The sequence below is a fragment of the Janthinobacterium sp. GW456P genome (genome assembly GCF_002127655.1).
Taxonomy (GTDB): domain Bacteria; phylum Pseudomonadota; class Gammaproteobacteria; order Burkholderiales; family Burkholderiaceae_D; genus Janthinobacterium.
Genome location: NZ_NEHB01000010.1, coordinates 1 through 54,592, shown reverse-complemented (window position 1 = coordinate 54,592; position 54,592 = coordinate 1). Strand labels below are relative to the sequence as shown.

58 protein-coding genes and 1 pseudogene (1 of these 59 cut by a window edge) are annotated in these 54,592 nt (G+C 63.6%); 46 read left to right on the top strand and 13 right to left on the bottom strand.

Annotation, left to right across the window (positions count from 1 at the left end; translation table 11 throughout):
- The 16 genes from ubiB to CBW66_RS11090 all read left to right on the top strand — a co-directional run.
- Positions 1 to 1,305, top strand: the 3' portion of a protein-coding gene (gene ubiB, locus CBW66_RS11165; protein ID WP_086140290.1) for a ubiquinone biosynthesis regulatory protein kinase UbiB. It extends 267 nt beyond the left edge of the window; the window shows 1,305 of its 1,572 coding nt (coding positions 268-1,572); the start codon falls outside the window, past its left edge; the stop codon is at positions 1,303 to 1,305.
- A 19-nt stretch (positions 1,306 to 1,324) separates the two neighbouring features.
- On the top strand, positions 1,325 to 1,927 hold the full coding sequence (locus CBW66_RS11160; RefSeq protein ID WP_086140289.1) for a methyltransferase: 603 nt from the start codon (positions 1,325 to 1,327) through the stop codon (positions 1,925 to 1,927).
- Between the two features lie 91 nt (positions 1,928 to 2,018).
- Complete coding sequence (locus tag CBW66_RS11155) at positions 2,019 to 2,327, top strand: FmdB family zinc ribbon protein (protein WP_086140288.1); 309 nt, start codon at positions 2,019 to 2,021, stop codon at positions 2,325 to 2,327.
- 39 nt (positions 2,328 to 2,366) lie between these two features.
- The gene (locus CBW66_RS11150; protein ID WP_086140287.1) at positions 2,367 to 3,008 is read left to right on the top strand and encodes a DUF502 domain-containing protein; all 642 of its coding nucleotides are present in this window, start codon (positions 2,367 to 2,369) and stop codon (positions 3,006 to 3,008) included.
- Positions 3,009 to 3,077: 69 nt separating this feature from the next.
- Complete coding sequence (aspS, locus tag CBW66_RS11145; RefSeq protein ID WP_086140286.1) at positions 3,078 to 4,874, top strand: aspartate--tRNA ligase; 1,797 nt, start codon at positions 3,078 to 3,080, stop codon at positions 4,872 to 4,874.
- A gap of 83 nt (positions 4,875 to 4,957) precedes the next feature.
- Positions 4,958 to 5,422: a dihydroneopterin triphosphate diphosphatase gene (nudB, locus tag CBW66_RS11140; protein ID WP_086140295.1), complete on the top strand. Its 465-nt coding sequence runs from the start codon at positions 4,958 to 4,960 to the stop codon at positions 5,420 to 5,422.
- An 18-nt stretch (positions 5,423 to 5,440) separates the two neighbouring features.
- Positions 5,441 to 5,734 (top strand): hypothetical protein, encoded by a 294-nt coding sequence (locus CBW66_RS11135; RefSeq protein WP_046682130.1) that lies wholly within the window; start codon positions 5,441 to 5,443, stop codon positions 5,732 to 5,734.
- Positions 5,735 to 5,806: 72 nt separating this feature from the next.
- Positions 5,807 to 6,628, top strand: a complete 822-nt coding sequence (locus CBW66_RS11130; protein ID WP_086140284.1) for an endonuclease/exonuclease/phosphatase family protein — start codon at positions 5,807 to 5,809, stop codon at positions 6,626 to 6,628.
- A gap of 9 nt (positions 6,629 to 6,637) precedes the next feature.
- The gene (gene clsB, locus CBW66_RS11125) at positions 6,638 to 7,801 is read left to right on the top strand and encodes a cardiolipin synthase ClsB (RefSeq protein ID WP_086140283.1); all 1,164 of its coding nucleotides are present in this window, start codon (positions 6,638 to 6,640) and stop codon (positions 7,799 to 7,801) included.
- Positions 7,798 to 8,187: an RNA-binding S4 domain-containing protein gene (locus tag CBW66_RS11120; protein WP_086140282.1), complete on the top strand. Its 390-nt coding sequence runs from the start codon at positions 7,798 to 7,800 to the stop codon at positions 8,185 to 8,187. The genes clsB and CBW66_RS11120 overlap by 4 nt, the downstream gene beginning before the upstream one ends.
- A gap of 257 nt (positions 8,188 to 8,444) precedes the next feature.
- A complete protein-coding gene (locus CBW66_RS11115) occupies positions 8,445 to 9,047 on the top strand; it encodes a TetR/AcrR family transcriptional regulator (protein ID WP_086140281.1) in 603 nt (200 codons plus the stop codon).
- 77 nt (positions 9,048 to 9,124) lie between these two features.
- Complete coding sequence (locus tag CBW66_RS11110; RefSeq protein ID WP_086140280.1) at positions 9,125 to 10,915, top strand: acyl-CoA dehydrogenase C-terminal domain-containing protein; 1,791 nt, start codon at positions 9,125 to 9,127, stop codon at positions 10,913 to 10,915.
- Positions 10,916 to 10,929: 14 nt separating this feature from the next.
- Positions 10,930 to 13,329, top strand: coding sequence for a 3-hydroxyacyl-CoA dehydrogenase/enoyl-CoA hydratase family protein (locus CBW66_RS11105; RefSeq protein WP_086140279.1), 2,400 nt, complete (start codon positions 10,930 to 10,932; stop codon positions 13,327 to 13,329).
- An 11-nt stretch (positions 13,330 to 13,340) separates the two neighbouring features.
- A complete protein-coding gene (locus tag CBW66_RS11100) occupies positions 13,341 to 13,838 on the top strand; it encodes a PaaI family thioesterase (protein ID WP_230492230.1) in 498 nt (165 codons plus the stop codon).
- 68 nt (positions 13,839 to 13,906) lie between these two features.
- The gene (locus CBW66_RS11095) at positions 13,907 to 15,103 is read left to right on the top strand and encodes an acetyl-CoA C-acyltransferase (protein ID WP_086140278.1); all 1,197 of its coding nucleotides are present in this window, start codon (positions 13,907 to 13,909) and stop codon (positions 15,101 to 15,103) included.
- Positions 15,104 to 15,176: 73 nt separating this feature from the next.
- Positions 15,177 to 15,956: an enoyl-CoA hydratase gene (locus tag CBW66_RS11090; protein WP_086140277.1), complete on the top strand. Its 780-nt coding sequence runs from the start codon at positions 15,177 to 15,179 to the stop codon at positions 15,954 to 15,956.
- 264 nt (positions 15,957 to 16,220) lie between these two features.
- Here CBW66_RS11090 and CBW66_RS11085 read toward each other — a convergent pair whose 3' ends face one another.
- From CBW66_RS11085 to CBW66_RS29780, 3 genes are all read right to left on the bottom strand, one after another.
- A complete protein-coding gene (locus CBW66_RS11085) occupies positions 16,221 to 16,760 on the bottom strand; it encodes a hypothetical protein (protein ID WP_086142982.1) in 540 nt (179 codons plus the stop codon).
- A 230-nt stretch (positions 16,761 to 16,990) separates the two neighbouring features.
- A complete protein-coding gene (locus CBW66_RS11080; protein WP_268992737.1) occupies positions 16,991 to 17,179 on the bottom strand; it encodes a LuxR C-terminal-related transcriptional regulator in 189 nt (62 codons plus the stop codon).
- 21 nt (positions 17,180 to 17,200) lie between these two features.
- A complete protein-coding gene (locus CBW66_RS29780) occupies positions 17,201 to 17,401 on the bottom strand; it encodes a LuxR C-terminal-related transcriptional regulator (protein ID WP_086140274.1) in 201 nt (66 codons plus the stop codon).
- Positions 17,402 to 17,704: 303 nt separating this feature from the next.
- On the opposite strand from CBW66_RS29780, the gene CBW66_RS11070 reads away from it, so the two are divergent.
- The 7 genes from CBW66_RS11070 (at position 17,705) to CBW66_RS11040 (ending at position 24,463) form a co-directional block, all read left to right on the top strand.
- Positions 17,705 to 19,102, top strand: a complete 1,398-nt coding sequence (locus CBW66_RS11070) for a hypothetical protein (RefSeq protein WP_139841757.1) — start codon at positions 17,705 to 17,707, stop codon at positions 19,100 to 19,102.
- Between the two features lie 68 nt (positions 19,103 to 19,170).
- Positions 19,171 to 20,415 carry a hypothetical protein gene (locus CBW66_RS11065; RefSeq protein ID WP_086140272.1) on the top strand — a complete coding sequence of 415 codons (1,245 nt, stop codon included), beginning with the start codon at positions 19,171 to 19,173 and terminating at the stop codon, positions 20,413 to 20,415.
- Positions 20,416 to 20,455: 40 nt separating this feature from the next.
- Positions 20,456 to 20,725, top strand: a complete 270-nt coding sequence (locus tag CBW66_RS11060) for a hypothetical protein (protein WP_086140271.1) — start codon at positions 20,456 to 20,458, stop codon at positions 20,723 to 20,725.
- A gap of 145 nt (positions 20,726 to 20,870) precedes the next feature.
- Positions 20,871 to 21,569 carry a glycoside hydrolase domain-containing protein gene (locus CBW66_RS11055; protein WP_086140270.1) on the top strand — a complete coding sequence of 233 codons (699 nt, stop codon included), beginning with the start codon at positions 20,871 to 20,873 and terminating at the stop codon, positions 21,567 to 21,569.
- Positions 21,570 to 21,914: 345 nt separating this feature from the next.
- On the top strand, positions 21,915 to 22,517 hold the full coding sequence (locus CBW66_RS11050; protein WP_086140269.1) for a TetR/AcrR family transcriptional regulator: 603 nt from the start codon (positions 21,915 to 21,917) through the stop codon (positions 22,515 to 22,517).
- A gap of 82 nt (positions 22,518 to 22,599) precedes the next feature.
- Positions 22,600 to 23,763, top strand: a complete 1,164-nt coding sequence (locus tag CBW66_RS11045; protein ID WP_086140268.1) for an iron-containing alcohol dehydrogenase — start codon at positions 22,600 to 22,602, stop codon at positions 23,761 to 23,763.
- Between the two features lie 22 nt (positions 23,764 to 23,785).
- A complete protein-coding gene (locus CBW66_RS11040; protein WP_086140267.1) occupies positions 23,786 to 24,463 on the top strand; it encodes a type 1 glutamine amidotransferase domain-containing protein in 678 nt (225 codons plus the stop codon).
- Positions 24,464 to 24,470: 7 nt separating this feature from the next.
- On the opposite strand, the gene CBW66_RS29395 is transcribed toward CBW66_RS11040, so the two are convergent.
- Positions 24,471 to 25,058, bottom strand: a complete 588-nt coding sequence (locus CBW66_RS29395) for a TetR/AcrR family transcriptional regulator (RefSeq protein ID WP_170933044.1) — start codon at positions 25,056 to 25,058, stop codon at positions 24,471 to 24,473.
- Positions 25,059 to 25,099: 41 nt separating this feature from the next.
- On the opposite strand from CBW66_RS29395, the gene CBW66_RS11030 reads away from it, so the two are divergent.
- Positions 25,100 to 25,654, top strand: a complete 555-nt coding sequence (locus tag CBW66_RS11030; RefSeq protein WP_086140265.1) for a dihydrofolate reductase family protein — start codon at positions 25,100 to 25,102, stop codon at positions 25,652 to 25,654.
- Here the strand turns inward: CBW66_RS11030 and CBW66_RS11025 are convergent.
- The gene (locus CBW66_RS11025) at positions 25,624 to 26,427 is read right to left on the bottom strand and encodes a metallophosphoesterase family protein (RefSeq protein ID WP_086140264.1); all 804 of its coding nucleotides are present in this window, start codon (positions 26,425 to 26,427) and stop codon (positions 25,624 to 25,626) included. The genes CBW66_RS11030 and CBW66_RS11025 overlap by 31 nt on opposite strands.
- Positions 26,428 to 26,565: 138 nt before the next feature.
- On the opposite strand from CBW66_RS11025, the gene bla reads away from it, so the two are divergent.
- From bla to CBW66_RS28965, 3 genes are all read left to right on the top strand, one after another.
- Positions 26,566 to 27,510, top strand: coding sequence for a subclass B3 metallo-beta-lactamase (gene bla, locus CBW66_RS11020; protein ID WP_086140263.1), 945 nt, complete (start codon positions 26,566 to 26,568; stop codon positions 27,508 to 27,510).
- A 279-nt stretch (positions 27,511 to 27,789) separates the two neighbouring features.
- Positions 27,790 to 28,998: an RtcB family protein gene (locus CBW66_RS11015; protein ID WP_086140262.1), complete on the top strand. Its 1,209-nt coding sequence runs from the start codon at positions 27,790 to 27,792 to the stop codon at positions 28,996 to 28,998.
- An 11-nt stretch (positions 28,999 to 29,009) separates the two neighbouring features.
- Entirely contained in the window at positions 29,010 to 29,183 is a 174-nt protein-coding gene (locus tag CBW66_RS28965; protein WP_170933045.1) for a hypothetical protein, read from the top strand.
- Positions 29,184 to 29,193: 10 nt separating this feature from the next.
- Here CBW66_RS28965 and CBW66_RS11010 read toward each other — a convergent pair whose 3' ends face one another.
- Both CBW66_RS11010 and CBW66_RS11005 read right to left on the bottom strand, forming a co-directional pair.
- The gene (locus CBW66_RS11010; protein ID WP_086140261.1) at positions 29,194 to 29,997 is read right to left on the bottom strand and encodes a metallophosphoesterase family protein; all 804 of its coding nucleotides are present in this window, start codon (positions 29,995 to 29,997) and stop codon (positions 29,194 to 29,196) included.
- Between the two features lie 46 nt (positions 29,998 to 30,043).
- Complete coding sequence (locus CBW66_RS11005) at positions 30,044 to 30,949, bottom strand: LysR family transcriptional regulator (RefSeq protein WP_086140260.1); 906 nt, start codon at positions 30,947 to 30,949, stop codon at positions 30,044 to 30,046.
- 119 nt (positions 30,950 to 31,068) lie between these two features.
- Here CBW66_RS11005 and CBW66_RS11000 point away from each other — a divergent pair, with 119 nt between their 5' ends.
- Together CBW66_RS11000 and CBW66_RS10995 are read left to right on the top strand one after the other, a co-directional pair.
- Positions 31,069 to 31,935: a pirin family protein gene (locus CBW66_RS11000; protein ID WP_086140259.1), complete on the top strand. Its 867-nt coding sequence runs from the start codon at positions 31,069 to 31,071 to the stop codon at positions 31,933 to 31,935.
- 57 nt (positions 31,936 to 31,992) lie between these two features.
- On the top strand, positions 31,993 to 32,694 hold the full coding sequence (locus CBW66_RS10995; RefSeq protein ID WP_205701196.1) for an isochorismatase family protein: 702 nt from the start codon (positions 31,993 to 31,995) through the stop codon (positions 32,692 to 32,694).
- Between the two features lie 5 nt (positions 32,695 to 32,699).
- Here the strand turns inward: CBW66_RS10995 and CBW66_RS10990 are convergent, their stop codons facing one another.
- Positions 32,700 to 33,461 (bottom strand): ABC transporter substrate-binding protein, encoded by a 762-nt coding sequence (locus CBW66_RS10990; RefSeq protein WP_086140258.1) that lies wholly within the window; start codon positions 33,459 to 33,461, stop codon positions 32,700 to 32,702.
- Between the two features lie 137 nt (positions 33,462 to 33,598).
- Here CBW66_RS10990 and pnuC point away from each other — a divergent pair, with 137 nt between their 5' ends.
- Both pnuC and CBW66_RS10980 read left to right on the top strand, forming a co-directional pair.
- On the top strand, positions 33,599 to 34,189 hold the full coding sequence (pnuC, locus tag CBW66_RS10985; RefSeq protein WP_083287304.1) for a nicotinamide riboside transporter PnuC: 591 nt from the start codon (positions 33,599 to 33,601) through the stop codon (positions 34,187 to 34,189).
- A 331-nt stretch (positions 34,190 to 34,520) separates the two neighbouring features.
- Complete coding sequence (locus CBW66_RS10980) at positions 34,521 to 37,079, top strand: TonB-dependent receptor (protein ID WP_086140257.1); 2,559 nt, start codon at positions 34,521 to 34,523, stop codon at positions 37,077 to 37,079.
- Between the two features lie 23 nt (positions 37,080 to 37,102).
- On the opposite strand, the gene CBW66_RS10975 is transcribed toward CBW66_RS10980, so the two are convergent.
- Positions 37,103 to 37,909, bottom strand: a complete 807-nt coding sequence (locus CBW66_RS10975) for a response regulator (protein ID WP_086140256.1) — start codon at positions 37,907 to 37,909, stop codon at positions 37,103 to 37,105.
- Between the two features lie 348 nt (positions 37,910 to 38,257).
- Between CBW66_RS10975 and CBW66_RS10970 the strand changes: the two genes are divergently transcribed.
- Genes CBW66_RS10970 through CBW66_RS10950 form a run of 5 tightly spaced genes read left to right on the top strand, consistent with a single transcriptional unit; the run spans position 38,258 to position 42,920 of the window.
- The gene (locus CBW66_RS10970; RefSeq protein WP_086140255.1) at positions 38,258 to 38,788 is read left to right on the top strand and encodes a spore coat protein U domain-containing protein; all 531 of its coding nucleotides are present in this window, start codon (positions 38,258 to 38,260) and stop codon (positions 38,786 to 38,788) included.
- Between the two features lie 12 nt (positions 38,789 to 38,800).
- Positions 38,801 to 39,529: a molecular chaperone gene (locus CBW66_RS10965; protein ID WP_230492231.1), complete on the top strand. Its 729-nt coding sequence runs from the start codon at positions 38,801 to 38,803 to the stop codon at positions 39,527 to 39,529.
- A gap of 36 nt (positions 39,530 to 39,565) precedes the next feature.
- Complete coding sequence (locus CBW66_RS10960; protein ID WP_086140254.1) at positions 39,566 to 40,477, top strand: hypothetical protein; 912 nt, start codon at positions 39,566 to 39,568, stop codon at positions 40,475 to 40,477.
- Positions 40,474 to 41,913, top strand: coding sequence for a fimbria/pilus outer membrane usher protein (locus CBW66_RS10955; RefSeq protein WP_086142981.1), 1,440 nt, complete (start codon positions 40,474 to 40,476; stop codon positions 41,911 to 41,913). The genes CBW66_RS10960 and CBW66_RS10955 overlap by 4 nt, the downstream gene beginning before the upstream one ends.
- Positions 41,913 to 42,920, top strand: coding sequence for a spore coat U domain-containing protein (locus CBW66_RS10950; protein ID WP_086140252.1), 1,008 nt, complete (start codon positions 41,913 to 41,915; stop codon positions 42,918 to 42,920). The genes CBW66_RS10955 and CBW66_RS10950 overlap by 1 nt, the downstream gene beginning before the upstream one ends.
- Here CBW66_RS10950 and CBW66_RS10945 read toward each other — a convergent pair.
- Positions 42,917 to 43,156: a hypothetical protein gene (locus CBW66_RS10945; RefSeq protein ID WP_139841756.1), complete on the bottom strand. Its 240-nt coding sequence runs from the start codon at positions 43,154 to 43,156 to the stop codon at positions 42,917 to 42,919. The two genes, CBW66_RS10950 and CBW66_RS10945, sit on opposite strands and share 4 nt — an antisense overlap.
- Before the next feature lie 243 nt (positions 43,157 to 43,399).
- On the opposite strand from CBW66_RS10945, the gene CBW66_RS10940 reads away from it, so the two are divergent.
- The 3 genes from CBW66_RS10940 to CBW66_RS10930 all read left to right on the top strand — a co-directional run bounded on the left by CBW66_RS10940 (position 43,400) and on the right by CBW66_RS10930 (position 45,603).
- Positions 43,400 to 43,957, top strand: a complete 558-nt coding sequence (locus CBW66_RS10940) for a helix-turn-helix domain-containing protein (RefSeq protein ID WP_070312550.1) — start codon at positions 43,400 to 43,402, stop codon at positions 43,955 to 43,957.
- A 155-nt stretch (positions 43,958 to 44,112) separates the two neighbouring features.
- A complete protein-coding gene (locus CBW66_RS10935; RefSeq protein ID WP_086140250.1) occupies positions 44,113 to 44,550 on the top strand; it encodes a CHRD domain-containing protein in 438 nt (145 codons plus the stop codon).
- 99 nt (positions 44,551 to 44,649) lie between these two features.
- Positions 44,650 to 45,603: an AEC family transporter gene (locus CBW66_RS10930; RefSeq protein WP_086140293.1), complete on the top strand. Its 954-nt coding sequence runs from the start codon at positions 44,650 to 44,652 to the stop codon at positions 45,601 to 45,603.
- Here the strand turns inward: CBW66_RS10930 and CBW66_RS10925 are convergent.
- Together CBW66_RS10925 and CBW66_RS10920 are read right to left on the bottom strand one after the other, a co-directional pair.
- Complete coding sequence (locus tag CBW66_RS10925) at positions 45,587 to 46,240, bottom strand: FMN-binding negative transcriptional regulator (protein ID WP_086140249.1); 654 nt, start codon at positions 46,238 to 46,240, stop codon at positions 45,587 to 45,589. The genes CBW66_RS10930 and CBW66_RS10925 overlap by 17 nt on opposite strands.
- Positions 46,240 to 46,701: an OsmC family protein gene (locus CBW66_RS10920; RefSeq protein ID WP_086140248.1), complete on the bottom strand. Its 462-nt coding sequence runs from the start codon at positions 46,699 to 46,701 to the stop codon at positions 46,240 to 46,242. Before CBW66_RS10920 ends, CBW66_RS10925 begins: the two co-directional genes overlap by 1 nt.
- 105 nt (positions 46,702 to 46,806) lie before the next feature.
- Between CBW66_RS10920 and CBW66_RS10915 the strand changes: the two genes are divergently transcribed.
- The 6 genes from CBW66_RS10915 to CBW66_RS10890 all read left to right on the top strand — a co-directional run bounded on the left by CBW66_RS10915 (position 46,807) and on the right by CBW66_RS10890 (position 53,385).
- Positions 46,807 to 48,285 (top strand): PLP-dependent aminotransferase family protein, encoded by a 1,479-nt coding sequence (locus CBW66_RS10915; RefSeq protein ID WP_086140247.1) that lies wholly within the window; start codon positions 46,807 to 46,809, stop codon positions 48,283 to 48,285.
- Positions 48,286 to 48,323: 38 nt separating this feature from the next.
- Positions 48,324 to 48,887, top strand: a complete 564-nt coding sequence (locus CBW66_RS10910; RefSeq protein WP_086140246.1) for a DNA-3-methyladenine glycosylase I — start codon at positions 48,324 to 48,326, stop codon at positions 48,885 to 48,887.
- Positions 48,887 to 50,518 carry an FAD-dependent 5-carboxymethylaminomethyl-2-thiouridine(34) oxidoreductase MnmC gene (gene mnmC, locus CBW66_RS10905; RefSeq protein ID WP_086140292.1) on the top strand — a complete coding sequence of 544 codons (1,632 nt, stop codon included), beginning with the start codon at positions 48,887 to 48,889 and terminating at the stop codon, positions 50,516 to 50,518. The genes CBW66_RS10910 and mnmC overlap by 1 nt, the downstream gene beginning before the upstream one ends.
- A gap of 125 nt (positions 50,519 to 50,643) precedes the next feature.
- Positions 50,644 to 51,363, top strand: a complete 720-nt coding sequence (locus CBW66_RS10900; protein WP_086140245.1) for a sensor histidine kinase KdpD — start codon at positions 50,644 to 50,646, stop codon at positions 51,361 to 51,363.
- A gap of 11 nt (positions 51,364 to 51,374) precedes the next feature.
- Positions 51,375 to 53,105, top strand: coding sequence for a tetratricopeptide repeat-containing response regulator (locus tag CBW66_RS10895; RefSeq protein WP_086140244.1), 1,731 nt, complete (start codon positions 51,375 to 51,377; stop codon positions 53,103 to 53,105).
- On the top strand, positions 53,095 to 53,385 hold the full coding sequence (locus CBW66_RS10890; RefSeq protein WP_230514293.1) for a hypothetical protein: 291 nt from the start codon (positions 53,095 to 53,097) through the stop codon (positions 53,383 to 53,385). Before CBW66_RS10895 ends, CBW66_RS10890 begins: the two co-directional genes overlap by 11 nt.
- 21 nt (positions 53,386 to 53,406) lie before the next feature.
- Here CBW66_RS10890 and CBW66_RS10885 read toward each other — a convergent pair whose 3' ends face one another.
- Positions 53,407 to 54,111, bottom strand: coding sequence for a PhaM family polyhydroxyalkanoate granule multifunctional regulatory protein (locus CBW66_RS10885; RefSeq protein ID WP_086140243.1), 705 nt, complete (start codon positions 54,109 to 54,111; stop codon positions 53,407 to 53,409).
- 149 nt (positions 54,112 to 54,260) lie between these two features.
- Here CBW66_RS10885 and CBW66_RS10880 point away from each other — a divergent pair.
- Positions 54,261 to 54,592 (top strand): annotated as a pseudogene (locus tag CBW66_RS10880) (hypothetical protein); the annotation flags it as partial.

The window sequence follows — 54,592 nt, the reverse complement described above, 5'->3', positions numbered from 1 at the left end:
CTGCAAGACCGGGTGCCGCCCTTCGATTCCGACCTGGCCATCGCGCAGATCACGCGTTCGCTGGGCGCGCATCCGGACCAGCTGTTCGCCCGCTTCGAGCGCGAGCCGGTGGCGTCCGCCTCCATTGCCCAGGTGCACTTCGCCACCCTGAAAGATGGCCGCGAAGTGGCCGTGAAGGTCTTGCGTCCAGGCATGAAAAAGCTGATCGACGAAGACGTGGCCCTGATGCACATCGCGGCCGACTGGACCAGCCGCCTGTGGGCCGACAGCAAGCGTTTGAAACCGAAAGAGGTGGTGGGCGAGTTCGACAAATACCTGCACGACGAGCTGGACCTGATGCGCGAGGCGGCCAATGCCAGCCAGCTGCGCCGCAACTTCGCCAACTCGGACTTGCTGCTGGTGCCCGAAATGCACTGGGACTATTGTTCCAGCAGCGTGATCGTCATGGAACGCATGTATGGGATTCCCGTGTCGCAGACCGAGCGCCTGGTGGCGGCCGGCGTGGATTTGCGCAAGCTCTCCAGCGATGGCGTGGAAATTTTCTTCACGCAAGTGTTCCGTGATGGCTTTTTCCATGCAGACATGCATCCGGGCAATATTCTCGTATCGATTGCCCCCGAATCGTTCGGCCGCTACATCGCGCTGGACTTTGGCATCGTGGGTACGTTGAACGACTACGACAAGGATTATCTGTCGCAAAATTTCCTCGCCTTCTTCCGCCGCGATTACAAGCGCGTGGCCGAGGCGCACATCGAATCGGGCTGGGCGCCGAAAGATACGCGCGTCGATGAGCTGGAAGCGGCCGTGCGCGCCTGCTGCGAGCCGATCTTCGACCGGCCGCTGAAGGATATCTCGTTCGGCCAGGTGCTGCTGCGCCTGTTCCAGACCTCGCGCCGCTTCAACGTGGAAGTGCAGCCGCAACTGGTGCTGCTGCAAAAGACCTTGCTCAATATCGAAGGCCTGGGCCGCCAGCTCGATCCGGAACTGGACCTGTGGCAAACGGCCAAGCCCTACCTGGAAAAATGGATGAGCAACCAGGTGGGGCCGCAAGGCTTCATGGAACGCCTGCGCGCCGAGGCGCCCCGCTATGCGCACATCTTCCCGCAGCTGCCGCGCTTGCTGCACCAGGCCCTGACCGTGCATGGCGAACCGCGCGAGAACGACGTGGAACTGATGAAAACCTTGCTGGCGGAACAACGCCAGACGAACCGCTTGCTGAGTTTTATCGTGTACTTCGTCGGCGCCTTCGCTCTGGGCGCGCTGGGCTTGCAAGTGTTCATGCGCTGGCATCAACTGCCATTTTAACTCGCTGAGGACGTAAGTGATGGCTGACTTCACTACCCGCGACCCGCTCTCGCCCGCCTTCTGGGATGAGCGTTTCGAGAAGCAATTCACGCCTTGGGACCATGGCGGCGTGCCGTCGCGCCTGCGCAGCTTCGTGGCCGGCAGCCCGGCGCCGCTGCGCTGCCTGATTCCCGGCTGCGGCTCCGCGTATGAACTGGTGTTCATGCTCGATCACGGCTGGGATGCCACGGCCATCGACTTTTCGCCGGCCGCCGTGGCCGCCGCGCGCGCTGTCGTCGGTGCGCGGGCAGGGCAGGTCGTGGAAGCGGATTTCTTTGCCTGGCAGCCCGCCGCGCCGCTGGACCTGATCTATGAACGGGCCTTTTTGTGTGCCATGCCGCGCGCCATGTGGCCGCAGGTGGCGGCCCGCTGGGCGCAGCTGCTGGCGCCGGGCGCCATGCTGGCCGGTTACTTTTTCTTTGACGATAATGCCAAGGGGCCGCCGTTCGGTATTTCGCGTGAAACACTGCAGCAATTGCTGGCGCCCCATTTCGACTGCCTGGCCGACGACGCCGTCGACGATTCCATCGCTGTCTTCGCGGGCAAGGAGCGCTGGATGAGCTGGCGCCGCCGGGCGGACTGAGCCTGACAGGCCGAGCGGGCGGGCATTTTCCGCTGGGAATGGCGGAAAGGCTTTATAATTCAGGGTTTTTGATGATTTTCTCGGAGTAGAGATGCCGATTTACGCTTACCGTTGTGACGAGTGTGGTTTTGCCAAGGATGTCTTGCAAAAGATCTCCGATCCAGTACTGACGGTGTGCCTGTCGTGCGGCAAGCCCAGTTTCAAGAAACAATTGACGGCCGCCGGTTTCCAATTGAAGGGCACTGGCTGGTACGCGACCGATTTCCGCGGCGGCACGGCGCCCACCACGGCCATTCCGACGGGCCCGGCCGATAACGCCAAGCCCGCCCCGGCCGCCGACAGCGCGCCTGCCGCTGCGCCTGCGCCCGCCCCGGCGACAACTGCGCCAAAAGCGGACTGAGACGCGCGCCGCGCCGCCACATCCCTTACCGAGAAACCGATGCGTAAATACTTTATTACCGGATTACTGATTTTGGTGCCCCTGGCCATCACGGCCTGGGTCCTGAATCTGGTGATCAGCACGATGGACCAGTCGCTGTTGCTGGTGCCTGGCAGTACGCAGCCCAGCGTCTGGTTCGGCCACAAGGTTCCCCCGCTGAGCACCATTCCCGGCCTGGGCACGGTCTTGACGGTGCTGATCGTGTTCTTCACGGGCTTGCTGACCAATAACCTGGTCGGCAATTACGTGGTGAAACTGTGGGAGAAACTGCTGCAACGCATACCCATCGTCAATTCCCTGTATTCGAGCGTCAAGCAAGTGTCGGATACCCTGTTTTCCCCGTCGGGCAATGCCTTCCGCAAGGCCGTGCTGGTGCCGTATCCGCACCAGAACTCCTGGACCATCGCTTTCCTGACCGGCGTGCCGGGCGGCGATGCGGCGAACCACCTGGTGGGCGACTATGTCAGCGTGTACGTGCCGACGACGCCGAATCCGACATCGGGCTTTTTCCTGATGATGAAGCGCAGCGATGTCGTCGAACTCGACATGAGCGTCGACGCGGCGCTCAAATATATCGTCTCGATGGGCGTGGTGGCGCCTGCGGAAGTTGTTGCTGTACCGGCCCCGGCAGCCAAAGAATAGAGGCAGGCGTCCCATGCGGGACGTGGCCGGATTGAACACTCACTAACCTGAACTGAGAATTTTATGTCTATGCGTACTGAATACTGCGGCCTCGTTACCGAAGCCATGCTGGGACAAACCGTCAGCCTGTGCGGCTGGGTACATCGCCGCCGCGACCACGGCAGCCTGATCTTCATCGACTTGCGCGACCGCGAAGGCCTGGTGCAAATCGTCTGCAACCCGGAACAAGCGGAGATGTTCAAGGTCGCCGAAGCCGTGCGCAACGAATTCTGCCTGCGCGTGACGGGCGTCGTCACCAACCGTATCGAAGGCACGATCAACAACAACCTGAAGTCGGGCAAGATCGAAGTGGTCTGCTCGGAGCTGGAAGTGCTGAACCCTTCCGTGCCCGTGCCGTTCCAGCTCGACGACGACAACCTGTCGGAAACGACGCGCCTGACGCACCGCGTGCTGGATCTGCGCCGCCCGCAAATGCAGAACAACCTGCGCCTGCGCTACAAGGTGACGATGGAAGTGCGCAAGTACCTCGACGCGCTGGGCTTCATCGATATCGAAACGCCGATGCTGACCAAGTCGACGCCAGAAGGCGCGCGCGACTACCTGGTGCCGTCGCGCGTGAACGCGGGCAGCTTCTTCGCCTTGCCGCAATCGCCACAGTTGTTCAAGCAACTGTTGATGGTCGCTAACTTCGACCGTTACTACCAGATCACCAAGTGCTTCCGCGACGAAGACCTGCGCGCCGACCGCCAGCCTGAATTCACGCAGATCGATTGCGAAACCTCGTTCCTGACGGAACAGGAAATCCGCGACCTGTTCGAGGACATGATACGCGTCGTCTTCAAGAACACGCTGAACATCGACTTGCCGAACCCGTTCCCGGTGATGGATTTCGCCGAAGCGATGGGCCTGTACGGTTCCGACAAGCCGGACATGCGCGTCAAGCTGGCCTTCACGGACTTGACCGAAGTCATGAAGTCGGTCGAATTCAAGGTCTTCAACGGCGCGGCCAACATGCCGAACGGCCGCGTGGTGGCCCTGCGTATTCCAGGCGGCGGCAGCATGCCGCGTTCGGAAATCGACGCCTATACCCAGTTCGTTGCCATCTACGGCGCCAAGGGCCTCGCCTACATCAAGGTCAACGAGAAAGCCAAGGGTCCTGAAGGCTTGCAGTCGCCGATCGTCAAGTTCCTGCCTGCCGACGTGCTGGCCACGATCCTCGAGCAGACGGGCGCGCAAGACGGCGACCTGATCTTCTTCGGCGCCGACAAGGCGAAAGTTGTCAACGACGCCATCGGCGCGCTGCGCGTGAAAATCGGTCACAGCGAGTTCGGCAAGAAAGCCGGCCTGTTCGAAGACGTATGGAAACCATTGTGGGTGGTCGACTTCCCAATGTTCGAACACGACGAGGAAGCGGACCGCTGGACGGCGACCCACCATCCATTCACGGCGCCGAAAGACGGCCATGAAGACATGCTGGAAACCAATCCGGGCGCCTGCATCGCCAAGGCTTACGACATGGTCTTGAACGGATGGGAACTGGGCGGCGGTTCGATCCGCATCCACCGCGAAGAAGTGCAGTCGAAAGTGTTCCGCGCACTGAAGATCGATGCGGAAGAAGCGCAGCTGAAGTTCGGCTTCCTGCTCGACGCCCTGCAATACGGCGCGCCACCGCATGGCGGCCTGGCATTCGGCCTGGACCGTATCGTGACCATGATGACGGGTTCCGAATCGATCCGCGACGTGATCGCCTTCCCGAAAACCCAGCGCGCGCAAGACTTGCTGACCCATGCGCCGTCGGAAGTGGACGAGAAGCAATTGCGCGAACTGCACATCCGTCTGCGCAGCGCCGAGCCTAAAGTAGTGTAATGTGGCATGCGGCTGCCCCGGCAGCCGCTGTTTGCTCCACTATGCAAAAGAGGCGCTTTCACGGCGCCTTTTTTATTCCTGATATGAGCCATAAAATCCCTGTTTCCGTGCTGGTCGTCATTCATACGGCCGAGCTTGACGTCTTGCTGATCGAACGCGCTGGCCAGCCCGGCTTCTGGCAATCGGTGACGGGTTCCGTCGATGCCGTCGACGAACCGCTGCTGCAGACGGCCGCGCGCGAACTGTGCGAGGAAACCGGCATCGTCGCCGATGGGCGCGATATCGTGCTGCGCGACTGGAACTTGTCGAATGTGTACGAAATCTATCCGATCTGGCGTCACCGCTATGCTCCCGGCGTGACGCGCAACACGGAACACGTGTTCAGCGTGCAAGTGCCGCGCGACATCGCCATCACTCTGAGCCCGCGCGAGCATCTGCAATACGCGTGGCTGCCGTATCTGGCGGCAGCGGACCGCTGTTTTTCTTCCTCCAACGCGGAAGCGATCTTGCAAGTGCCTGCCATGACGGGCCTGGCGCGCCCCACCTGATTCCCTAGAAAGCATTCCATGTTGAACTGGTTACATTTGACTGCGCAGCAAAAACTGCTGGGCACCCTGGGCATCGTCTTTTGCCTGTGCTTTATCTTCCTGCTGTTTAGTTCCACCGTGCCCGGCCGCACGCCGCCGATCGGCATGCCGCTGATGGCGATCGGCTGGCTGCTGCATCCGGGCGCGTTTGCCAAGGGCAAGCGCACCGTGGCCTGGCGCGGCGCGCCGCTGCTGGTCAAGATCGTCTGGGCGGCCGGCATCACCGCGCTGATCGTCAGCGTGACGGCGGGCGTGGGACGCATGCTGGCCTGATTGTGCGTGGTAGGTGCGCACGCGCACCTACGCTGGCGCCGCGCGGGCCCGGTCTGGGAGTAGAATCAAGGCATGAAAATCCGCGTAGCAACTTATAATATCCACAAGGGTGTCTCCTCCGTGCGGGGCTTGCCCAGGGTTCATGCATTGAAGCAGGCGATTGCTCTCTTCAATGCTGATGTCGTTTTTTTGCAGGAAGTGCAAGGCAAGCACGACCGCAATGCGGCCCGCTATGGCGCCGAGAAAAACGGTCACAAGCATTGGCCGGAAGCGTCGCAGCACGAATTCTTTGCCGGCGCCGAGCACCATTCCGCGTACGGCATGAATGCCGTGTACGACCATGGCCACCATGGCAATGCCTTGCTGAGCAAGTTTCCCATCGCTTCGCAAACCAACCACGACGTGTCCGACCATGCCTACGAGCAGCGCGGCATCCTGCATTGCATGCTCAAGACGCCGCAGGCCGACGTGCATTGCTATGTGGTCCACCTGGGCCTGTTCGAATCGGGGCGGGGAAGGCAGACGCAGGCGCTGATCGATGCCGTCATGGAATCGGCGCCGAATGGCGAGCCCGTCATCATCGCCGGCGATTTCAACGACTGGCGCAACACGCTCAGCGACAAGCTGCGCAATGCGCTGGGCGTAGTGGAAGTGTTCGACCAGCGCGCGTCGAACTCGGCCCTGGGCGACCTGGTGCGCACCCTGGCGCGGCGCCAGACGAAAACGCCCGTGCCCGTGCCGGCGCGCACCTTTCCCGCCGCCTTGCCGTGGTTCCGCCTGGACCGCATCTATGTGCGCGGTTTCCATGTGGAAGGCGCGCAAGTGATGCATGGCACCCTGTGGGCAAAATTGTCGGACCACGCGCCGATAGTTGCCGCTTTGAAACTCGCGTAGACTGCCGGCATGCGTACAGTCAATTTCATCGCCCACAACGACATCCAGCTGCTGTATTGCGGCACCGATTACTTTCCCGCGCTGATCGCCGCCATCGACGGCGCGCGCTCGGAAGTCTATTTCGAAACCTATATCTTTGCCGACGATGCGACGGGCACCCTGGTGCTCGACGCCCTGAAGCGTGCGGCCGCGCGCGGCGTGCTGGTGTGCATGATCACGGACTGGTTCGGCACGGGCAATCGCCGGGTCAATGCCATGCATGCGCAGCTGGAAGCGGCCGGCGTGCATCACCGCATCTTCAACCCGTGGTTCCGGCGCGGCATCACGCGCACGCACCGCAAGATCTGCGTCGCCGATGGAGAAATTGCCCTGGTGGGCGGCATCAATATCAACGACGACATGTTTTGCGACTACGACCACAACATCAGCCTGGAAGCGCCACGCTGGGATTTCGCCGTACAGGTGAAGGGCCCGCTGGTTGATGCCATCCACGAGGAAGTACAGGCGCAGTGGGCGCGGCTGGGCAAGATGAACCTGGTGCGGCGTATCAAGCTGTACCGCAAGATGCGCGTCGTCAGCAAGGAGCTGGCGAAAAACCCCGTCGTCGCCGGCTTCGTCGTGCGCGACAATCTGCGCAACCGCCGCACCATCCAGCGCGCCTACCTGCAGGCGCTGGGCCAGGCGAGGAAAAGCGTGATGCTGGCCAACCCGTATTTCGCCCCCGGACACAAGCTGCGCCGCGCGCTGGCGCAGGCGGCCCAGCGCGGCGTGGACGTGGTGCTGCTGATCGGCGTGGGCGAGTTCCGCATGCAAGACGCCGTGGCGCACTCGTTTTATCCGAAACTGCTGGCCGCCGGCGTGAAAATCGTCGAATACCGCAAGACGCAGCTGCATGCCAAGGTGGCCGTCGTCGACGATGACTGGGCGACGGTGGGGTCCAGCAATATTGATGCGCTGAGCCTGTTCCTGAACCAGGAAGCGAACGTGGTCGTCAAGGACGTGGCCTTCGCGCAAAGCTTGCGCCAGCACATAGAGCAGGGCGTGGCCGACGGCATCGTGATTCACCAGGATGATTTCAAGCACATCGGCCGCTTCCGCCGCCTCGGCTATGAGGCCGCATTTTTCGCGTACCGGCTGGTGATGCGCATTTTTTCAGTAGGCAAGTACGCATGAACGAGATGACAACGGTCAGGCTGGACAAATGGCTGTGGGCGGCGCGCTTTTTCAAGACGCGCTCGCTGGCCAGCGAAGCCGTCGACACGGGCAAGGTCAAAGTGGGCGGCGAGCGCGTGAAACCGGCGCGCAGCGTGCGCGTGGGCGACGAGCTGGCTATCGACAATGGCGCGGAAACGTGGGAAGTGGCCGTGCTGGGCCTGTCCGACAAGCGCGGCGCGGCGCCCGTGGCGCGCCTGCTGTATGAAGAAACGCCGGCCAGCATCGCCCGCCGCGAGCAACTGGCCGAGCAACGCAAGCTGTTCCGCGAGCCGGGCAGCACCATCAAGGGGCGTCCGACCAAGCGCGACCGCCGTCAATTGAGCAAGGCTGGCGGCCTCGACTGAGGCGCGATTGTTACTACAAGGCAAGGGCGCGCGGCGCTTTTGCCGCCTGAAACCGATACAAACACGCAGTCAAAAAATGCTGCGCTGCACCAATAGAACGCCGGCTCTAAAGTTCCCGTTTGACTTTTACGTGGTAGTGGATAATAGTACGAGCGTTCGGATTTTTTCGAAGCGTGCTTTTTTTTACCTTCGCTTCAGTCCGCCAAATCGGCAACATCACTTTGAGAACGGACATCTTGAATACTTCAGTCAAATTCATGCGCAAGGGCGAACTGACCCGTGCAGCCATCCTCGACGTGGCGCTGGACCTGTCCAGCCGCGACGGCCTGGAAGGCCTGACCATTGGGCTGCTTGCGGACAAAATGAACATGAGCAAGTCGGGCGTGTTTGCCCACTTCGGCTCGCGCGAGGACTTGCAGATGGAAGTGCTGAAGCTTTATCACTATCGTTTCGAGCAAGAAGTCTTTTTCCCCAGCATGAAAGAACCACGCGGCATCCAGCGCCTGCAATCGATGTTTGCGCGCTGGGTCAAGCGGGTCAGCGTGGAAATCGCTTCCGGCTGCATCTATATCAGCGGCGCCGTCGAGTATGACGACCGTCCCGGTCCCATCCGCGAGGCCCTGGTGGCCATGGTACGGGCCTGGCAGGGCGCATTGCTGCGCTGTGTCGAGCAATCGATCGCCACGGGCGACCTGAAAGCGGACACGGACGCCCAGCAGCTGGTGTACGAGATGTATGGCCTGATCCTGGCCCTGCATCACGATGCGCGCTTCCTGCGCGTGCCGGGCAGCATCGAACGGGCGCAAGCGGGCTTTATCCGCCTGCTGGCGTCGTACCAGAATTGCGTCACAAGCAAATAAGCCGTCAGGCAGTATCCGCAACAACGCACACGTACTACAAGTACAACACTTTAGCTAATCGCCTTCAGGAGAAAATTATGGGTCAATACGTCGCGCCAATCCGGGATATGCAATTCGTCCTGCATGAGTTCCTGCAAGTGGAAGAAGAACTGAAGCAAATGCCGTCGTACGCCGACGTCGACGCCGACATCATCAACCAGGTGCTGGAAGAGGGCGGCAAATTCACCTCCGAAGTATTGTTCCCGCTGAACCACTCGGGCGACCGCGAAGGCTGCCACCACGACCCCGTCACGAAAAGCGTGACCACGCCGAAAGGCTTCAAGGAAGCCTACAAGCAGTACGTCGAAGGCGGCTGGGCGGCACTGGCTTGCGATCCGGAATACGGCGGCCAGGGCTTGCCTGTTGTGCTGAACAATTCGTTCTATGAAATGCTGAACTCGTCGAACCAGGCCTGGTCCATGTACCCCGGCCTGTCGCACGGCGCCTACGAGTGCCTGAAGGAACACGGCACCGACCACCAGAAGGAAGTCTACCTGCCGAAGCTGGTGTCGGGCGAGTGGACGGGCACCATGTGCCTGACCGAACCGCACTGCGGCACCGACCTGGGCCTGCTGCGCTCGAAAGCGCTGCCAGAGGCGGACGGTTCCTGGACCATCACCGGCAACAAGATCTTTATCTCGGCCGGCGAGCATGACATGGCGGAAAACATCCTGCACCTGGTGCTGGCCCGCGTGCCGGACGCGCCGGAAGGCTCGAAAGGCATCTCGCTGTTCCTGGTCCCGAAATTCCTGCCGAACGCGGACGGTTCCATCGGCGAGCGCAACCCGATCACCTGCGGCGCCATCGAAGAAAAGATGGGCATTCACGGCAACTCGACCTGCCAGATGAACCTGGACGGCGCGAAAGGCTGGATCATCGGCCAGCCGAACAAGGGCCTCAACGCCATGTTCGTCTTCATGAACGCGGCCCGCCTGGGCGTGGGCATGCAGTCGCTGGGCCTGACGGAAATCGCTTACCAGAACGCGCTGATCTACGCCAAGGACCGCACGCAAATGCGTTCGCTGTCCGGCATCAAGAACCCGGAACTGCCGGCCGACCGCATCATCGTGCATCCTGACGTGCGCCGCATGCTGTTGACGGGCAAAGCCTACGCGGAAGGCGCACGCGCCTTCACGTCGTACGTGGCGCTGCAGATCGACCGCGAACTGCACCACCCGGACGCCGATGTGCGCAAGGACGCGGCCGACGAAGTGGCGCTGCTGACGCCCGTCATCAAGGCTTTTATTACCGACAACGCCTGGATCGCCACCTCGGACGCGATGCAAGTGTTCGGCGGCCACGGCTACATTTCGGAATGGGGCATGGAGCAGTATGTGCGCGACGCGCGCATCAACATGATCTACGAAGGCACGAACACCATCCAGTCGCTGGACCTGTTGGGCCGCAAGATCCTGGGCGACAACGGCGCCAAGCTGCGCAAGTTCGGCGAAAAGATCAAGGCCTTCGTCGAAGACAACGGCACCGATGAAGCGATGAGCGAATTCGTCACCCCGCTGGGCGACCTGGGCGACAAAGTCACCAAGCTGACCATGGAAATCGGCATGAAGGCCTTCCAGAATCCGGACGAAGTGGGCGCGGCCTGCGTGCCTTACCTGCGCGTCGTCGGCCACATGATCTACAGCTACCTGTTCGCGCAGATGGCCAAGATCGCCCTCGAAAAAGAGTCCAGCGGCGACAAGTTCTACACCGCCAAACTGGCTACCGCACGTTTCTACTTCGCCCGCTTGCAGCCTGAAACGGCAACCCTGATCCGTCAGGCGCGCTCCGGTTCGGCCAACCTGATGGCACTCGACGCAGACCTGTTCTAAGACTTGAGGAAAATATGACCAATTTCATCGTTAAAAAAGTAGCCGTCCTCGGCGCCGGCGTGATGGGCGCGCAGATCGCCGCTCATTGCATCAACGCGAAAGTGCCGGTCGTGCTGTTCGACCTGCCGGCAAAGGAAGGTCCGAAGAATGGCATCGTGCTGCGCGCCATCGAGAACCTGAAGAAGCTGTCGCCTGCGCCGCTGGGCAACAAGGATGACGCCGCGCTGATCCAGGTGGCCAACTACGAAGACAACCTGGACTTGCTGGCCGGTTGCGACCTGATCATCGAAGCCATCGCCGAGCGCATGGACTGGAAACACGACCTGTACCAGAAGGTCGCTCCGCACATCGGCCCGAACGCGATCTTCGCCTCGAACACCTCGGGCCTGTCGATCACCAAGCTGGCCGAAGGCTTCGACGCCGACCTGAAATCGCGCTACTGCGGCGTGCACTTCTTCAATCCGCCGCGCTATATGCACCTGGTCGAGATCATCCCGACCGAGTTCACCAAGCCGGAAATCAGTGACCAGCTGGAAGGCTTTTTGACCACCACCCTGGGCAAGGGCGTGGTCCGCGCCAAGGACACGCCGAACTTCATCGCCAACCGCGTGGGCGTGTTCGGCATCCTGGCCATCGTGCATGAAGCCGAAAAATTCGGCCTGTCCGTGGACGTCGTCGATGACCTGACCGGTTCCAAGCTGGGCCGCGCCAAGTCGGGCACCTTCCGCACGGCGGACGTGGTCGGCCTGGACACCATGGGCCATGTGATCAAGACCATGCAGGACTACCTGCCGAACGATCCGTTCGCCGCCGTCTACAAGACGCCGGAAGTGCTGGCCAAGCTGGTGGAAAAGGGCGCGCTGGGCCAGAAGAGCGGCGCGGGCTTCTACAAGAAGGTTGGCAAGGAAATTCAACGCCTCGATTTCGCCACCGGTGAATACGTGGCCGGCGGCGCCAAGGCTGCCGACATCATCGCCCGCATCCTGAAGGAAAAGGATCCGGTCAAGAAGATGAAGGCGCTGCGCGAATCGACGAACCCGCAAGGCCAGTTCCTGTGGGCGATCTTCCGCGACGCTTTCCACTACATCGCCATTCACCTCGATACCGTGGCCGACAATGCGCGCGACATCGACTTCGCCATGCGCTGGGGCTTCGGCTGGAACGTCGGCCCGTTTGAAACGTGGCAGGCATCGAACTGGCTGCAAGTGGCCAACTGGGTCAAGGAAGACATCGACGCCGGCCACGCGCTGTGCAACGCGCCGTTGCCTGCCTGGGTCTTCGAAGGTCCGGTCGCTGAAAAAGGCGGCGTGCATACGCCGGAAGGTTCGTACTCCGCCGTGTCGAACAGCTTCGTGCCGCGCTCTAACCTGGCCGTGTACGACCGCCAGCCGTTCCGCGCGCCGGTCCTCGGTAGCGGCGCCATTGACGGCAAAACCGCCGGCACCACCGTCTTCGAAGACGAATCCGTGCGCGTCTGGCATACGGGCGACGATGTCCTGATCATCTCGTTCAAGACCAAGATGCACGTGATCGGCGAAGGCGTGATTAACGGACTCAAGCTCGCGCTGGCTGAAGCCGAGAAGAACTTCAAGGGCCTGGTGATCTGGCACGCCGACGCAGCCGAAGGCGGCGCCTTCTCGGCCGGCGCCGACCTGCAATCGGCCCTGCCGGCGTTCATGCAAGGCGGCGTGAAAGCCGTCGATCCGATCATCGCCGAACTGCAGAACACCTTCATGTCGCTGAAATACGCGAACGTGCCGGTGATCGCCGCGGTCGCCGGCCTGGCACTGGGCGGCGGTTGCGAGCTGGCGCTGCACGCTTCGAAGCGCGTGGCCTCGATCGAGTCCTACATCGGCCTGGTGGAAGTGGGCGTGGGCCTGATTCCAGCCGGCGGCGGCTTGAAGGAAGCGGCGCAGCGCGCCTACAAGGAAGCCAAGGGCAACGACATCCTGCAATTCCTGAAAACGGGCTTCACCAATGCGGCCACCGCCAACGTGTCGAAATCGGCGCTGGAAGCGAAGAAAATGGGCTACCTGAAGGAAGACGACGTGATCGTGTTCAACGCCTACGAGCTGCTGCACGTGGCCAAGGTCGAAGCGCGCGCCATGTTCGACGCGGGCTTCCGTCCGGCGCTCCCTTCGCTGATCCAGGTCACGGGCCGTTACGGCTGGGGCACCATCAAGGCGCAGCTGGTCAACATGCGCGACGGCGGCTTCATTTCGGCGCACGATTTCAAGCTGGGCGAGATGATCGCCGAGATCGTATCGGGCGGCGATGTGGACCAGGGCAGCTTCGTCAGCGAACAGTGGCTGCTGGATATGGAACGCAAGGCATTCCTGGAGCTGTTGAACCATCCGAAAACCCAGGAACGGATCATGGGCATGATGCAGACCGGTAAGCCGGTACGCAACTAAGCACAACGTCGATGACGATCCTGTCCCTCGTATTTAAAGTATTGCTGCGCGTGAGGCCAAGTATGGTGTATGACCGTATCAAACAACAGATGATGGACACCTTGCCCTTCGTGCGGCTGCTGGGGATCAGCATCGACGAGATCGGCGCCGGCACCGCGAAGGTGTCGCTGCCGGACGATCCCAAACTGCATAATCACCTGGGCACGCAGCATGCGGGCGCCTTGTTTACCCTGGCCGAAACGGCTTCCGGCGCGGCCATGGCTGGCGGCTTCGCCGAGCTGATACTGGGCTTGCGCCCGGTGGCCAAGGAGTCGCGCATCGCCTACCAGAAGGTGGCCCGGGGCGCGACGCGCGCCGAAGGCCGGGTGCCTGGCGACCTGGCTGCCTTGAAGGCGCAGCTGGCGCAGGACGGCAAGGTGGCGTTTCCCGTGGCGGTCGATATTTTCGACGCCGAAGGCACGCTGGCGGCACAGGTGACGGTGGACTGGTATCTGTCGCAGAAGCGATAAGAGATTACCTGAGCCACCCGGACATTCGACAGAACACGAACCTCGTTCAACATCTTTGAAAGAACAAAATGAGCAAACAACTTCAAGACGCCTACATCGTCTCTGCAACCCGCACCCCGATCGGCAAGGCGCCGCGCGGCATGTTCAAGAATACCCGCCCGGACGACCTGCTGGTGCGCGTGCTGCAATCGGCCCTGGCGCAAGCGCCCGGCCTGGATCCGGCACTGATCACCGATGCCATCATCGGCTGCTCGTTCCCGGAAGCGGAGCAGGGCTTCAACATCGCGCGTAACTCGGTGCTGCTGGCCGGCCTGCCGAAAACCGTCGGCGGCGTGACCGTCAACCGCTACTGCGCTTCGGGCATCACGGCGATTGCCATGGCGGCCGACCGCATCCGCGTGGGCGAAGCCGACGTCATGATCGCCGGCGGCATCGAGTCGATGTCGATGGTGCCGATGATGGGCCACCACCCATCGATGAATCTGGATATGTTCAGCGACGAGAACATCGGCATGGCCTACGGCATGGGCCTGACGGCCGAGAAAGTGGCGCAGCAATGGAAAGTGTCGCGCGAACAGCAGGACGCGTTTTCCGTCGAATCGCATCGCCGCGCCATCGCCGCGCAGCAAGCCGGTTTCTTCAAGGCCGAAACGACGCCCGTGGAAATCATCACGCGCACGCCGAACCTGGCGACCGGCCAGGTGGACGTGAGCCGCCGCACCGTCGACACGGACGAAGGCGCGCGCGCCGATTCGTCGATGGAGTCGCTGGCAAAACTGAAACCCGTGTTTGCCGCCAAGGGCACCGTCACGGCCGCCAACAGCTCGCAGATGTCCGACGGCGCCGGCGCGCTGCTGATCGTTTCCGAAAAAATCCTGCGCGAGCATAACCTGACTCCGCTGGCGAAATTCTCCTCGTTCGCCGTGCGCGGCGTGCCGCCGGAAATCATGGGCATCGGTCCGAAATTCGCCATCCCGGCAGCATGCGCCGCCGCCGGCATCACGCAGGACCAGCTAGACTGGATCGAGCTGAACGAAGCGTTTGCCGCACAGGCATTGGCCGTCATCGGCGACCTGGGCCTGGACCCGGCCAAAGTGAACCCGATGGGCGGCGCGATCGCCCTGGGCCACCCGCTGGGCGCCACCGGCGCCATCCGCGCCGCCACCGTCATTCACGCGCTGCAACGCACCAAGCAGAAGTACGGCATGGTCACGATGTGCGTGGGCGCCGGCATGGGCGCCGCCGGAATTTTTGAACGCGTCTAAGTTCGACGTACTAAGGCTATAAAACAGGGCGCTGCGGGATTACCCCGGCGCCCTTTATCTTTTTGGAGACGACATGGATATTTTGTGCAGCAAGAGCGAGGGCATTCTGACCCTGGAATTCAACCGCCTGGAACGCAAGAATGCGATCACGGGCGCCATGTACCAGACCCTGGCCGATGCGCTGGTGGCGGCCGAGACGGACGATGAAGTACGCGCCATCCTGATCTGCGGCAAGCGCGAGATTTTCACCGCTGGTAACGACCTCGATGACTTCATGAAGACGGCGCGCCCGAAGGATGGCTCGCTCGACCATGACCGTCCCGTGTTCCAGTTCATGCGCGCTCTGTACGGCAGCAGCAAGCCCGTGGTGGCGGCCGTCTCCGGCCCCGCCATCGGCATCGGCACCACCTTGCTGATGCACTGCGACCTGGTCTACGCGGCCGACAATGCCAGCTTCTCGATGCCGTTCACGCAGCTGGGCCTGTGCCCGGAATTCGGTTCCAGCCTGCTGCTCACGCAACTGGCCGGTTATCCGCGCGCGGCGGAAAAGCTGATGCTGGGCGAGTCCTTCCCGGCCAGCGAAGCGCTGGAAATGGGCCTGGTGTCGAAAGTCGTGCCCCTGTACGACTTGATGACCTTCGCGCAAGGCCAGGCGGCCAAGCTGGTGGCCCTGCCAGCGGCTTCCATCCGCGCCACCAAGCGCCTGATGAAGCAAAGCCGCATGGAACCGATGAAGGCTGCCATCGCCGAGGAAAACAAACTGTTCAGCGCCATGCTGGGCGGCGCCGAGGCGAAGGAAGCGTTTACGGCCTTCTTTGAAAAGAGGAAGCCGGATTTCAAGAAGTTCGCCTAAGCTGACTGCCGGGGGGCAGACTTCCATCGTTGACGTTGAGTGTCACAGCAGTCGGGATTTTTCTCGCACAAGTTGAAAAGAAGTTCCTTTCACGGGACCTCTTTTCTAATTCATTCGACAATACGGTGCAAAGATGATCCTCGCAACTTAGTATGCCTGGCGGCGACGCCAGGCGAGCGATACTCTGGAAAACAGAAATGAGCATGCGGGAGGATTGTCAGCAATCAGACAATTGAACGTAGATGCATTTTCATGTATCGCGCATTAGGAGTCGGATCTTGATGCCGCAAGTCCTTTCCAATCGACCACCTCAAAGGCAGCGTCCCCGAAACGTACTTGTCCGCGTCGGCGTTCAACGAGATCCAACGCGATCGCCAATTGGCGCAATGCAGGGGAGAGCTGGCGCAGTGCCCGGAACAAGTGCGTGTTGATATGCTGGGTGTCGATGCCGAGCATCTCCTCCAGCGACACCACGTCGCGCCAGCCAGCCTCCGAGGGGATCACGTTTTGACACTCGTCCCCCCGCCGCTCCCGGGCAAGCATCAGCAGCGTTTGATGATGAGCGCGTTCTCCCAAGTCGACGGCGGAACCTTCCACGCTGAGTTCGAGCCGTACGTGTTCCTCGTCCTGGCTTACCAGAAAGCGAAACGTCGGACGCCTCTGGCCAGGCTTGCCGCGAGTAGCGTTGCCCTCCATGGCGTCGCTCGTCTCCTCAAGCCCAACGGTGCCCGTGCGCGCTATTGCCGTGGTGAGGCCGACTTTTGAAGGCAACGCAGCCGTTGCAATCGGTTCTTTATCCATCATGCATCCCTAAATTTTTCGGCCGTCAAACACGATGTCTGCGGTCCATTATTTATAATGCGATTTACTTTTTGATAACTCAATACTCCCAATGTCGTAGTGACATGGCTTGGAATACCGAGTCATTTACATCGTTTTGGATACCGAAGTATTGACCTTTTGGAGCAAGTCTGACCATCAGCCGAAGCCGTCGCTTCCATGCGCTCGCTACCTGCCAACTCCACACGCCGTTTTTACGAGCCCAGGGTGAGCGCAATCAGCTGGGCAGTGCTGCGTAAGCCTATTCGACGAAGGAGATTCTCGCGGTGCTTGCGCACGGTCAGTACGCTGAGGCCAAGCAGACGTGCGATTTCCTTGCTCGTTCGGCCCTGAATGATGAGAACCATGACTTCGTGTTCTCGCCTAGAAAGGCCTGCTGCCAAGGGGACTCGGCTCGTCCGGATTCAGCCAGCGTTTCGGGCGTACGAAAGGAGTTCAGCTGCATTGCGTAAGCCAAGTTTGTTGAGCATGTTGCTCCGGTGTTTGCGGACCGTCGACTCAGTGATCGACAACCGGGTGCCTATATCTCGGCACGACAGCCCACCAGCAATGGCTAGCAAAATCTGTGACTCGCGCGGGGTGAACGGCGCAGATTCATGGCTCATTGACCAGCTGCTCCCCGTCTGTCTGCCAGATCAAGAGGCTTCGATGCGCGCACGCTGCGCCATTTCTGGCCCGGGCTCGCTCTGGGGCGGCTGAATGACGTGGCCGTCGGCATGGGTTGGCGATCCACGGCCAAGGCCGGAATCGGGTTGAATTTGTCACTCTTGTTCCTATGCCGGGTTATTGTCTGGTCATGGCGCGTCATCGACGGTAATGGTAACACTCAAGTTTAAAAAGGATATTACGTAGGCAGGCCGCAAATGCAACCTGCTTCCGAAACGAACCCTTAACTTGAGGTAACCAAGATGGCAAACGTAGATCAATCCAAAATGTGGGCGCAGTTGATGCAGGCCATGCAGTCCAAGCTATTTCCCGGCGGCATTGGCTCAGACATGGTGTTCTCGGCCGCGTCGGTGGCACGCTCCGTCAATCTCAACGCTACCGATCCCGGTGTCACGAACTATGGCGTCTATGCGCTCGGCGACATCGTTCCTGCCAACAGCCCCGCCTACAATCCCGCGCCCAGTGGCTTGCTGACCTCGTACTCGCAATTTCTCGACTGGATTGATCTCGGCGGCGACAGCAATCCAAACCTGCAGTCGCAACTGAACATCGCAATTAACGGCGACGGGGGCGCAACACCTGGCCTGGTTGCCATACAGACCGGCTACAACAGCCAATACACCGCCGCTGTGACGCAATACCTGGCCCAGAAGACGGCCGCCACGTCGGTCGGGGACACCATCGCGCCCTTCCAATCCTGGGTCCTGACCAACTACCCGCAGTTAGCTGTTGCCAAGAGCCAGCTCGACGGCGCCCAGTCCCAGGTCGACCAGCTGAGCAGCCAGTTATACGGGCCGGGATATGCGCAGGTTCAACTGGCGCGCCAGATCACCAGTATCAATGGCGGCGCCCAAGATCCGATGAAGCAGAACGGCTACAACATGCAGGTCACGTCCGCGACCTACGTTCCACCGGGATCGACGGCAGCGGTGATCGGTGCCGCCGCGGCGGCCAGCACCAGTACGACGGCCCAGGGCGTCTCTTCGTTCGTGCCGTTGTACTCGCTGGACACGGCCTATGCCGCGACCTACGCCGAATGGCAGAAGGCGAGCGCGGCCGGCCAGATCGGAGAGACGTTCCACTTCGATTCGCACAGCAACGACTACGACTACCAGGAATCGGGCTGGAATGCGTCGGCCAAGGCGAGCTGGAGCAGTTTCTTCTGGTCGGCCAGCGCGTCGTCGTCGTCGAGCGCGCAGTCGGTGAGCGTGGATGCCAGTTCTTCCGACTTCAGCGTCGACGTCGAATTCGTGGGCGTGAAGGCCTTCGGCATCACCCCCGGTCCCTGGTGGCAGAACGGTTCGCTGCTGTCGACCTATAAGGGCAAGTTGAAGCCGGGTGCACCGGATTTCTTTTCCGACGACGGTGCCTTGGCGCGCAGGGCCTCGCAGGTGGTGCTCGGCTTTGAACCAACGATCACGGTGAAGCTCAGTGCCGCCGACTACAGCCGGCTGAAGAGCTCGTGGCAGACCCAGGCGAGCGTCTCCGTCGGGGTCGGTCCGTTCAGCTTCAGCGGCTCCGGCGGGGCCGATTCATCGAAGGACAAGATCCATTACGACGACGCGACGTCATCGCTGAAGATCGGACCGATTAAGTCGACGATGCCCGTGCTTCTCGGCGTAGTCAGTAGCAAGGTCTAAGGTAGTCCGCCCCCCACAGGCCCGCGCGAGCGGGCCCCTCCGTAGCATTCCGGTTGGAGAGATCAATCATGACAACACCTGAAGGCGGGCTCGAAGTGGCATGGTCGGAGTGGTCCCGGGCTCTCGTGAGCACGCTGTTTCCCGGCGGGCTGGGACCCGGCCAACACTTCGCGTTCGGTCAGACGACGCTGATGGCGGATTTCGCGAACGCCGACCCGCAAGTCGCCAATGCCGAGATCTTCCGCATCGGCGACACGGTGCCAGCTGCGGCGCCCAACTTCGTGCCCCAAGCGAGCCTGAGCGACGCCTATGGGTTCTTTCTGCAGCGCATAGAATCGCCGGCGCTGGCGATGGCACAGGCCAATATGGCCGCCGCAAATAGCGCGGCGCAAACCGGCTTCAACATGCCCGCGAAAGTGGGCACGCAATCGCCGGCTGGCTACCTGCCGCCGGGGCAGGGCGGGACGGCACAGGGATTGCAGGCCATGTTTTTACCGGCCTACGAACTCGACACCGGGTTTCGTACGCGATACCAGGAGTGGCAGAGTTTGAGCGCCAGGGGCCAGACCCGCGCCGGCGGCGTGATCAGCTTCAGTTCGCGCATCGGCGATCCGCCTGGATCGTCTCCATCGATGCACGCGTTGATGCCGCCGTCAGTCAGTACCTTGGCCGCGCAGCCATCGCCGGACCCGGCTGTGGCACCCCAGGTGCCAACACCGCCCGCCTTTTTCAGGGTTGTCGTGGCCGCCCCCGCTCCCTTGCAGTCCGCGTTCGCAGTCGATACGGCGCAGCCTCCCGCCTTACCGCCGAGCTCAGCGCAAGCGGCCGTCGAACACTACCGGCCCGTGGCGCTCGCTGCCAATAGAGGCTCAAGCAATTTTTCGCTTGAGGTCTCGTTCACGGGGCTCGGCACCTTCATGATCGGGCCCGCCCGATGGTTTAGCGACACCGCGGTGCGGCTGTTCGCCGACCAGCTTTCGCCAACGGACAAGGCTTTATTTTTTGCAGCAGGCGGCGTTCTCGCGCGCCGCATCTATCAGGTCGTCATCGCCTTCGAACCCACCGTCATTCTGCGTTTCGACGACCGCGAGGTCTTCAAGAACGCGAAGACGCTCCTGTCCGACCCGCAGGGCGACTCTGTCAGCATCGGCCCCCTTAACTTCGACTCGAAGCTGATCGCATCGGCGAGCAGCAAGGGGGCCGTCTATAGCGACGATGTCCAGACCATTACCATCGGCCCCGTCCCATCGACTTTGCCTATCTTGCTCGGCGTGGTCAGCACGGATGTGGCCACTTTCCCTCCGGCCCCATGACCGGATTTTTTCAGACCCACTCCACTCTAAAGGAAATCAAATGCCTGACTATTTCGTATGGCTCGAATACTACGCCGCTGCTCCGGTGAGTAAAAACGTGAAATCGGATGAGCTGAAGTATGCCGACGGACACCAGCATGGCGTCCAGCCGACGCAGGGCCAGGTCGACGGCCTGCAGCCTTCTCTCACGAGCAATGTCTCGGCAGCGTACGCGGCCTACAACCGCACGCATCCGACGGCGGTGACCGTGGTTCCGTCCAACGCCGTTATCACCCAGGCACGCGTCATCAAGACCCGCTCGGCCCGCTAACCCGGACCTGCACTGGCGCCGCAGGAAGGTCAAACGCCGAGCGAATCTTGCTCGGCGCACAGACCACCCGCGCCGCAGGAAAATCAAACGCCGTGCGATTCACGAATCTTCGCGCCCTTCGGCGCTCAAGCAGAGAGAAAATGCCATGACCAACTACGCAGGATTCGATACCGACATCCACCCAGGCCTCGCCCAACTTGCATGGCTGAAGGCCAATACCAATCTCAGATGGTGCGGCTATTACCTCGCGCCTGCACCAAGCCACGACAATACCAGCTGGATGGGCCAGCGCCAGTTGCTGTTAGCCCAGGGCTGGGGTATGGCGCCCATCTTCGTCGGCCAGCAAACTGCGGGGCCGGGCTCCCACAATGCCGTGGGGCCGCAAGGCAGCAATGACGGTTCGCTGGCCGCCGAGCTCGCGAGCAAAGAGGGCTTCCCTCCGCAGTCGTACATTTTTCTCGACTGGGAAGACGGCAGCAGCCCGAGCCAAGACGCGCAAGCCTATGTCAGCGCCTGGGCCACTGCAGTGACCGAAAGCGGCTACAAGCCTGGCATCTATTGCTCGCATCAACTGGCGCCCGGCATGGCGACGCTGATCGGCCAACTCAATCCGACGCCCGCGTTGCGCATCTGGGCCTGGAAGGTCGCGAGCGTAGCCGTACACCGCTACGAGGGCTCGATCGAGGGCTTTCCGGACTCCGCGCCTGCCAGTTGCGGCTATACGGCCGCAATAGCATGGCAATGCGAGCAGAACTGTGAGCTCGACCTGCCCGGGGCACCGATCACCAGCATGAAAGCTGACCTCAGCTGCGCCAGCGTGGCTGATCCGAGCGCGCCTGCGTGAGGAGTTGTCATCCGAGTCGTGAACAGTAGTAAAGCGAGCCGAGAGGCTGGCGCGAGAGTGAGCGAGCTGTTCACGGAGAATCATGCCGCTCCTTACAAACGAGTTTACCTGTCCGCATCTGGCGGCTAGCTGAAGTCCAGGCAATCTGAATAATTTCGCCTTGCGTGAAAATTCCCGCGCCAAGTTATGGACGGCGGAAAAATTCGGTCTCAGCTTACGCGACTCAACGTCCACGCCCGTGAGTCCAAGCCGCTGAGCTAGCGGCCTTGAGGGGCTGAGCCCAGAATTTTTCTCTGGCTTGAATTGAATCTAGACGACTGGTCTAATTGTGCTACAATGCCTCGCATGAAAGCTGAATACACCGACGTGCGCCAGCACATTATCGACCAGGGCAAGGCCATCATCACGCGCAAGGGCTTTGCCGGCGTGGGGCTGAACGAGATTTTGTCGGCCGCCGACGTGCCCAAGGGCTCGTTCTACCATTACTTCCAGTCCAAGGAATTGTTTGGTGTAGCGATGCTGGAAGATTACGTCACCGGCTACCTGGACGAAATGGAGCTCGTGCTGGGCCAGCCCGGCCAGAACGCGGCGCAGTCGCTGATGGCGTATTGGGCCAGCTGGACCAGCGACAGCCTCGATGGCAGCGGCTGCGACTGCCGTTGCCTGGTGGTCAAGCTCAGCAGCGAGGTGGCGGACATGTCGGAACCGATGCGCGTGGCGTTGCTTGACGGCACCCACCGCATCATCGCCAGGCTGGCCCTGGCCATCGCGCGGGGCAGGGTGGACGATTCGCTGCCATCGGTGGCCGACCCGGCACAGATGGCCGCCACCTTGTACCAGCTGTGGCTGGGCGCGGCCATGCTGACCAAGCTGCGGCGCGACGCCAGCGCCTTGCAAACGGCCTGGCGCGCGACCCTGGCCATGTTGCAGCTGCCGCCGGATCAATAAGGGCGCCAGGTACGCGGATGACAGACGTCCGCGTTTTTTTGAACTGCATTCTAGACGACCAGTCTAATAATAAAGGAGCAGCATGAAGAATTTTGAATTCCACAACCCGACCCGTATCGTCTTCGGTCTTGATACCGTCGCCAAATTGTCCACCCTGGTGCCGCACGATGCGCGCGTGCTGATCTTGTACGGCGGCGCCAGCGCGGAAAAGACGGGCACCCTGGCCGAAGTGCGCGCTGCTCTTGCGCTGGGCCAGCGCACGGTGCAGGAGTTTGGCGGCATCGAACCCAATCCCAGCTATGAAACCCTGATGCGCGCCGTGGCCCAGGTGCGCAGCGAGAAGCTGGACTTCCTGCTGGCCGTCGGCGGCGGCTCCGTGATCGACGGCACCAAGTTCGTCGCCGCCGCCGCCCTGTACGACGGCGAACCGTGGGAAATCGCCGAGCGCGGCGGTGCCAACGTCCAGCGCGCTCTGCCGTTTGGCACGGTACTGACCTTGCCGGCCACAGGGTCGGAAATGAACAGCGGCGGCGTGGTGACGAAAAAAGCCACGCAGGACAAGCTGAGTTTTCGCAACCCGCTGCTGTACCCGCAGTTTTCCGTGCTCGACCCCGGCAAAACGTTTACCTTGCCGGCCACGCAGGTGGCCAACGGTCTGGTCGACGCCTTTGTCCACACCACGGAACAGTATCTGACCTATCCGGTGCAGGCGAAGGTGCAGGACCGCTTTGCCGAAGGCTTGCTGCAGACCCTGATCGAGATCGCGCCGCAGGCGCTCGCCTCGCCCGACGATTACGCCACCCGCGCCAACCTGATGTGGACGGCCACCCTGGCCCTGAATGGCCTGATCGGCGCCGGCGTGCCGCAGGACTGGGCCACCCACATGATCGGCCACGAACTGACGGCCCTGTACGACATCGACCATGCGCGCACCCTGGCCCTGGTGCTGCCCGCACTGCTGGACGTGCAGCGCGAGCAGAAACGCGGCAAGTTGTTACAGTATGGCGAGCGTGTCTGGAACATCACGCAGGGCAGCGACGACGAGCGTATCGCCGCCGCCATCGCCCTCACCCGCGCCTTCTTTGAGGGGCTGGGCATCCCGACCCGCTTGTCGGCCTATCAGCTGGGCCAGGAAGCGGTGGAAGCCGTTTTGACGCAACTGGAAGCACATGGCATGACCTCCCTCGGCGAACACCGCGATATCGACCTCGCGCGCAGCCGCCGTATCCTCGAAGCAGCACTGTAACCCTGACATAAAAGGAAACAACATGAACATCCTGATGGTATTGACCTCGCACGATCAACTGGGCGACACGGGCAAGAAAACCGGCTTCTGGCTGGAAGAATTCGCCGCGCCCTACTATGCCTTGCAGGAAGCGGGCGCGCAGCTGACGGTGGTGTCGCCCAACGGCGGCCAGCCGCCGCTGGACCCGAAAAGCGACGAACCCGATTCGCAAACGGACGCCACGCGCCGCTTCAAACAGGACGCCGCTGCGCAAGCCGTGCTGGCCAACACCGGCAAGCTGGCCGACGTGAAGGCGGCCGACTTCGACGCCGTGTTCTACCCGGGCGGCCATGGCCCGCTGTGGGACCTGGCCGAAGACCCGCACTCGATCGCGCTGATCGAGCAGATGATCGCCGCCGGCAAGCCCGTTGCCGCCGTCTGCCACGCGCCTGGCGTGCTGCGCCACGTGAAGGCGGCCGACGGCTCGCCGCTGGTGCGCGGCAAGCAGGTGACGGGCTTTACGAATACCGAGGAAGACGCCGTCGGCTTGACGGCCATCGTGCCTTTCCTCGTCGAGGACATGCTCAAGCAAAACGGCGGCATTTATTCGAAGCTGGGCGACTGGCAGCCGTACGCCGTCACCGATGGCTTGCTGGTCACGGGCCAGAACCCGGCCTCGTCGGAAGTGGCCGCCCAGGCGCTGCTCAAGCTGCTGGCTTGATGCTCGGCTAGTGACCGGCGGCCATGCCCGCCAGGATCAGGCCGACCGATGCATGCCAGCCTGTCTCGCTGGCGGGCCTGCCCGCCAGCGCATAACCGTGCAGGAAATCGACGAGCGCATCGCGCCCGCGCAGCCGGCTTTTTTTATCCAGATCGAGGGCTTCCACGGCCAGCTCGAACAGTGCCGTAAACCGCTCTGCCACATCGGCTTGCGTCACCAGTCCGCGTGCCATCAGGCGCACGAAATACGGCGTGGCGCTGACCAGTTCCAGGTACAGCGCGCACAGCGCGAACAGGCGGCGCTGCGGCCCCTGGCGTTGCGTAAACGGCGGCTGGCGCGGATCGAGCGCGGCAAATCGCTGCGCCATCAAGGCCAGCAATAATTCCTCTTTTCCCGCGTAATAGTGATACAGGGCCATGGCATCGACGCCCAGCCGCTGCGCCAGCGCGCGCATGGAAAACGCTTCGCCTTGCTCTTCCAGCAGGGTCAGGGCCGCCTGCAGGATGGCGGCGCTGTCCAGCGCGGGCGCAACGCGGCGCGGACGTCCGGCGCGGCGCACGGGAGATTCCGCATCTTGAAGTTTTTGGCTTTTCATGGGCATAATTCTACACTGTAGAATTAACTAAAGGAATATCCATGAAAAAGCCTTTTGTCAGTGTCTTTCTCGGCATCAGCATCGACGGCTGTATCGCGGGAGAAAACGGCGACCTGTCCTGGCTGGCCGAACTGGCGCCCGACTCGCCCGACGCCACCGGCTACACGGCCTTGATGGAGCAGGTCGATACCCTGCTGATCGGCCGCACCACGTATGACGCCGTGCTGGGCTTCGAGCCGTGGCCGTATGCGGGCAAGCGCGTGGTGGTCTTGAGCCACCGCGATTTCGCGCCGCGCCATGGCGAGCAGTGCCGCGCAGGCAGCGTGCGGGAAGTGCTGGAGGGGCTGGCAAAGGAGGGTTGCCGCCACGTGTATCTCGATGGCGGCGCCGTCACCCGCGCGGGCTTGCGCGAGGGCGTCATCGACAGCCTGACCTTGTCCATGCTGCCCGTGGTGCTGGGCAAGGGCGTGCGCCTGTTCGAGGACAGCTTGCCGCGCAGTGACTGGCGCCTGGACCACACGCGCCAGCTGCCCAGCGGCGTGGTACAGCTGCGCTATCGGAAAAATCAAGCCATGCCGGCGAGGTCGACGATATAGCCTGTGTCGTAACGCTCGTTCTCGGGCGTGCCGTCCGGACGCTTGTAGCCACAGGGGTTGCAGACGACCCGGCACTCCTGGACGCGGTAGTCGAGCGAGGCATGCATGTGGCCATGTACCCACAGGTCGGCCTGGGCTACCAGCTCGTCCAGCTGCGAGGCGAAGGCGGGCGAGCCCAGGCTCGTCGCGTATTGCTCTTCCACCGACAGCATCGACGGCGCCATGTGCGTGATGACCACCGTCTTGCCATCGAACGGTTGCGCCAGCTGCCGTTCCAGCCAGGCGCGGTGCTGCGCATGCAGCTGCGCCGTGTCGCTGGCGCACAAGAGACGCGGTGCATCGCCGCCCGTGCTGATGCGCTTGTAGTCGGGCATGTAGCTTTGCGCCGCGCTCAAGGCTTCCTCCCGGCGCTCGGCGCCGAACAGCAGAAAATCCGTCCACAGCGTGACGCCGAGGAAGCGCACGCCATCGAGCGTCACGGCGTCGCCGTCGAGCAGGCGGATGTTGGCGCCCTGCGCATTCGCGCTGGCGCAGGCGTCGCGCACGGCTTCCTGCATGTGTTCCAGCTGGTGGCCATAACCTTCGTGATTGCCATGCACGTACAGCACGGGCAGGGCGCCGAAGGTGCGCGCGGCCCAGGCGATGGCGTTGCTGCCCGTGTCGATGTCGCCGGCGAGGATCACCACGTCGGGGCGGCTGGCGGCAAGGTCGATGGCGGGCGTGTCTTCACCCCAGACTTCCAGGTGCAGGTCGGACAGGATCAGCAGACGCATGGCAATAGGGCGGCAAGGCGCACGAAAGTGTAGGGACCTCTATCGTAACGCAAGTGCGGATAATGGCTTGCTTGACCGCGCGAGGGTAGCGACGTTACTCTTTGGCATCGATTACCGCACACTCATTACTGGAGCCGCATGCCGCCTTTCTTCCTTCCCAAGACCTTGCTCAGTATCGCGCTGGCCGCCATGGCGCTGCCGTTTTCCGCGCATGCGGCCACACCTGCCGCCGATCCCCTGACGCAGCCGATCGCCTCGCCGTACGCGGCGCAGTGGAATCGCCCGCAGCAGCCGGCGCGCATTCATGGCGACACATATTACGTGGGCGTGGGCGGCTTGAGCGTGGTGCTGATCGATACGCGCGACGGCTTGATCCTGATCGATGGCGCGTTGCCGCAATCGGTGGACGCCATCAAGGAACACATCCTCGAGCTGGGCTTTCGCCTGGAAGACATCAAGTTCATCCTGAATACGGAAGCGCATTTCGATCATTCGGGCGGCATCGCCGCCCTGGCCCGCGACAGCGGCGCGCAGGTGGTCGCCAGCCCGCTCGGCGCGCAGGCGCTGCGCGCGGGCGCGGTGCTCGCCATGGACCCGCAGGCGGGCGAAATCGATCCCATGCCGGCCGTGGAAAACGTGCGCGAGATCGCCGATGGCGAAACCCTGCAACTGGGCGAGGTGACCATCACGGCGCGCTACACGCCCGGCCACACGCCGGGCAGCACCAGCTGGACCTGGGTCTCGTGCGAGGATGCGCAGCGCACGGAATGCCTGAACGTGGTGTTCGGCGCCAGCCTCACGCCGGTGGCGGCCGACGATTTTCACTATCTGGGCGATGACCGCCATGGCGACCTGACGCCGGCCTTCCGCCGCGTCATGCAGGACTTCGCCAAACTGCCGTGCGATATTTTGATCTCGGCCCACCCGGACCACTCCGGCGGCGACCTTAAATTGACGCAATTGCTGGAAGGCGTCACGCCGAATCCTTTCATCGATGCGCAGGCGTGCCGCAATTACGCGGCCAAAAATGAAGTCAAGCTCGATGCCCGCATCGCGAAGGAAAAAGCGGCTGCGACAAAATAACAACGTTGGCGTCTTCGCCATGAAAAGCGGTTGACGCACTGCAGCATAAGGTGCAGAATCATCGTCCGCAGTTCAGATTAACCAGACAAAAGAAAGGAAAACCCATGTTCGAGCAGGCTGGCAGCAAGTTGTACTACCACTAGCCCCGTGCATGACGCTCGGGGCCATCGGCACATTGCCGATCCCGAGCCGGTGTCCTTCAAAACCCCGGTGAGGAAACTCGCCGGGGTTTTTTGTTTTGGACGACCCCGGCATAACGACAATACCAAGGAAGACGTTATGCCCATTCATCAGACACTGCGCGGCGCTCACGTGCCCGTGCATATCTTTACCGACGATATCGACGCCCAGGCGCTGCGCCAGCTGCACCATATCGCCAGCCTGCCCATCGTCCATCCGCATGTGGCGGCCATGCCAGACGTGCATGCCGGCATCGGCGCTACCGTCGGCAGCGTGATTCCCACGCGCGGCGCCATCATCCCGGCCGCCGTTGGCGTCGACATCGGCTGCGGCATGAACGCCGTGCGCACGACCCTGACGGCCAGCGACCTGCCCGATAACCTGGCGCGCCTGCGCAGCGCCATCGAAGCGGAAGTGCCCGTCGGCTTCGAACAACATGAATGGAGCCGCGTGCAAGGCTCGCGCCAGGCGCGCGCCGTGCGGCCCCTCGGCGACCGGCTGGCGCATATCGTCGAGCGTCACCGGGGCATTGCCAAGATGCTGCGCCAGTTCGAGCGCACGTGGATTTGCCAGGCCGGCACCCTGGGAGGCGGCAATCACTTCATTGAAATCTGCCTCGACGAGGAGCAGCGGGTGTGGATCATGCTGCATTCGGGTTCGCGCGGCATCGGCAACGTGATCGGCCGTTACTTTATCTCCGCCGCGCAGAAGGACATGCGGCGCCACCAGCTGCAGCTGCCGGACGCGGACCTGGCGTACCTGAGCGAGGGTTCCACGGTATTTGACGACTACGTGGAAGCGGTGAATTGGGCGCAGGATTACGCGCTGCTCAACCGCAGCGAAATGATGCGCCGCGTGCTCGACGTGCTGGCGAAGTTTGCTCCGCCGTTCCGGCTCGACGGGGAAGCCATCAACTGCCACCACAACTACATCTCGCGGGAAACGCATGGCAATGAGGATGTCTATGTGACGCGCAAGGGCGCCATTTCGGCGCGGCAGGGCGAGCTGGGCATCATCCCCGGCAGCATGGGGGCGCGCAGCTTCATCGTGCGTGGCAAGGGCATGCCGGAATCGTTCTGCTCCTGCTCGCACGGGGCGGGGCGCAGCATGAGCCGCAGCGAGGCGAAGCGCCGCTTCAACCGCTTCGACCTGGCCGAGCAGACGGCCGGCATCGAGTGCCGCAAGGATGGCGGCGTGATCGACGAGATCCCCGCCGCTTATAAAAATATCGACGCCGTCATGGCGCATCAGAGCGACCTGGTGGAAGTGGTGCATATTTTGCACCAGGTCGTTTGCATCAAGGGCTGAAAGGAGTGGCCATGAAGATTAAAGTGAAAATCCCGCCCAAGCCGCGCAACCCGCTGGTGGCGGCCGCCAGGCTGCGCGGCGGCGCCGGCGCGCATCAGTCGGAAGCGTCGCCGCGCGCGGCGCGCCGGGCCGGCAAGTACCGGCTGCAGCAATGGCTGGCGGGGCGCCTCAAGCCCGAGGATTAGCGCGCCTGAATCAACACGACGGCAGTTCGACGACGAAGTTCGGGTTGAACCGGGGATTTTGCGGCGTGCCGCCGCGCGTCTTGTAGCCGCAGGGGTTGGCCACGACGCGGCACGGGCCGATGCGGTAGTCGCGCGAGACGTGGAGGTGGCCATGCACCCACAGGTCCGCCTGCGCGGCCAGGTCGTCCAGGCGCGAGGCGTAGGCGGGCGGGCAGCCTTCGCTGCCGTAGGCATCGTCGACCGACAGCAGCGACGGCGCCATGTGGCTGATGACCACCGTGCGGCCGTCGAAGGGCTGCGCCAGTTCGCGCGCCAGCCAGGCTTTTTGCTGCGCGTGGAACATGGCCGTATCGGCCGCGCGCAGCTTGCGAAAGCCCATGTTGGCCAGGCGGATGCGCCGGTAGTCGTTCATGACGGCTTCCGCGTCGCGCATGGCCGCCTGGCGCGTGTCGTCGCCCAGCAAACGGAAATCCGTCCACAGGGTGGCGCCCAGGAAGCGCACCTTGTTGCCGGCCTTGTCTGTGATGATGTGCGTGCCGCAGTCGAGGAAATGCACGTTCTGCGTGCTGGCGCAGGCCGCGCGCAGTTCCTGGCGCACCTTGTCGAGGTGGTGGCCATAGCCTTCGTGGTTGCCATGCACGTACAGCACCGGCAGTCCCGCAAACGCGGTGGCGGCCCAGGCGACGGCGCGGGAACCCGTATCGATGTCGCCGGCCAGGATCACGGCGTCGGGGCAGCTGAGCGCGAGATCGCCTTGCGGCGCTTCCTCGCGCCACAGCTCATGGTGCAGGTCCGACAGTATCAATAAACGCATGCGGTATCCAGGCGATTCGGCAGTACGCCATCGTACCTGAAAACCCTCACTCTTCCTCCAGCGCGGCGAAGCTGTGCGCCAGGTAGTCGATCAGCGCGCGCACGGCCGGCAGCAGGCCGCGCCGCGACGGGAAGACGGCGTGGATGATTTCGCGCCGCGGCCGCCACTGCGCCATCAGCGGCAGCAGGCTGCCGTCGGCCACCTGTTCGGTGATCATCATGGTCGGCAGCTGCACCACGCCCACGCCGGCCACGGCCGCGTCGCGCAGGGTCAGCATGTCGCCCGTGACGAAGCGCGGCACGTGGCGCAGCTGGGCGCGCGCGCCGTCCGGGCCATATAAATCCCACTGGTAGTGCTGCTGCGGCGTGCCCAGGGCCAGGCTGGGCCAGCCGGCCAGGTCGGCCGGGGCCGCAGGCAGCGGCGCGCCGGCGAACAGCAGCGGGCTGCCCACCATGCACTGGCTGCGCTCGGCCAGCACGCGCAGCACCAGGTCGCTGTCGGGCAGCGGCGGCGGGCGCACGCGGATGGCCACGTCGATGCCTTCGGCCACCAGGTCGACGCGGCGGTTGCTCGCTTCCAATAGCAGGGTCACCTGCGGATGCGCGCGCATGAAACCGGCCAGCATGGGGCCCACCAGCGTATGCAGCAGGGCGATGGGGCAGGACAGGCGCACCGTGCCGCGCGGCGCGGCCCGCGTCAGTTCGATCGCTTCCTGCGCCGCCTCCGCTTCCACCAGCATCGCCTTGCAATGCTCGTAAAACGTCTGCCCCACGTCGGTGACGGAAAAATGCCGTGTCGTGCGCTGCAGCAGGCGCGCGCCCAGGCGCTCTTCCAAGAGCGCGATGCGCCGGCTTAGTTTTGATTTCGGCACGCCCAGCGCGCGCCCGGCCGGCGCGAAGCCGCCATGGTCGACCACCTGCACAAAGTAAGCCAAGTCGTTCAAGTCCTGCATGCCGCCTCCTTGATCGTTCTATTTTTGGAACGCTGATGGCGAATTTTACCGCCTACCGCCTCCATCGGTGCAAGCGTAAGCTGTGTCCATCGGAATGCAAACCCCAAAAGGAGATCGAGATGAACACAGTTACCGGTATCTACAGCGCACCGCGCCAGCACTGGGTCGGCGACGGTTTTCCCGTGCGCTCGATGTTTTCGTACAGCGGCCATGGCAAGCAGCTGAGCCCCTTCCTGCTGCTCGACTATGCCGGCCCCGCCGAATTCGTACCCGGCACGCGTCCGCCCGGCGTCGGTTCGCACCCGCACCGCGGCTTCGAGACGGTGACCATCGTCTACCAGGGCGAAGTGGCGCACCGCGATTCGACGGGCCAGGGCGGCGTGATCGGCCCCGGCGACGTGCAATGGATGACGGCCGGCGCCGGCATCGTGCATGAAGAGTTTCACTCGCCTGCCTTCACGCAGTCGGGCGGCACCCTGGAAATGGTGCAGCTGTGGGTGAACCTGCCGGCGAAAAACAAGATGACGGCGCCCGGCTACCAGGCCATCGCCAGCGACACGATTCCCACGGTGGCGCTGCCGGACGACGCAGGCTCCGTGCGCGTGATCGCCGGCGACTTCGCGGGCCAGCATGGCCCGGCCCGCACGTTCTCGCCGATGCAGGTGTGGGACGTGCGCCTGGCCCAGGGCAAGCTGATGCAGCTGCCCGTGACGCGGGGCTGGAGCACGGCGCTGATCGTCCTGCATGGCACGGTGCTGGTCAATGGCGAGAGCGTGGTGCGCGAAGCGCAGATGGCGCTGTTCGGGCGCGATGGCGACAGCATTACCGTCGAGGCGAACAGCGACGCCGTGGTGCTGCTGCTGAGCGGCGAGCCGATCGATGAGCCCATCGTCGGGCATGGCCCCTTCGTCATGAACACCGAAGCGGAAATCGCGCAGGCGTTCGAGGATTTCCACAGCGGCCGCTTCGCCCGCCTCGCGCCGTAAGCCATGTCATGCAGTACCCATGCCGCATCCCGCGGCATGGTTTTTCAGGAGACCGCCATGAGCACCCCCGCCAACTTCCAAGGCTTGCCGCCGATGATAGATCCCGACGACGCCGTCATGCTGCTGATCGACCACCAGAGCGGCTTGTTCCAGCTGGTGCGCGACATCGAGCAGCACGTGCTGCGCGGCCACGTCACGGCGCTCGCCAAGCTGTCGCGCCTGGCGAACATGCCGACTTTTACCACCGCTTCCGTGCCCGACGGTCCGAACGGCCCCCTGATCCCGGAAATCCACCATTTCAACCCGGATGCCGTCTACATCGCGCGCACGGGCCAGATCAATGCCTGGGACAATCCGGCCTGGGTCGAGGCCATCGAAAAGACGGGCCGCAAGACCCTGCTGATCGCCGGCACGCTCACCAGCGTGTGCATGGCCTTCCCCACCATCAGCGCGCTGGCGGCCGGCTACAAGGTGTTTGCCATCATCGACGCGTCGGGCAACTGGTCGAAGATGGCCACCGACATCACCATGGCGCGCGTCACGCAGGCGGGCGCCGTGGCGATCGACACGTATGCCGTGCTGGCTGAAGTGATGAGTACCTGGAACCGCGCCGATGCGATGGATTTCGCCGCCATCATGACGGACCATATCGTGCCGCCGTACCGCGCCCTGATCGAAAGTTATGACAAGGCGCAGGGCGTGCAACAGCATGGCCGCGAGACGAAGCTGGAAATCCTGGAAGCGGCCAGCAAGGGCTGAGCGCCTTACGGCGCGTCGTAGCGGGCGCGTATCGCCGCCAGCGCGCCGCGCTGCTCCAGGCGCGCGATGGCGGTATCCAGGCGCGCCAGGTCGTCGGCGCTGGTCGTGCGCGCATTGAGCATCAGGTGCACGGGCGCGCGCAGGGCCAGGAAGGGCAGGGCGGTCAAGGCGACGCCCTGCAGGCGCGCTTCGTGGCGCACGGCCAGCACGTCGCCCAGCAGCAGGTCGGCGCGGCCCGCGTCGAGCATGCGCAACCCCTGCTGGAAGCTGCCGAAGGTATTCAGGCGGCCGTCTTTTTCCATTGCCGCACGGGCCGCCGCATACTCTGCCCCATACCAGCCCACCTTGGGCGCCAGCAGGGTGGCCTTGCCGCGCGCGAGTTGCGCGAAGCTGGCGATATGGCGCTGCGCGGCGGGCGTGCCGGCCTTGCCGAAGACGCCGACGGCTTCATCGCGGTACGAGATGGAAAAGCGGGCATAGGACTGGCGTTCCGGCGTTTCGGACGCGGCCAGCATCAGGTCCAGTCCGCCTGTCTGGAACAGCAGCTGGCGCCGCGCCGTGGGCAGTTCCGGCACGGTCAGCAAGGTGCAGCGCGCTTCCTTGAAGATGGCGCGCAGCAATTCCAGGTCCAGCCCCGTATAGCGGCCTTGGGCGTCGCGATACAGGTACGGCGGCCATTGCTCGAGCGCCATCGTCATGCGGCAGGCCTGGGCGGGCAAAACGCTGCCGAGCAGCGTTGCCGCAAGCAGCACGTGGCGCAAGCGCATGGAACATCTCCGCAGTGGTTCAAGTGGTAGTGCTTGCCAATTTGCCAGAATGGCCACGAAAGTCAAGCAGTGCATGGCTGGTTGCGGATATCAAATGGGCTATAGTGACGGCCTGCCTTCATTCTAAGGAAATCCGCTTGACTCCACCGCTCGAGATCGCCGCCAATGTCTTGATGACTGCCTCCATCATCCTGGCCGGACGCAATAATATCCATTCCTGGTGGATCGGCATGGTCGGCTGCGTGCTGTTCGCCGTGCTGTTTTTCCAGGTTAACCTGTACGCCGACGTGATGCTGCAGCTGTTTTTCATCGTCACCTGCGTCATCGGCTGGCTGCAATGGCGGCGCGGCGCGGGCGGCAAACCCTTGCCGATCACGCGCACGGGCCGGCGCAGCCTGGCCTGGGTCGTGCCGGCCGGCATCGCCTCCGTGGCGATCTACGGCATGCTGCTGCACCGCTTCACGAACGCCTATGCGCCCTTCATCGATTCGGCGGTGCTGGTCTTCAGCATCATCGCGCAATTTTTGCTGATGAGCCGGCGCATCGAAACCTGGGCCTTCTGGCTGCTGGTCAACACCGTGGCCGTGCCGCTCTACTACAGCCGCGGCCTGCACCTGACGGCCGTGCTGTACGCGGCCTACTGGGTTAATGCCGTCATTTCCTGGTACTGGTGGAGCGTGCAGGCGCGCCGCGCGGCGGCCGCGCCGCAGGCGATGGCCGACGCCTGATATTGCCAAAGACCAAGTCCTTAGATTCAAATCGTATATACAATCAATTTTTAATTCGTTCACGCCATAAAGACACCGGGATATAGTGGCCTTTCCCCGCTTACCGGTGTCTTTTATGTTGCGCTTTAGTCTTTCTTCCTGTTTTTATGCCGTCCGGCACCAGCTGACCATGCAATGCATGGCGCAGTGGATGCCGGTGCGTGCCCGGCCACGCATCCCCTAAGTCATTCCCATCCGTTTCGTTGTCGTTTGCCCGCTGGCCCACCCGGTCCGCGCGCCCCTGCTCGGCCTTTTTATCGCAAAAAGGCTGCAATCCCAATAAGAGGAAACCATGTTCAAACCACTCGCCATCAGTCTTGCCATCGCCGCCGCCTTTCCCTCCCTTGTCCACGCCGAAGAGGAAATGCTGCGCGTCAACGTCACCGGATCGAATATCCGCGTCAGCGAAAAAGAGGGCGCCAGCGCCGTACAAGTCATCACGGCCAAGGAATTGAAAGCCAGCGGCAAGACCAGCGTGTCGGATGTGCTGCGTTCGATTTCCGCCAACAGCGGCAACAGCTACAACGAACAATATACGGGCAGTTTCTCGGCCGGCACCTCGGGCCTGTCGCTGCGCGGCATCGGCCAGAAAAATACCTTGATCCTAGTGAATGGCAAGCGCGTGGCCAGTTATGCGACGGCGCAAAACCTGCAGGAAACCTTTGTCGACCTGAACAGCCTGCCGATGGCGGCCGTGCAGCGCATCGAGGTGCTCAAGGATGGCGCCTCGTCCGTCTACGGTTCCGACGCCGTGGCCGGCGTGGTCAACATCATCCTGTACAAGGAGTTCACAGGCACGGACATCACGGCGCAGTGGGGCGGCTCGACCGAAGGCACGGGCCAGCATGAAAAGAGCGCGGCGCTGCAGACGGGTTTCGGCAAGCTCGAGGAAGATGGCTACAGCCTGGTCTTCTCGGTCGATGCGCAGCAGCGCGACAAGCTGCAGCAAAGCGATGTGGCGTGGATGCGTGATGCGGACTTCCGCAACCAGCAGCGGGGCAGCCTGGGCTGGGCCATCACCAACTATGCGGGCACGGACCCGACGAAGACCCTGGGCGGCGTGCGCGGACCATTGCAGCTGGTTAATTATGGCGACATCACGCCCGGCAAGACGGGGCAAGTGCTGGCGTATAACCCGTCGCCCTACAAAACCCTGATTCCCGGCATCCAGCGCGTGCACACGGCCGCGCGCGCCACTTTCAAACTGAATGCGGATACGGAAGCGTATGTCGACCTGCTGCACAGTTACTCGCGCGCCGACCAGACCTTCAGCGCGCCATTGACGGTGAACAATGCCACACGCGTGTGGAACAACGCCACCCAGGCGCTCGACACGATTCCCGTCGTGCTGCCCGTCGGCCATCCGAACAATCCGGGCGCCACGCCCCTGCCGTTCACGGCCACCTTGTTCGACCTGGGGCCGCGCCTGAAACAGGACAAGGTGACGTTCTACCGCGCGCTGGCGGGCGTCAAGGGCACCCTGGCGGGCTGGGACTGGGATGCGGCCGTAGGCCACTCGAGCAGCAAGCTGGAGGAAACCGTGCAGAACTTCGTCAACCGCTACGCCTTCCAGCAGGTGCTGGCCGACGGCAGCTATAACTTCTTCGACCAGTCGCAAAACAGCGAAGCGGTGCGCAACCGCCTGCGCCTGTCGACCCTGCGCCCGGCCGAGTCGACTCTCGACACCGTCGATTTCTCGGCCGCGAAAGACTTGTGGCAATTGCCGGCCGGTCCGATGGGCTTTGCCGCCGGCGCCCAGTGGCGCCGCGAAAAGATGGATTCGCAAACCTCGACGGCGGTATTGTCCGGCACCGAGCTGCGCCCGGCGATCAACATCATCAACGGCTCGCGCAGCGTGTCGGCCCTGTTTGCCGAATTTAACGTCCCGGTGGTGAAAGACCTGTCCGTCAACCTGGCGGGCCGCGCCGACCATTACAGCGATTTCGGCAATGCGTTTTCGCCGAAGGCCAGCGCGCGCTACCAGGCGGCGCCGTGGCTGCTGGTGCGTGGCACCGTGTCGCGCGGCTTCCGCGCGCCGTCCTTGCCGGAAATCACGCAAAGCACGGCCGTCAGCTATGTCAGCGTGCTCGATCCGAAGGACCCCGTCACGCCCACGCAGACGCGTGGCGTGACGGCCATTACCATCGCCAATACGGCGCTGCGCCCGGAGCGGTCGAATAACCTGAACCTGGGCGTGGTGGTCTCGCCCACCAGCAGTTCGAGCATCGGCCTCGATTACTACCGCATCAGGCAAGATGGCGTGATCGGCACGGAAAGCGCCACCACCACGCTCGCCAACGAAGCATCGGCGCCGCAAAAGATCACGCGCGATGCCGATGGCCGCATCACGACCCTGTACCGCCAGTACCGCAACCAGGGACAGCGCGAAGTGTCCGGCATCGACCTGGACCTGCGCCAGCGCTTCGTCGACAAGGACTGGGGCAAGCTGACCCTGGCCGGCCAGCTGAGCCGCGTGCTGCGCTTTGCCGAACCGCTGTCGGACGGCGCACCGCTCACCGATGGCGCCGGCACCAATTATTTCGGCTCCATCCCGAAATGGCGCGGCGTCACCTCGGCCACCTGGGAACAGGGCAAATGGTCGTCCACGCTGACCTGGAATTACGTGGGCAGCTATGCGCAAAATACGCATCTCGATGAACCGGTGGCCGCCTTCAGCACGTTCGACGTGACGACCAGCTGGCAAGTCACACCAAAGGCGAACGTCACCTTCATCGTGCAAAACCTGGCCAACAAGCGCGCGCCGTGGGATTACTCGGCGTCGGGCTTTGACTATACGCAAGCCGATCCGCGCGGGCGCTTCGCGTCGCTCAAGCTGAACTACAAGTTCTAAGGCGCGGGGGGCATGCGTGCCCCTCAGTGCCCGTTTGACACCTGCCGCTCTCCCGTCTGCTCATGCAGGCGCTGGCGGTAGGCGCTGGGCGTGACGCCCATGCGTTCGCGGAAGGCCGTGGCGAAGTTGCCCGCGTTGTGAAAGCCGATCAGGAGGGCGACATCCTGCACGTCGATTTCCGTCTGCTGCAGCAGTTCCACGCCGCGCGCGATGCGCGCTTCGCGGATGAAGGCGAAGACCGTCATGCCCGTTTGCTCGCGGAACATCAGGGTCAGCTTTTCGCGGTAGGTGCCCACGCTGCGGGCGATTTCGGACAGGTTGGGCAGGCTGCCCAGGTTGTCGAGGATGAGTTGTTTGACGGCATTGACGAACACGAGGTCCGGATGTTGCTGCCGGTCGCCGACCGGGGTCGCCGCGGGTAATGTGCTGTTGCTTTTACGCATCAATCCCAGGTGGATATGGATACGCGCGGCCAGTTCTTCCGGCAGGAACGGCTTTGAAATGTAATCGACGCCGCCTACCTGCAAGCCCATGACGCGCTCCTTGGCGGCGTCGGCACCGCTGAGAAAGATCACGGGAATCTGTTCCGTGTCGGGATTGGCCTTGAGCAAACGGCACGCCGTGTAGCCATCCATCTCGGGCATGCGCACGTCGAGCAGGATCAGGTCGGGATGCGTGGCCAATGCCAGCTGGTAGCCCTGGTAGCCATTGAAGGCAATGCTGAAGCGGTAGGGCTGCTCGCTGAGCAGCTCCATCAGCATGCGCTGCTCGAACGCGGAATCGTCCACGATCAAGATGTTTTTTCTGATGGTTTCGCTGGTCAATGGCATGGCATGGATGACTTAACCAAATAGCAAGTTGTGGCTTATTATGCCTCGCTTTTTCTTTTTTTTCTGCTTTTCTCGTATTTCAAAAGATGTTTCTCCGCGAGAAGAAGCGCGGATTTCCCATATCGCCAATAATTCACTCATGCATTGATTTTAAGCAATGTCGATTGCCAAAAAATCTGTTTTGCCAATGCTGCAAACAATGCCGGAGTCCCTCGTTTCCTGACTCTCGGCGCAAGTATGTTGTCGTCCTGGTTTGCGTGCCCCAGAAAACGCCGGCAATACCGTGACTATCCTCGAGCCCTTCATGCCGATGGGCGCATTAATGATGTTCCGTCATCAGGAGGTATCATGTTGCGAGTTATTTCACCCCGCTTGACCGCTGCCGCCAGTGTCGTCCTTGCCGCTACGGCCCTCCTGCCTGGCTACGCCGATGCCGCCGTATATCTGAACGGCAGCAATACCACGACCTTTGACGTGACCCTGAAAATCATCGCCAATTGCACCATTGCGGCGGCCAATCTCGACTTTGGCCAAAGTCAGGGCGTACTGGCTACTGCCGTGAACGTCAATACGACCGTGAATGTCACCTGCACCAATACCACGCCGTACAACGTGGGCTTGACGGCGGGCACGGGCACGGGTTCAAGCGGCACCACGCGCTATCTGAGCGGCACGGGCGGCAACCTGGGGACGGTGCAATTCAACCTGTTCCAGACGGCCGGCAGCACCTTGTGGGGCGATACGCAGGGCACGAATACCGTCGGCGGCACCGGCAACGGCGCCTCGCAGCCGATCACGGTGTACGGCAACATTCCGCCGCAGGCGACGCCGGCGCCTGACACCTACAAGTCGACCATCACGGCCACCGTGTACTTTTAAGCCAGGCGCTGCGTGAACGCCGGTTCGATTTCGCTGCTGAAAAGCGTACTGGCGCTGCTGGCCTGCTGCGCCGCCGGCGCGAACGGCGCCAATTTGCAGATTTCGCCGGTGACGCTCAATTTGCGCGCCGCTCAGAATGCCGCGGGTATCAACTTGCAAAATCTCGGCGACCAGGCCATCTACGGGCAGGTGCGGGTGTTCGCCTGGGACCAGCGCGACGGCGAAGAAGTGCTGGCGCCGACGCAGGAGCTGGTGGCGAGTCCGCCGATCGTCGAAATCGCCGCCAACAGCCGGCAGACCATCCGCCTCGTGCGTGCCCAGGCTGGCCCTGTCGCGCAGGAAAAGACGTATCGCGTGCTCATCGATGAAATCAGCCGCGAGGATGATGCGGGTCGCAGCGGCGTCGATATCCGCCTGCGCTATTCGGTGCCCGTTTTCGTGCTGCCGGCCGCTGCGCCGGGCAAGGAAGTGCTCGACTGGCAAGTCTTCCGCGAGCGGGGCGAGTGGATGTTGCGTATCAAGAACAGCGGCAATGTCCATGCGCAGATCGGGGCGATGACGTTGACGAACCAGGCGGGCAAGGAGTTTGCCGTCAGCAAGGGGCTGTTTGGTTATGTCCTGGCCGAACGCATGCGCGTATGGCGCCTGCCCGTTGCCAGGGAGGCCGAACTGGATGGGCCGTTGAGTATTGCGGTCAATGTGAATGCGAAGGCGCTCATTGCCAAGAATTCGACACCTTGAACATGGCCGCCATGGCCGGTGCGACCGGCGTGAACCATGAAACGCGCGCTGGCGGCGTTGCTGTTGCTGGTCATGGCGCCGCTGGCCAGGGCCGATGGCGCGGCGGCCGTGACGGGTGCCGATCCGGGGCCGGCCAGCTTGCCCAGCGATCCGGCGGCGCCGAATGAACTGTATCTGGAGGTAAGTGTGAATGCTGTTTCAACCGGGCTGATCTTGCGTTTTACCCAGGTGGGCAAAACCTTGCGCAGCAGTGTGGCGAACTTGCAGCAGCTGGGGCTGGACCCGGCGCGCCTGCTCGCGCCCGGTCAGACCGAGGTGGCGCTCGATGCGGTTCCGGGACTCAGCTATGAATATGATGCGGCGCGCCAGAGCGTGTCGTTGCAGGTGACGGACGACTTGCGCGCGCCGTACCGCATCGACGCGCGTACTGCGCCGCAGACGCCGCCGTCGCGCGTCACGCCCGGCGCCGTGCTCAATTACGATGCCTATGCGGAACTGGGCCGGACACGGCGCGCCGCCATCTTCAACGACGTGCGCTATTTCAATGACAGCGGCGTGTTCAGCCATACCGGTACCGTGAACCTGGGGGCGGACCAGCGCAAGTACATGCGCTTCGACACCTTCTGGAGCCATGCCGACCCCGAGACCCTGCAAACGTGGCAAGTGGGCGACCTGATTTCCTCCTCGCTCAGCTGGAGCCGCGCCGTGCGCGTGGGCGGCGTGCAGTGGCGCAAGAACTTCCAGCTGCGCCCGGACCTGCTGACCTTTCCCGTCGCCTCCGTCGATGGCACGGCGCTCGTGCCTTCGTCGCTGAGCCTGTATGTGAATGGCGTGCAGCAATATGCTGCCAGCGTGCCCAGCGGTCCGTTTGTCCTGAACCAGGTGGCGGCATCAATGGCGCGGGACAAGCCACCCTCATCACGCGCGATGCCCTGGGGCGCAGCGTGACGACCGTGCTGCCCCTGTATGTCGATACGCGCATGCTGGCCAGCGGCTTGAGCGATTACTCGGTCGAGGCGGGCGCCGTGCGGCGCGACTATGGCCGCCGCCTGTTCGGCTACGAGCGGCAGCTCGTTGCCAGCGTGTCCGGACGCCATGGCGTCAGCGACAGCTTCACCATCGAAGGCCATGCGGAACTGGCGCCCGGCTTGTACCAGGCGGGAGCGGGCGCGCTGGTGCGGCTGGGTCAGGCGGGCGTGCTCAGCGGTTCGCTGTCGGCCAGCGCCGGCCGCAGCCGCGGTGCGCAGCTGGGTGCCGGGTACCAATATGTGGGGCCAGGCTTCAGCGTCGATGCGTACAGCGTGCGCGCCAGCGCCGGGTTTGGCGACCTCGCTTCGCGTGATGGCAGCCCCGTGGTGCGCGCGGCGGACCGCGTCACCGTGAGCCTGCCTTTGGCGGCTGGAAGCAGTATCAGCAGCAGTTATATCGGCTACCACACGCCCGGCGCACCGTCATCGAAGCTGGCCACCTTGGGCTATTCGGCGACCCTGTTTCACGGCCTGTTCCTGAACGCCAGCCTGTTCCAGGATTTGCGGCAACGCGAGAGGCGGGGCTTTTATGTCGGCGTGAGCATGGCCTTCGACAACAATCTGGCCATCAGCACGAGCGGCAGCCGGCAAAACGGCGAGAGCGGCCGCAGCGTCAGCGCGCAGCGCGCGGCGGACTTTGGCGGCGGTGTCGGCTGGAATGTGCAGGCTGGCACGGTAGGCCGCAATGCCTATCGGCAAGCGCAAGTGGAATACCTGGGCAATGACGGCCGCGTGAATGCGCGCACGCAAAGCGGCGGCATGGGCAATGCCTCCTCACTGGGCGCGGCCGGCGCGCTGGTGCTGATGGATGGGCATGTCGAGGCGGCGCGCCAGGTGGGCAACGGTTTTGCGCTGGTGTCCACTGGCGGTGTGGGCAATATTCCCGTGCTGCATGAAAACCGCCAGATCGGCGTGACGGACAGGGGCGGCTATCTGCTGGTGCCGAATTTGAATCCTTATGGCAATAACCAGATCAGCATCGCCACGGATGAGCTCGACGTTGACGCGCGCGTGCCCGTGACCAATATGAATGTCGTGCCGCAACAACTGGCTGGCGTGCTGGCCGCCTTTCCCGTCGAACGCTACAGCGCCGCCACCGTCATCGTGCACGGCGCCGACGGCAAACCGCTGGCCACGGGCTTGCCCGTGGTGCATGTGCAAAGCGGCAAGCAGACGGTCATGGGATTTGACGGCATGGTGTTCGTCGACGACCTGCGCGAGCAGAATCAGCTGCAAGTCGGTGAGGGCGACAGCGCGTGCACGGTCGGTTTTGCCTATGTGCGTCCTGCCGCGGGCGGCTTGCCCGTGATCGGGCCGCTGCGCTGCGCTGCCGCCGGCGCCGGGGGAGGCCGCTGATGCGCCGCCTGCTGCCATGCCTGACCCTGCTGCTGGGATGCGCCTGGGGCGGGGCGGCGCAGGCGGCCGATACCTGCACGGTGAGCATGACGAATATCGATTTCGGCGCCGTCAGCCCGATTTCCGGCAGCGATTACGTGGCGCAGGCAACGGGCACCTTCAGCTGCCTGTTTGCGTCGCTTAACCTGGGGCAGTTGCTCACGCCTAACGCGCAAGTGTGCATCTCGCTGGGGTTGGGCACGAATTCCACCTCGGCCCTGCCGCGCAAGCTGGGCAATGGCAGCAACCGCATGGAATACAACGTGTACGTGGACAATTCGTATGCCACGGCGAAGATATGGGGCGGCGCCGGCGTGGCGGGCGCACCGTCGACCTTCGGCATCATTTTGTCGGCCGGCTTGCTGGCCCCGCCCGGCACGTATTCCACCACCTTTACCGTGTATGCCAAGATCCCCGCTGGCACGGCCCTGGCCGCCGTGCCCACGGTCGCCAACGCCAATACCGTGTATACGTCGAGCTTTGCGGGCCAGGGCACGTACACCTACACCACGTATGGCCTCGTCAACCTGTTCGGCTGCACGGTCAGCAGCGGCAGCTTCGGTTTCACGGTGAATGCCACGGCTGTCAACGACTGCACCATCGCGGCCAGTCCGATGGCGTTTGCGAACGCTTCCATCCTGACGGGCAACTTGCGCAGCACCAGCACCTTGTCCGTGCGCTGCGTGAACAACAATGCGTACCAGATCGCCCTGAACGGCGGCAGCGTGGCGGCCAACGTGGCGAACCGGCAAATGAAAAACACTGTAACGACGGACAAGGTCAGCTACCTGCTGTCGTCCACGCTCGATGGCCCGCTCTGGGGCGATGGCACGTCAGGCACCAGCATGGTGACAGGCACGGGCACGGGCGCCAGCGTGCCGCTGACGATTTACGGCCGCGTGCCGGCGCAGGTGTCGCCGCGCCCCGGCGACTACAAGGACACGGTGACGGCAACGATCTATTTTTAGAACGTGACGGTGATGAGGCCGGTGTCCGATGGCGTCGCCTGCTGTTGCAGCAGCAGATAGGGCGTGTTGTGCTGGCAGCGCACCTGGGTGCTACCGCGCTGCGAGACGATGGTGCACGCTTCGTGGACGACGAAGGTGGCCTGGAACGATGCGGAGGAGACGGTGGCGGCGGAGGTGGTCTGGCAGAGGGAGAGGGCGAGCAACATTGTCAGGGAGGCAAATTTCAAAGGAGTCATCGTAAGCGTATCAGGTGAAAAACGGACGGGAAACAACATTCTCTGACGCCGTTTCGCACACCGGGACGGGAGAAGCTGGACTGAGCATGATTGTACTGGAGCAAGAAAAGTGTGAGTTTTCACGTATTTTCAAACCCTCTCCGGGGCAGGAGACGGCTTGCAAAGCGATAGTAACTAAGTTTCCGTGTGGCAACCGTAAGATGTTTTTTAATTGTTGTGTTGGATCAACGTGAGGAGACGGTCATGAAACATACCAACTTTAATAATTTGCCTTGCCCGATTGCGCGCAGCCTGGGCAAGGTGGGCGAATGGTGGAGCATCCTCATCCTGCGCGAAGCGTTTTATGGCAAGACGCGCTTCGACGAATTTGAAAAAAGCCTCAAGATCGCGCCCACCATTCTGACGCGCCGCCTGGCCGACCTGGTGGAAGGGGGCTTGATGACGCGCCGCCTGTATTGCGCCAAGCCGCCCCGCTACGACTATGTGCTGACCAAGTCCGGACGCGCCTTCAAGCCCGTCTTGCTGGCGTTTATCGCCTGGGGCAATGAAAACTTCGCGCCCGAAGGCGCCAGCCTCGTCATCGCCAGCCGCGACACGGGCCTGGCCGCCGACCCGGTGCTGGTCGACGCCACGACGGGCTTGCCCATCAATGATGAGTATTACGCGTTCGCGCCAGGGCCGGCCGCCAGCGACAGCATGCGCAGCATCATCCTCGATGCGGAAAAAAGCAGCGGCATCGCGCCCAAGCCGAAGGCGCCAGCCGCCAATCGCGGCTGGGTGGCGGAGGGGCATCTGGTCTGAGGCTGGGGGGCGGGCGCGCGCCAAGTTTGTCGCAAAGCAAGACGGACTGCACGGCATGGCGTTACTGTCGCACCATGCAACTCAAGTGCGGCGCAGACCCGGCTGTGCGGGCATGGCGCCATCCGTGATCCGATGTCCGTTAAAGGAGTACTGCGATGACCACATTGCCGCAACATCTACGCCGCGCCGCCAGCGTGCTGGCGCTGGCCGCCCTGCTGGGCGCCTGTTCCCATGGCCCGCATCACCCGGGCGGCCATGACGTCACCCTGACGGGCGCGCAGGAAGTGCCGGCCAATACCAGCATGGCCAGCGGCAGCAGCAATATCCGCGTCGGCCAAGACCGCAGCGTCAGCGGGGGCGTGCGCTACACGGGGATGGTGGCCACCGTCGCGCACATCCATGAAGCGCCCGCTGGCGCCAACGGCCCCGTCATCGTGCCGCTGGTGAAAACCGCCGAAGGCATGTTTGCCGTGCCGCCGAACACCATGCTGACGCCGCCCCAGTATGCGAGCTACCAGGCCGGCAACCTGTATGTCAACGTGCACAGCGCGGCCTACCCGGCCGGCGAGATCCGCGCCCAGCTCAAGCCATAGCCGGTCACCGGCGTTTTCTTCGAAACCTCCTTGGGCCGCGCGAGCGGCCTTTTTTTGCGCCAGGCGGCCGGCCAGTGCGGCGCGCTACAATGGCGCTGCATGCTGACCATCCTCGCCATCACCTGTCCCTTCTTCGCCCTGGTGCTGTGCGGCTATCTGGCCGTGCGGCGCACGCTGCTGCCGCTGGCCGCCATCGGCGGCTTGAACAGTTTTGTCCTGTACTTCGCGCTGCCGTGCATGCTGTACCGCTTCGGCGCCGCCACGCCCGTCGCGCAACTGCTCGACGCCAGCGTGTTCGGCGTCTATCTGCTGTGCGCCCTGATCATGGTGGGCGTCACTACGGCCATGACCCTGAGCCACCGCATCGACTGGAACAATGCCGCCTTCGGCGCGCTGGTGGCGGCATTCCCGAACACGGGTTTCATGGGCGTGCCCCTGCTATTGACCTTGCTCGGACCCCGTTCCTCGGGCCCCGTCATCGTCACCATCGTCGTCGACATGCTCGTTACCAGCTCGCTGTGCATCGCCCTGTCGCGCATCGGCAGCGGCGGCGCGCACGGCAGCCGCGCCGCCGTCGTCAACGCCATGAAGGGCATGGCGGGCAACCCGATGCCGTGGGCGATCGTGCTCGGTGCCCTGTCGTCGTGGCTGGAACTGGCCTTGCCCAAGCCTTTGACGCAGACGGTGGGCCTGCTGGCCGATGCCGCCTCTCCCGTTGCCCTGTTTACCATCGGCGCCGTGCTGGCCCGTTCGCAGATGAGCACGAGCGACCCGGCGCCGCTGGGAGAGTATGTGCCCGTGGCGCTGAAAAAACTGCTGCTGCATCCGCTGCTGGTGTGGGGCATCGGCCACGCGGCCATCGCGCTCGGCGCGCCGCTCGAGCCGTTCGCGCTGACGTGCATGGTGCTGGTGGCGTGCCTGCCCAGCGCCAGCAACGTCGCGCTGCTGTCCGAGCGCTTCGGGGCCAACACGGCGCGCATCGCCCGCATCATCCTGGTGTCGACGGCGCTGTCGTTCCTGACGTTTTCGGCGGCCGTCAGCTGGCTGGCTTGACGTTGGCGGCGATCAGCGCTCCCAGCGCTTGCGCCGCGCCGGCTTGGCGGTCGAGCGCCAGGCCGTGCGCCATGCTGGCCTGGTCGCCCATGCTGCGGTTCTGCCCCAGCTTCCATTTCCCTTCCAGGCGCGTGAGGGCGATCTCGATGCCGACGATGGCTTTCAGTTTTTTGTCGATATAGTCGGCCGGCGCATCGCCCACCTTCCACGGTGCGGCTTGATCCGCCTCATGGCGCGCCGTCAGCCGCTCCAGCAATCCCAGCAGCCATGCCGCATCATCGATGGCGCGCAGGGGGCCGTGCGCATGCACCACCGCGTAATTGAAGGTGGGCACTTCCTTGCCGCTGCGCTGCTTTTCCGCATACCAGGCGGGCGTAATGTAGGCGTGCGGCCCCTGGAAGATCACCATGCAGTCGTCATTTCCGCCTGCGGCGCGCCACAGCGGGTTGGCGCGCGCCACGTGGGCGCGCAGGATGCCGAACGGCGCCTCGGGCGTGGGCGCGGCGATCTCGAACGGCAGATGGTCGGCGCACAAGCCATCGGCGCCGTGGCGCACCAGCGCGCCCAGCGGGTGACTGTCAATCAGGCCATGCAGCACCTCGAGGCGCTCTTCGCGGAAGCTGGCGGGCATGTACATCAGGCGGCTCCTTCGACGACCACGTCGGCCGTCAGCGAATTGGCGATGTAGCAGCGTTCGTGCGCGTCGTGGTGCAGGGCGGCCAAGGCATCTGGCGTGGGCGGCGTTCCCGCGAAGGCGATGCGCGGACGCAGCACGATGCGCGTCATGGCCAGGCGGCCTTGTGCATTCTTGCCCAGTTCGCCGACGGCATCGTCGCGGTAATCGTCGATGACGTAGCCGCGCTGGGCTGCCAGCGACAGGAAGAACAGCATGTGGCAGCTCGACGTGGCGGCCACCAGCGCTTCTTCCGGATCGATATGTTCCGCCACCGACATGGGCAGCGGCACGGACAGGGGCGACGACGAGGCCGGTACCGAGAGGCCGCCGTCGAACTGCCATTCATGGCCGCGGCTGTAGCGCTGGCTGGCGAAATCCTGGCCGTCGCGCTGCCAGGCCACGGTGGCGAAAAACTGATGCATGCTTGCTCCGCAAAAGTAGAGGGATGCGCCATCTTAGCGCCAGTCTTGGCTATTTAAAACAGCCAATAAGTGCTATCTTTAAGCTACCAATTCAAGAGCCATACTATGCCAGCTTCCCACCTGCACCAGCTTATCGCCGCCTTGCCGCTGCAGCGCGGCGCCGGCGAACCGCTGTTCCGCCAGCTGTATGCGGCCATCAAGGCGGCCGTCCTCGATGGCCGCATGAGTCCCGGCATGCAGCTGCCGCCCACACGCGATTTTTGCCGCCTGCTGGCCGTGTCGCGCCAGACGGTGCTCAATGCGTATGCGCTGCTGACGGCCGAAGGCTACCTTGATGGCGCCGTGGGGCGCGGCACCTTTGTCAGCCGCGAGGTGCCGCTGCCTGTGCCGCCGGCAGCTAAGCCCGGCCTGCTGCGGCCCCTGTCGGCGCGCGGGCAGGGCGTGGTGGCGGCCATGCGCCAGGTGGCGTTCCACCGGGGTCCGTTGCGCGCCTTCCGCGTCGGCATGCCGCGCATCGACCATTTCCCGTTTGACGTGTGGAACCGCCTGGAAGCGCGGCGCTGGCGCCGGCCCGACCACCAGTTCGGCTACGGTGACCCGGCCGGCTACCTGCCGCTGCGCGAACTGCTGTGCGTGTACCTGAAAGCGTCGCGCGGCGTCCAGTGCACGCCGCAGCAGATCGTCATCACCTCCGGTTCGCAGCAGGCGCTGTTCATGCTGTCGACCATCCTGCTGGCGCCTGGCGACGCCGCCTGGATGGAGTCGCCCGGCTACCGGGGCGCCAGCGGCACGCTGCGCGCGGCTGGCGCGCGCGTCTTTCCCGTGCCTGTCGATGCGCAGGGGCTGGATGTGGCCTACGGCGTGGCGTACTGCCCGCAGGCGAAGCTGGCCTACGTGACACCGTCGCACCAGATGCCGCTGGGCATGAGCATGAGCTTGCCCCGCCGCCTGGCCTTGCTGGCCTGGGCCGCGCACAATAAAGCGTGGCTGGTGGAAGACGATTACGACAGCGAATACCGCTACTCGGGCGCGCCGCTGGCCTCGCTGCAAAGCCTGGACCGGGCCGGCTGCGTGGTCTACGTGGGCACCCTGTCGAAGGTGCTGTTTCCCGGCCTGCGCCTCGGTTACATGGTGGCGCCGCCCGCGCTGGCCGAGGCGCTGGTGCAGGCCAAGGCCGTGATGGACCGCCACACGGCCATCGTGCCGCAGATGGCGCTGGCCGACTTCATCGTCGAAGGCCACTTTGGCCGGCATATCCGCCGCACGCGCGACAGCAATGCCGAACGGCGCGATCTGCTGGTGCGCGGCTTGGCGCGCGAACTGGGCGATCAGCTCGCGTGCGGCCCGGCCGACAGCGGCCTGGAACTGTGCGCGTATTTCCGCGCCGGCCACGATGAAGAAACGGTTGCGCGCGCGGGCCTGGCGCGCGGCATCGAACTGCGTCCGCTGGGCCACTATGCCGATCCGGCGGCGGGGCCCGAGTGCGCCACGCCGCCCGGGCTGCTGCTGGGTTTTGCGGCGATTCCCCCGGCCGAGATGGCGCACGGCTTGCAGGAACTGGGACGCATCCTGCGCGGCCGATAAACTATACTGGCGGTTACCCGCACATCAAGAACCCGACCATGACCACCATCCGCTGCTCCTGGGCCAATCCGGCCAATCCCCGCTACCTTGCGTATCACGACACGGAATGGGGCGTGCCTTGCCACGACGAGCGCCGGCTGTTCGAGATGCTGAACCTGGAAGGCGCGCAGGCTGGCCTGAGCTGGGAAACCATCCTCAACAAACGCGACACCTACCGCGCCGCTTTTGACGACTGGGATGCGGAAAAGATCGCCGCGTATGGCCCGGACAAGGTGGCGCAGCTGCTGGCGGACCCCGGCATCGTGCGCAACCGCCTGAAGGTGGCGGCCGCCATCACGAATGCGCAAGCCTATTTGCGCCTGCGCGCGGAAGGCCAGATCCTGGACAGCTTTTTGTGGGCATATGTCGACGGCCAGCCCATCGTCAACAGCTGGCAGCCGGGCGCCTTTCCCGCCAAGACGGCCCTGTCCGACGCACTGTCGAAGGACTTGCTCAAGCGGGGCTTCAAGTTCGTCGGCTCGACCATCATCTACGCCTACATGCAGGGCATCGGCATGGTCAACGACCACGCGCCCGCCTGCTTTTGCCGCGCGGGGCGCTGATGCGCCGCGCCCTGGTCCTGCTCGACACGGATTTTGACGGCGCCCGCCTGCGCGCCGCCTGCGCCGCGCATGGCGGGCGCCGCCTGCATTACATCGCGCTGGCGCCGCGTCCCGTCGACGCCAGCCACCTGCCCGAGGAGTGGCGCGCACAGTGGCCGCCCTGCGTGCCGGGCCTGCACCGCATGGTGTCGCACGATGGCCTCGTCACGCTCGATGTGCTGATCGGCGAGCCCGATACCTGTCTGGCGCAATTGTCGGCGCGCGTCGATGAAGTGCACCTGGCCTGGGTGCCGGCGGCCACGCCGGTGCTGGCGCGCCTGATGGCCGATGGCGCGCGCCTGCAAGCCGTACACCTGGAAGAAGCGCAGCGCGCGGCGCTGCAACAGCATGGCTTTGTGTTTGACGAGAGCCGTTTGCGCGCCGTGTTTTGTGCGCGACGCGCAGAGTCCGTGAGCGCCGTGGCGCCCGAGCGGCGCGCCATCGTCATCGGCGCGGGCGTGGCCGGCGCGGCCGCCTGCGAACGGCTGGCCGCGCGCGGCTGGAAGGTGACCCTGGTCGAGCGCCACGCGCAGCCGGCCAGCGAAGCGTCGGGCAACCTGGCCGGCATCTTCATGCCACTGATGTCAAAGGACGACAATATCGCCACGCGCCTGGTGCGCGCCGCCTACCTGTACTCGCTGAACCGCTGGAAAGACCTGGGCGGCATCGGCGCCGCCATCGAGGGTGCGCAATGCGGCGTGCTGCATCTGGCGCGCGACGGCGCGCATGCGCAGGTGCAGCGGCAGATCGCCGCCAGCGGCCTGTATCCGCGCGCATTCGCCCGCTGGCTGGAAGCGCCCGAGGCGACCGCCATGCTGGGCGCGCCGGCGCCCGATGGCGCCTGGTGGTTCGAGCAGGGAGGCTGGGCGCGCCCAGCCTCCGTCTGCGCGGCCATGCTGGACGCCTGCGGCGCCTTGCTCACGCGGCGCTTTTCCAGCAGCGCCCTGCGCCTGGAACGTGGCGATGGCGAATGGCTGGTGCGCGAAGCGGACGGCGCCCTGATCGCGGCGGCACCCACCGTCATCCTGGCGGCGGGCACGGGCGCCGTGGATTTCGAACAGGCGGCCGGCTTGCCGCTCGACGCCGTGCGCGGCCAGGTCACGCATCTGGCCGAAGGCAGCTTGCCGTCGCTGCCGTTCGTCGTCTGCCGCGAAGCCTACATGACGCCGGCGCACCAGGGCGTCGTCTGCGTGGGCGCCAGCTACGACGCGGACGCGGACGCCAAGCTGCGCCCGTCTAGCCAGGAAGAAAATATCGCGAAGATCGCAGACATCCTGGACGTGGCCCCGTTCGAGGCGCCGCTGGCCGGGCGCACGGGCTTTCGCTGCATGGCAGCGGACCGCCTGCCGCTGGCGGGCGCCTTGCCCGACCCCGGCACACCGGGCCGCTGCGAGCGCCTGCGCGACGTGCCGCGCTGGCCTGGGCTGTTCGGCTTGCTCGGTTACGCCTCGCGCGGCCTGATCTGGGCGCCGCTGGCAGCCGAGCTGCTGGCTTGCCAGCTGGAGGGCGAGCCGCTGCCGCTGGAACGCCAGTTGGCCGAGGCGCTCGATCCTGCCCGCTTCCTGCTGCGAGAGCGCCGCCGCGCTGCCTGAGCCGCCAGCCCCTTGCCATTGTTGCGTCAAATCACGGACTTTGCGCGCGGCTGGCTGGCGTCCGCAGGCTGGCGGTATAATTTATCCTTGGCAATATTCAAGCTGCGGCCCCAAGGAGATATCCGGTGGAAGATCAACACAGCTCGCCCGAGCTATTCCTGTTCCTGGCGTCGACCGTGCACGACATGAAAAATTCGATCAGCGTCGTCAGCGGCACTTTGGAGTCGCTGCTGGCGGCCGAGCAGGCCAAGCCCTCACCGCAGGCCGACCCCGCCTACCTGCAGATGGCGCAGATGCTGTACCAGACCAAGCGCCTCAACGATAACCTGATCCAGCTGCTGGCCCTGTACAAGGAAGTGGGCAAGCCCGGCTACCCGTTCGACGTGCAGCCGCAACTGGTCAGCCAGGTGATCGACCAGGTGGTGGACCAGGAAAAGATTCTGCTGGCCTCGAAAGGCATCCATCTGCAGACGGCCTGCCCGCCGGAGCTGATCTGGATCCTCGACGAAGACCTGGTCATCGGCGTGCTCGCGCATGCCATCAACAATGCCATCCGCTACACGCGGGATACGATACGCCTGTCGGTGCGGGAGCACGACGATATGCTCGAGCTGCGCGTGGAAGACAATGGCGACGGCTATACGCAGGCCTTGCTCGACGCGGGCAGCGCGGCCATGGATGGCCTGGCCACCGGCGTGAATTTTTCCACCAACAGCACGGGCCTGGGCCTGTATTTTTCCAGCGAAGTGGCAAAGATGCACAAGCACCGGGGCAGCAGCGGCAGCATCGCCCTGGAAAATGGCGGCGCCCTGGGCGGCGGCTGTTTCATCCTGCGCCTGCCCTGAACGAGGATGCCATGACGACAGACAGCCACGCCACCGCCGCCGAAGCGGGCAGCACCGACTGGGCCGACAAACATTATCTGCTGGTCGACGACTTCATCGGCATCCGCATCCTGCTGCGCGAATCGCTGCGCAACCTGGGCGCGCGCCATATCGACCAGGCGGCCAGCGGCGGCGAAGCCATGAAGCTGCTGGCCAAGACGCGCTACGACGTGGTGCTGTGCGATTACAACCTGGGCGAAGGCAAGAATGGCCAGCAAGTGCTGGAAGAGACGCGCGTGCGCAACCTGACGGCGCCGTCGAGCGTGTGGCTGATGGTGTCGGCCGAGAAAAGCGTGGAATCGGTGATGGGCGCGGCCGAGCACCAGCCCGACGCCTATTTGATCAAACCGATCACGGAAGGCGTGCTGCTGACACGCTTGAACCGCGTGTGGCACAAGAAGCAGGTGTTCCGTGAAATCGACCAGGCCTGCATGGAAAAGGATTATCTGCGCGCGGCCAAGTTGTGCGATGCGCAGATCGAAGTCAACAAGCTGCACGAGCTGGAATTGCTGCGCATGAAGGCGTCGTTGCTGCTGAAAAGCGGCGAGCCGGAAAAGGCCCGCGCCGTGTACGAAAAAGTGCTGGCCGAGCGCGATTACAGCTGGGCCAGGGCAGGCCTGGGCAAGATCCGCATGAATAACGGCGAACACGAGGCGGCGCGCCAGATCTTCCAGGGCGTGATCGTCGAGAACAAGTACTACATCGACGCCTACGACCAGATGGCGGTCGCCTACCAGCTGATGGGCCAGCACGAGGAAGCGTGCGGCGTGCTGGAAAAGGCGGCGCGCCTGTCGCCCAATTCCGTGCCGCGCCAGCGCAATCTGGGGCTGGCGGCGCTAAAAATCGGCAATGTCAGCATGGCGGAAAAGGCTTTTCGCAAGTGTATTGCCATCGGCGAGTTTTCCGTCATGAAGACGCCGGACGCCTACCTGGGACTGGCGCGCGTGTGCGGCCTGAAGAAGGATGCCAAGGAGGCGCTGCAATGGCTGCTGCTGGCGCAGCGCGAATTCTCGCCTGAGCAGATCGGCTTGCGCGCGAAGATCACGGAAGGCATGGTGCACCACGAAACGGGCGATTACCGGCGCGCGCGCAAGTGCGGCGACGAACTCGAAGCCATGCTGGCAGAAGACCCGGCGCGGCCCGAGAAAAGCATCTGCATGGAGCTGGCGACCCTGCTGTTCGCCGTCGGCGTCAAGGATGCGCCGGCCGGCCTGCTGTGTTATGTGGTGAAGAACAACCACGACAACCAGGTGGTGCAGGACGAAGTACAGAAAATCTTCGACAAGGCGAAGATGGGCGACGAAGGCACGAGCCTGATCATCGCCTCGCGCAAGGAAGCGTCGGACTTGATGAACAAGGGCGTGCTGCTGTGGAAGACGGACAAGCTCAACGAAGCGGTCGCCTGGATGCGCGCGGCGCGTGAAAAACTGCCGAACAACTTGCGCATCCTGTTCAATTCCGCGCAGATCATCGTATCGTTCCTGGAGCAGCGCGGCTACCAGGCGGACTTGGCGGCCGAGGCGATGGACGTGTTGTTGTATGTAGACAAAATTGCCCCAGGCCAGCAGCGCTTTGCGCAATTGATGGAGCAACTGGTGCAATTGACGCCCCCGCCCGGGCCGGAAGAGGCTGTCGTAATACCGGAAAAAGCGCCGCCAGCGCCGGAAAAAGGGGGAAAAGCCGTGCGGGAGCGTGCCGGATGATAAACTAGGGGCCAGCGTGGGTTCGCCTGCGCTTGAGTTGCTCTACAACAATAAGGAAGAAACTATGCGTGATGTGGTCAATGAAGTATACAAAAAAATGAAAGTCGGCGCCGTTGCCTGGGTACGTCCGGTGGCCGCCAAGGGAGACACGCTGGAAACATTCCAGTCTTCGTACGAGCACGCCAAGGCGCTGGCCGACGAAGGCCTGATCACGATCGGTGACGTAAAACGCCAGGCCGACAATCAGATCGAGGCGATCCGCATTCATCGTATCGCCTGATCATATCGCCAGCTTGACGTGCTAGGCCTTGCCTGGCGCTTTCGACTTGGGTGCCGCGCGTTTTGCCGGCGCCTTGCGCAGCGGGGCCTTGGCCTTGGCTGCCGTACTTGCTTCTGCCGGCTTGGCGGACTTGCTGGCCGCTGGCTTGGCCGCCGCTCCAGCCGCTCCACCGCCAAAACTGGCCGCATCGGGCGACATGGCTGTCGACACGGCCTGCTTGAACTGATCTTGTAACAAATTCCACCAGGCACTTGGATTGGCCAGCTGGGCTGCCGCCTGGCTGCCGGCATCGTTGGGCGCCGCCGCAGCGGGTTCCGGCGCCGGTGCGGGCGCCGGTTTCGGTTCCGGCGCTGCGGGTGCCGCTTGCTGGAAAAACGCGGAAGCGTAGGGCACCGATTCAAACACGGATTTCTCGCTGGCGCCGGGCTGGGTGATGGCCGCAGCCAGGGACGCGCCCATCGATTTCAGGGTGGCGATGGTGCCGCGCTGCACTTCCAGTGCCTGGATACTGCCGCGCAGCATGCTGGTGTTGAGATTCAGCCAGGCTTCGACGGCTTTCAGGTCGTTGATTTTCTTGTCTAGCTCTTCCACCGACATGGTGGGCGCCGTGATGCCGGGCACGCCCATGCCGGGCACGCTCATGCTGCCCCACAGGTTTTTGACGAAGTCGAGGGTGTCGGTCACAACTGCTGCGCCCGGCATTTGGGGCATTTGCGGGTTTGCCATGCGAAATCTCCTGGTAGGTGGATGTGCCTAGCGTAGCAGATATCAGCGTGCAACTGACGCAGAGCCGCCAACATTTTCTTACATAAAACAGCGGGAGTTGAGCACGGGCAAGAAGCAGGAAGTAGGGGGAAGGCGTTACACTACGGCCTATGATGCCTGACTCCTTCTTTTCGCCACCGCGCCGCCGCACCGTCATTTTTGTCGCGGTCATCGGCGCACTGCATTACGTGGCGCTGGAATGGCTCACCTCGCATGCCAGCATGGTGCCGCTGGGGCAGGATCATGCGCAGGTGGTGAGCATGGCATTGATCGCCGAGCCGCCCAAACCGGTGCCGCTGGCGCCGCCTCCGCCGCCGAAGCTGCGGCCCTTGCCCGAGCCCCGCTTGCCGCCGCCACCGCCGCCGACGGAATTGCCGTCGAGCGAGTCGGCCCAGTTGACGGCGCCTGCCAGCGACGCGCCGGAAGGCCCGGTGACGCCCGC

What these genes read in the sequence shown, in the direction of transcription:
- CBW66_RS11085 (WP_086142982.1), bottom strand. Translation starts at nt 16,760, where the DNA reads ATGATGGATAAAGAACCGATTGCAACGGCTGCGTTGCCTTCAAAAGTC.
- CBW66_RS10915 (WP_086140247.1), top strand. Translation starts at nt 46,807, where the DNA reads ATGCCAGCTTCCCACCTGCACCAGCTTATCGCCGCCTTGCCGCTGCAG.
- CBW66_RS10925 (WP_086140249.1), bottom strand. Translation starts at nt 46,240, where the DNA reads ATGTACATGCCCGCCAGCTTCCGCGAAGAGCGCCTCGAGGTGCTGCAT.
- CBW66_RS11105 (WP_086140279.1), top strand. Translation starts at nt 10,930, where the DNA reads ATGACCAATTTCATCGTTAAAAAAGTAGCCGTCCTCGGCGCCGGCGTG.
- CBW66_RS11010 (WP_086140261.1), bottom strand. Translation starts at nt 29,997, where the DNA reads ATGCGTTTATTGATACTGTCGGACCTGCACCATGAGCTGTGGCGCGAG.
- CBW66_RS10975 (WP_086140256.1), bottom strand. Translation starts at nt 37,909, where the DNA reads ATGCCATTGACCAGCGAAACCATCAGAAAAAACATCTTGATCGTGGAC.
- CBW66_RS10895 (WP_086140244.1), top strand. Translation starts at nt 51,375, where the DNA reads ATGACGACAGACAGCCACGCCACCGCCGCCGAAGCGGGCAGCACCGAC.
- CBW66_RS11065 (WP_086140272.1), top strand. Translation starts at nt 19,171, where the DNA reads ATGACAACACCTGAAGGCGGGCTCGAAGTGGCATGGTCGGAGTGGTCC.
- CBW66_RS11060 (WP_086140271.1), top strand. Translation starts at nt 20,456, where the DNA reads ATGCCTGACTATTTCGTATGGCTCGAATACTACGCCGCTGCTCCGGTG.
- CBW66_RS10920 (WP_086140248.1), bottom strand. Translation starts at nt 46,701, where the DNA reads ATGCATCAGTTTTTCGCCACCGTGGCCTGGCAGCGCGACGGCCAGGAT.
- CBW66_RS10910 (WP_086140246.1), top strand. Translation starts at nt 48,324, where the DNA reads ATGACCACCATCCGCTGCTCCTGGGCCAATCCGGCCAATCCCCGCTAC.
- mnmC (WP_086140292.1), top strand. Translation starts at nt 48,887, where the DNA reads ATGCGCCGCGCCCTGGTCCTGCTCGACACGGATTTTGACGGCGCCCGC.
- CBW66_RS10980 (WP_086140257.1), top strand. Translation starts at nt 34,521, where the DNA reads ATGTTCAAACCACTCGCCATCAGTCTTGCCATCGCCGCCGCCTTTCCC.
- CBW66_RS11040 (WP_086140267.1), top strand. Translation starts at nt 23,786, where the DNA reads ATGAACATCCTGATGGTATTGACCTCGCACGATCAACTGGGCGACACG.
- CBW66_RS11130 (WP_086140284.1), top strand. Translation starts at nt 5,807, where the DNA reads ATGAAAATCCGCGTAGCAACTTATAATATCCACAAGGGTGTCTCCTCC.
- CBW66_RS11025 (WP_086140264.1), bottom strand. Translation starts at nt 26,427, where the DNA reads ATGCGTCTGCTGATCCTGTCCGACCTGCACCTGGAAGTCTGGGGTGAA.
- CBW66_RS29780 (WP_086140274.1), bottom strand. Translation starts at nt 17,401, where the DNA reads ATGAGCCATGAATCTGCGCCGTTCACCCCGCGCGAGTCACAGATTTTG.
- CBW66_RS10950 (WP_086140252.1), top strand. Translation starts at nt 41,913, where the DNA reads ATGCGCCGCCTGCTGCCATGCCTGACCCTGCTGCTGGGATGCGCCTGG.
- CBW66_RS11100 (WP_230492230.1), top strand. Translation starts at nt 13,341, where the DNA reads ATGACGATCCTGTCCCTCGTATTTAAAGTATTGCTGCGCGTGAGGCCA.
- CBW66_RS11160 (WP_086140289.1), top strand. Translation starts at nt 1,325, where the DNA reads ATGGCTGACTTCACTACCCGCGACCCGCTCTCGCCCGCCTTCTGGGAT.
- CBW66_RS10945 (WP_139841756.1), bottom strand. Translation starts at nt 43,156, where the DNA reads ATGACTCCTTTGAAATTTGCCTCCCTGACAATGTTGCTCGCCCTCTCC.
- CBW66_RS10885 (WP_086140243.1), bottom strand. Translation starts at nt 54,111, where the DNA reads ATGGCAAACCCGCAAATGCCCCAAATGCCGGGCGCAGCAGTTGTGACC.
- CBW66_RS11110 (WP_086140280.1), top strand. Translation starts at nt 9,125, where the DNA reads ATGGGTCAATACGTCGCGCCAATCCGGGATATGCAATTCGTCCTGCAT.
- CBW66_RS11135 (WP_046682130.1), top strand. Translation starts at nt 5,441, where the DNA reads ATGTTGAACTGGTTACATTTGACTGCGCAGCAAAAACTGCTGGGCACC.
- CBW66_RS11000 (WP_086140259.1), top strand. Translation starts at nt 31,069, where the DNA reads ATGAACACAGTTACCGGTATCTACAGCGCACCGCGCCAGCACTGGGTC.
- CBW66_RS11055 (WP_086140270.1), top strand. Translation starts at nt 20,871, where the DNA reads ATGACCAACTACGCAGGATTCGATACCGACATCCACCCAGGCCTCGCC.
- CBW66_RS10970 (WP_086140255.1), top strand. Translation starts at nt 38,258, where the DNA reads ATGTTGCGAGTTATTTCACCCCGCTTGACCGCTGCCGCCAGTGTCGTC.
- CBW66_RS11015 (WP_086140262.1), top strand. Translation starts at nt 27,790, where the DNA reads ATGCCCATTCATCAGACACTGCGCGGCGCTCACGTGCCCGTGCATATC.
- CBW66_RS10930 (WP_086140293.1), top strand. Translation starts at nt 44,650, where the DNA reads ATGCTGACCATCCTCGCCATCACCTGTCCCTTCTTCGCCCTGGTGCTG.
- CBW66_RS11090 (WP_086140277.1), top strand. Translation starts at nt 15,177, where the DNA reads ATGGATATTTTGTGCAGCAAGAGCGAGGGCATTCTGACCCTGGAATTC.
- CBW66_RS11050 (WP_086140269.1), top strand. Translation starts at nt 21,915, where the DNA reads ATGAAAGCTGAATACACCGACGTGCGCCAGCACATTATCGACCAGGGC.
- CBW66_RS11150 (WP_086140287.1), top strand. Translation starts at nt 2,367, where the DNA reads ATGCGTAAATACTTTATTACCGGATTACTGATTTTGGTGCCCCTGGCC.
- CBW66_RS29395 (WP_170933044.1), bottom strand. Translation starts at nt 25,058, where the DNA reads ATGAAAAGCCAAAAACTTCAAGATGCGGAATCTCCCGTGCGCCGCGCC.
- nudB (WP_086140295.1), top strand. Translation starts at nt 4,958, where the DNA reads ATGAGCCATAAAATCCCTGTTTCCGTGCTGGTCGTCATTCATACGGCC.
- CBW66_RS11115 (WP_086140281.1), top strand. Translation starts at nt 8,445, where the DNA reads ATGCGCAAGGGCGAACTGACCCGTGCAGCCATCCTCGACGTGGCGCTG.
- CBW66_RS11155 (WP_086140288.1), top strand. Translation starts at nt 2,019, where the DNA reads ATGCCGATTTACGCTTACCGTTGTGACGAGTGTGGTTTTGCCAAGGAT.
- CBW66_RS10940 (WP_070312550.1), top strand. Translation starts at nt 43,400, where the DNA reads ATGAAACATACCAACTTTAATAATTTGCCTTGCCCGATTGCGCGCAGC.
- clsB (WP_086140283.1), top strand. Translation starts at nt 6,638, where the DNA reads ATGCGTACAGTCAATTTCATCGCCCACAACGACATCCAGCTGCTGTAT.
- CBW66_RS11070 (WP_139841757.1), top strand. Translation starts at nt 17,705, where the DNA reads ATGGCAAACGTAGATCAATCCAAAATGTGGGCGCAGTTGATGCAGGCC.
- CBW66_RS11095 (WP_086140278.1), top strand. Translation starts at nt 13,907, where the DNA reads ATGAGCAAACAACTTCAAGACGCCTACATCGTCTCTGCAACCCGCACC.
- CBW66_RS10990 (WP_086140258.1), bottom strand. Translation starts at nt 33,461, where the DNA reads ATGCGCTTGCGCCACGTGCTGCTTGCGGCAACGCTGCTCGGCAGCGTT.
- CBW66_RS28965 (WP_170933045.1), top strand. Translation starts at nt 29,010, where the DNA reads ATGAAGATTAAAGTGAAAATCCCGCCCAAGCCGCGCAACCCGCTGGTG.
- bla (WP_086140263.1), top strand. Translation starts at nt 26,566, where the DNA reads ATGCCGCCTTTCTTCCTTCCCAAGACCTTGCTCAGTATCGCGCTGGCC.
- CBW66_RS11120 (WP_086140282.1), top strand. Translation starts at nt 7,798, where the DNA reads ATGAACGAGATGACAACGGTCAGGCTGGACAAATGGCTGTGGGCGGCG.
- CBW66_RS10960 (WP_086140254.1), top strand. Translation starts at nt 39,566, where the DNA reads ATGAAACGCGCGCTGGCGGCGTTGCTGTTGCTGGTCATGGCGCCGCTG.
- CBW66_RS10995 (WP_205701196.1), top strand. Translation starts at nt 31,993, where the DNA reads ATGAGCACCCCCGCCAACTTCCAAGGCTTGCCGCCGATGATAGATCCC.
- CBW66_RS11005 (WP_086140260.1), bottom strand. Translation starts at nt 30,949, where the DNA reads ATGCAGGACTTGAACGACTTGGCTTACTTTGTGCAGGTGGTCGACCAT.
- CBW66_RS11030 (WP_086140265.1), top strand. Translation starts at nt 25,100, where the DNA reads ATGAAAAAGCCTTTTGTCAGTGTCTTTCTCGGCATCAGCATCGACGGC.
- CBW66_RS11045 (WP_086140268.1), top strand. Translation starts at nt 22,600, where the DNA reads ATGAAGAATTTTGAATTCCACAACCCGACCCGTATCGTCTTCGGTCTT.
- CBW66_RS10935 (WP_086140250.1), top strand. Translation starts at nt 44,113, where the DNA reads ATGACCACATTGCCGCAACATCTACGCCGCGCCGCCAGCGTGCTGGCG.
- aspS (WP_086140286.1), top strand. Translation starts at nt 3,078, where the DNA reads ATGCGTACTGAATACTGCGGCCTCGTTACCGAAGCCATGCTGGGACAA.